This window comes from Vibrio bathopelagicus (assembly GCF_014879975.1).
GTDB classification, from domain to species: domain Bacteria; phylum Pseudomonadota; class Gammaproteobacteria; order Enterobacterales; family Vibrionaceae; genus Vibrio; species Vibrio bathopelagicus.
Genome location: NZ_CP062501.1, coordinates 288,358 through 346,028, shown reverse-complemented (window position 1 = coordinate 346,028; position 57,671 = coordinate 288,358). Strand labels below are relative to the sequence as shown.

Here is a 57,671-nt window from a genome sequence, read left to right as displayed (position 1 = left end):
TGCAGAAGTGATCAACCATGATGCGCCATTGGCTGCCACACACGTTCCAAGTAGCTTTATTCCTAAAGAAAAAGATATTGAGTGCTACGCAGCCAAACAACGGATTGCCAAAGCAGCTGCAGATATGTGTGAAGAGCACGATAGTATTATTGTTAGCGGAAGTAACACCACCTTTCTGATGGGGGAACACCTTCTTCACAGAGATGTTCAAGTTGTGACTAACTTTATGCCGCTGGCCTACCAGTTGATCAGTCAAGATCATCAGAGCATCATTATTTTGGGTGGTCAGTATCTGCCTGAACGTCAAATTACGATTTCACCCGATGAAGAAGCCGCAGACGATCACAAGAGTCGCTTTGTGTTCTTTACCGGTACGGGTGTAACGGCTGCTGGTATCCACACATCTGATTTATTAGTGTATATGGCAGAGAAGAAGCTTCTAGAGTATGGCGATCGCATTGTTGCGCTAATTGATAGCAGCAAGGTGGGTAAGCACGGTGGAAAACTGCTTACGTGCACATCCAAATTAGACACTTTGATTACTGATGAAGGTGCCGATCAACAGACACTCGATTCTTTACGCCAACAAGGGGTTAATGTTGTCGTAGTCTGATGGCGAATAACCACCTGATAAAGAAAAAGGATTGGTAGCATACCAATCCTTTTTTATTTAAGTCTCTCGTATATGAGCGAAAAGAAACTACTCTCTTAAACATCTCGAAGGTGATTAAACATCTATCGCCAAGCGCACTGCCGCTTCAGAGTGAATTGCTGTTGTATCAAACAACGGTACATCCGTATGTTGCTGTTGAATCAGTAAGGCGATTTCAGTACAGCCTAGAATAACGGCTTCAGCACCTTGCTGGTTTAGCTTCTCGATGATTTGACGGTAGATAGATCTAGACTCTTCTTTTACTTCGCCTCGACACAACTCCTGATAAATAATGTTGTGCACTTTTTCTCTGTCAGCGTCATCAGGAATAACAACATCGATGCCAAACTTATCGGTCAAGCGCCCTTTGTAGAAATCTTGCTCCATAGTGAAAGCCGTACCTAACAACCCTACTTTCTGCACGCCTTGCTCAAGCAGCTTTTGCGCGGTGGTATCTGCGATATGAAGGATAGGGACAGTGATCTTTTCTTCTATCTCAGGAACGACCTTATGCATGGTATTAGTACAGATCAGAATGAAATCCGCCCCTCCTTTTTCAACAGATAGAGCCGCTTCCGATAAGATGTCTGCCGTCTCAGCCCAACGACCTTGATGCTGCAGCTTTTCTATCTCATCGAAGTTCACACTGTACATACAAATCTTTGCTGAATTGAGCCCTCCGAGAGTGGCTTTAACGCCTTCATTTATAGATTTGTAGTAACTCATCGTCGACTCCCAACTCATGCCACCAAGCAATCCGATCGTTTTCATTTTCTATTCCTTTAATTTCTGACTATCCCGATTAAACAGCCATGAGTTAACAAGTTATAGTACGATCTTGCTTAAAGCGAGGAATCATAAGCAGTAAAGCAAAGTGCTTCACACGTTGGTTGAGTTCTAAAAACATGATCGAAAAATGTCGGAAAGAGAAGTGATCAGTGGAGGCTCAACGAGCATGTTTATGTATCCGTTGTCTGAGCTAAAAATAAGGGTTGGCACCTCTGCCAACCCTTATATCTTGCTTATCAATTAGAACTTGGTGGAGTTCCCTCACCATTAGAAGCTATTGCATCAATTTGCACCAAGGCTCCCATCGGAATGTCAGACACCCCAATGACGGTGCGCGCAGGTAATGCACCTTCAAAGTAGCCAGCACACACATCATTAAGTACATCTAAGTCGGCCATATATCTTACTTGGATGTTGAGCTTCACGATGTCATCCATGACATGCCCAACGCCTTCAATCACTTGTTTGATGTTTTCTAGACACTGCATCGCCTGCTCTTTTGCGCCATTCGCAACAATCGCTCCAATTCTTGGATCCAGCGGTAATTGAGCAGAGATATTGTTGTAGTGTGAAAAGGCCACAGTTTGTGTTGAAAGCTCGCTTACAGGTGCAGCTTTGGTATTGTTCGCTTTAATTACAATCCCATGTCGGTCTTCAACGGCTTGTGGCGGTGTGCCATCACCGTGCGACACAGTTGCATCCATCTGTACTAACGCTCCCATCGCTAAGCCTTCAACAACAGTTACTGAACGTGCTGGCATATAGCCCACAGATCTTGCAATCGCCGAGTCAGGGAAGAAGGTGGTGTACACTTCATTGATGGCAGCAAGGTCATCAAGGCTTCTCACATGGATGTTAACCTTTACGATGTCATCAAGTGGGACTTCAATGCTTTCCAGTATCGATTTGATATTTTTTAGGCATTGAATCGCGTGCTCTTTTGCTCCGCCAACAACGATATTGCCCGATTGAGGATCAATCGGTAACTGAGCTGAAATATGATTATAGTGAGAAAAAGCGACCGTCTGAGTAGATAAAGAACTGACTGGTGCGTTCTGGGTATTTCTCACGATTTTGACTAACTCACAAGCATCTTGTGGGTAAGTACCTTCACCATTCGAGATCACGGCATCCATTTGCAAATGAGCACCTTCGAGCGGTAAATCAGCAACAGCAAGTGCCGTACACGTTGGTGTGTAACACTGGAAAAACGATGCATAAACTTCATTCACAGTGTCGAGATCGGCAATGTTTTTCAAGTATACGTTCACTCTCACAACATCGTGCATTCGGTGTCCAATGCCCTCCACGATCGCTTGAATGTTCAATAAGCACTGCTTTGTTTGATCTTCTAAAGAGCCAGAGATCAGGCTACCCGTTTTAGGATCAATCGGTAATTGAGCAGACAGGTTATTGTAATGTGAGAATGCCACCGATTGTGTTGAGAAAGGGCTCATTGGTGCATCTTCAGTATTTCTTGAAACTTTAATAATATCGGCATTCATGTCGATATATCTCCTATTCGAGTATTGATGTCAGATAGAGCCAATTAGCTGCATGTTTACCGACATTTAAAAACAAAAGGTACAAAAATAGCCGAACCAATAAATCGTGATGAATACTGGTTCAGCTTGATTCGTACTACACAATAGAGGCTTTACGCCCCCACAAATAAACCTCTACAGAGTACTTAGGAAGCTGCTGATTTTTTCTTCATGATGCTTAACGGTCTCTTGCGTTGGGATCACTGCATCTTTATGTGTGAAGTACACTAAAATCGCCATCTGAGCTGTTAGTCGGTTTTCAGCCTCATCGAACGCTACTGAATATTCACTTTCTAGTGCGCCACGAGTCACTTCTTCTTTGTCATTCGCAGGTAGGCAGTGAAGCAACATTGCGCCTGGGCGAGCCTTAGCCATTAGCTCTTCGGTGATCACATAGTTAGGCATGAATGCCGCAAGGCGCTCTTCCTTCTCATCCATTTGAGTCACCCAGTAGAAGCTATCGCCATACACCACATCACAATCACTGATGCGCTCTACATCATCAGTAATTTCAATCGTGCCACCAGACTCTTCACAGAAGTTCAGCGCCATGTCGATCCACTCTTGTTCCATGTGGTATTTCTTAGGACCAATTTGCTTGAAGCCCATACCGTACTTAGCACACGTCAACATCAGCGAACGACACACATCTGTCGCATCGCCCATGAATGCCAATGTTAAATCGGACAATTTACGTCCATCTGTGATGTGCTCTCTGATCGTGTAGAGATCAGCTAGCATTTGAGTTGGGTGGAAACGTGTATCTAGGCCGTTGATCACTGGCACTGTCGACATTTCAAGTAGGCCATCTAGTGTCTCAGGGCTGTTAGTACGAGCCATGATGATGTCGCACATACGTGATAGCACACGAGACGTATCATCAATCGACTCTTTACCACCTAAGTGAATATCTTTTGGTGATAGAAATAGTGCATGACCACCCAATAATGTTGCCGCCACCTCGAAAGAAACACGTGTACGAGTAGAACCCGCTTCAAAGATCATCCCTACTGACTTGCCCTTGAACAGTGGCGGGATTGCGTTGTCTTTGCGCGCCTGTTTCAGATGAGTCATCAGCTCCATCATGTTGTCCATCTCTTCTACAGAGAAATCTTTCATGGAAACCATGTGCTCTAGGTTTGCTTTGTTTAGTTCAGTTGCGCTAGAAGAAGGTAATTTCATAATAAGTTCCTATTTTTCATAATTTTGTGTGCGGTTCTTTTCCGTTCACTTTGATGGCAATTTGATTTCGAAGACCTGCCATCACTTTCAAGAACCGCTACGTTTTGGATTAAATTGGTTTACTGTTGTAACTAAACTCTTGGTACTTGTTGGGTGATGCAGTGGATATTGCCGCCACCTAACAAAATTTCTCGAGCTGGGACGCCGTTCACTTCGTAGCCTGGATAAATATCTTCTAAGATCCCGATAACATCGTTGTCGTAGCGCTTATCCAAAAGCGGCAACACAATTTGGTTATTGGTAATCAGGTAATTGGCATACGATGCCGCTAAACGCTCACCCGCTTCTCGCTCCATTCCGTCGGCGATATCAATGCCTGCTGCCTCTTCTTCTGTCATGAATAGAGGGCCTGGCATTGGCAGCTTGTGTACCTTTATCTGACGGCCTTTGGCATCTGTCTGACTGGTGATGTAGTCATAGGCTTCTTTGCTGATCTCATATTGAGGGTCGTTCTTGTCATCACACCACGTTAGAACTACTTCGCCCGGCTTCACGACGTGGAGAATGTTGTCCACGTGACCATTGGTTTCATCGTTGTATAAACCACGAGGCAACCAAATCACTTTCTCAACATTGAGGTGTTCGCAAAGCACTTCCGTTAGCTCTTCTTTGCTCATGTCTGGGTTTCGGCTTTCGTGCAGTAAGCACTCTTCTGTTGTGTAGAGTGTCCCTTCGCCATCAACATGAATTGAGCCACCTTCAAGCACGATTGGAGCGCGGTATCTAGAATCACGGATGGTTTCACACATCTTTTGAGCAACTTGGTTGTCGCGATTCCACGGTGAATACAACCCATCCACAAACCCGCCCCATGCATTGAATTCCCAATCCACACCTCGGCGTTCACCGCTGTCATCAACAACATAAGTCGCACCGATGTCGCGCATCCAAGAGTCATCTGTCGAGATTTCCAAGACTCGAATGACCTCTGGTAAACGAGAGACTGCGTTATCGTATTGATCTGAACTCGCTAGCATGGTGACTGGTGTGGTATGGCTTATCTTGGTAGCAACGTCTGCAAACACAGCTTGTGCTGGTTTTGCTCCATTGCGCCAGTTGTCGGTGCGCTCTGGCCAAGCCATCCAAATTTCGCTGTGTGGCTCGTGTTCTCCTGGCATTCTGAAGCCATCATGTTTTGGAGTAGTCTCAATCAGTTTTTTCATCGTTATGTCCCCTAAATTATGCTTTAGCTTCTTTTTTATCTTGCGTATCGGCTGTGTCGTTATCGTCCGAGCCTTGCTGTTTCTTACGCTTTAGTGCGCCTAGTAGAATCCACTCACCAGCGAGGATCGTGGCAATCACGCCAATCAAAACAGGTCCTGTGTATCCCCAATCTGCAACGGTGAGATCAAGAGCCTCAGGGAAAATAAACAAGATCACGGCTTGAAGGACGACCAAAAAACAAACAATCGACATGACCCATTGAGCCGCCATACCACCCGGAACTTTGAATGGGCGTTCGCGTTTACCATCAACTACGCGGAGCTTTAGGTATGCCGGGAACATGAACAGGTAAGGAAGTAAGAAAATGCAGCTAGAAAAGGCAAATATCGACCAGAACAAATCATCATTGCCCTGAGCAAACAGCGCGTAAGACAAAATGACGACCGTTGATACTGTGCCGGTAATGTTGTTTGCACCAACCGGAGAACCTTTCTCTGAAACTTTAGCGACAGGGGCTGGAAGTTCACCTTCTTGAGCGGCTTCAGCAGCAGCTCGGCTGGCGCCCATTGTCCAACTCACCATGTTGCCGATAAGCGTTAACAAAGCGAAAGTACCGAAGATGTAGACCATCGCTGTACCAACCACACCAGTGCCGAAAAGTGTTCTAAATGTGTCGATAAGGCCAGACACCAAACCAATGCTTTCGACAGGTAGCGCCATCAAAATGCCTACCGTACCGAAGATGTATAAGAAAGCGGTGATACCGATAGAGAGGAAGACGGCCTTAGGCATATCACGAACGTCTTTCATTTCTTTAGTCATGGTCGCAACCAGTTCAAAACCCATTAGGTTGAACACAATCGCAGGTAAGAACGAGACGGCAGAATCCAATGAAGGCATCATAGCTGGCAACGTAAATTCGTTAGCAACGCCGTTTTTCATTGCATAGATAAAGCCGCCCACACCCAATGTACTGATCACGACAATTTTTAATATTGCGCCAATATTGGTGACCCACACACCGATGTCGGCAGACACATTACAAATCAAAACCGTTAGCCAAGTCAGTAATATACAGATGGCGATTTGTCCCCATAAAGACAGATCTGGCATGAAGAGTTCGGCAAACATCCCTGCAAACATGATGTATACCGCAGGCATCCATAAACCAACGTTAATCCAGTAAAACCACGTTGTTCTCACTGCCCATTTAAAATTGAAGGCTTGTTTTACCCAATCGTAAATCCCACCTTCACCTGGGTAGGTGGTACTCAGTTCGGAAGTAATTAAACCATATGGAATGACAAAGAAGACCAGCATTAACACCCACCAGCCAATGGCACTGACACCAATACTGGCTGACGCGGTTAATGTGTCGACCACCAAAACTGCACACAGTGTAAAGAGTGCAATTCCCGTAACCCCCATTTTTCCTTGCGTTTCGTTACTCATCTCTTAGCTCCTTAATCTCTAATTCGGGATTAATTAAACGGCAAAGCGATGAAGTGAACTGGGATGAAAATTGAATATCGGTTTTACACAAACGAGTTCGGGGCAAAAACAAAATAAACCCAACAAATATTAGATTTATAATGCTAAAAGTCGGAATACTTGATTTTGGTCAATAACCATTCGATTAATAAATACATTTTCTATTTCAAAACCAAGATCACATATCTAGTTAATCTAGAGATAATTAAGGCTTTCTGTGACATATAGGCGACTAAAAACATCAAATATTGAGCACAAATCGAATTGTGATTTTTATCCCCACGACACCAACAATATTTAAATACAATTCAAACCAACTTATTTGCCCTGAGCAAAATATTATTTGGAGAGTTAAATATGTCGAAGCCTATTATTGTTGTTGCTGTCGGTGGGAATGCTTTACTACAGCGTGGTGAAGTAATGAGTTGTGAAAACCAAAAAAAGAGCATCGCGCAAACCGCAGGCTCTTTAGCTGAGCTAAGCAAAGACTACCGTTTAGTGGTGGTGCACGGAAATGGCCCTCAAGTAGGACTGCTCTCATTACAGAACAATGCTTACAAAGACTGTCCACCTTATCCATTTGATGTACTTGGAGCTGAGACTCAAGGGATGATTGGCTACCTTATTCAGCAAGGATTGAACGCTGCGATTAAAGACCGCTTTACGACCACGATTCTGACTCGAATTGTTATAGACGAGAATGATCCTGCGATTGCCGACCCTACCAAATTTATTGGCCCTATCTATACAGAGGAACAAGCCAAACAACTCGCAGAAGCTAACCAATGGATTGTGAAACCTGACGGCGTACACTGGCGTCGCGTGGTGCCATCACCTTCACCCAAAGAAGTGCTAGAAATAAAAGCCATCAAAGACTTGCTAGAGAAAGAGCACTTAATTATTTGTGGCGGTGGTGGCGGTGCGCCAGTCGTAGAAAAAGATGGCGCTTATGTGGGTTTTGAAGCGGTAATAGATAAAGACATGACCGCTGCACTCATCGCAGAAGAAATCGGCGCAGAGCATTTGTTGATCCTCACCGACGGTTCCCATGTTTGTTTAGATTGGGGAACACCAAAAGAAGAGAAGCTTGAAAACGTGTCAGTTGAGCAAATGAAAAAGTACACGTTCCCAGCCGGTTCAATGGGGCCGAAGGTCGACGCATGTTGTCAATTTGTAGAGAAAACAAAACAGCACGGACACATTGGTGACCTATCGAGCGCACTAGAGATCATAGAAGGTAAAACGGGGACACATATTAAGGCTTAACATTGGCTTATCATGTTTTATATAAATAAAGGGTAATAAAGTCTAAGTTTTGATATTCCAATTGGAACTTTGATCAAAAACCCTTTATGTTTTTTGTGTTCCAAATAAAAGTGAGGACCATTAGATGCGCAAAGTAACAACCGAAGAAAAATTAATTCGAATTCATGACGCTGTTGTGCAACTAATGGAACGCCGTGAAGCAACTGATATTTCAATGTACGATGTTGCTAAAGAGTGTGGAATGGCAACATCCACGGTTTATCATCACTATCCAAATATAGAGAACTTATTCCATAACCTGCTAGATGACGTATTTATTGATTTCGACTCTCTGCTCGGTAAATGTATAGATGCCGAGCATGTTAGTCATTGGACTGATATCAACCGTATGATTGAAACAGCCTATGTGAATTATTATAACAATAACCCGATAGCTAAAAAGCTTATTTTGGGTCGTCATACATTCACCGAATTAGGCCATGCGGACACCGAAAATGACTTAATTCTGGGTAAAGAAGTAGAAACGATTTATCGACAATTTTTTGATGTACCTCAGTTACCACAATCCATCAATGTCTTCGCTATTTCACTGCAAGTCGCTGATAAAATCTATTCTTTGTCGTATCGTCAACACGGCCATATCACCCCAGAGCTCGCTAACGAAGCCATTAGATTAACCGAATCATATCTTCAGCTATACATCCCTCACATTTGCCCTAAAACGATACGAACGCACTAGTCTTCGGCAAAGGCAGTTTTGAGGTTTACCCCAACCACAAATGTCGTTATGGTAATTTGGAATACCATCATAAAAACAAGGACTGTCAGAGAGCATGAATAGCACGATTGAGACCATTTTGGGGCATCGCTCCATTCGCCAATATACGGATCAACCTATAGATAAGCAGCACCTCGATTTAATTGTTCAGGCAGGCCTTGCCGCATCGTCATCGAGCTTATTACAGGCTGTTTCCATCGTTAGAGTGACAGATAAAGATAAGCGAAAACTGCTAGCCGAATACGCAGGAAACCAAGCTTACGTTGAGAACGCAGCCGAGTTTTTGGTGTTCTGCATCGACTATCAACGCCACGCGCAGATTAACCCTGAAGTAAAAACCGACTTTACCGAGCTAACTCTGATTGGCGCCGTCGATTCTGGCATTATGGCGCAAAACTGCATGCTGGCCGCGGAGTCATTGGGATTAGGTGGCGTATACATTGGTGGCTTACGTAACAGCGCACAACAAGTCGATGAACTGTTGGAACTGCCACAACACACGGCCGTGCTATTTGGTATGTGCTTAGGTCACCCAGCGCAGCAGCCAGAAATCAAACCCCGCCTTCCTGCTCATGTGGTGATGCACGAAAACCAATACCAACCATTGAGCCTAGATGAAATCGCTAGCTATGACGATTCAATGCAGAGCTACTATGCCAACCGCTCAAGCAACCAAAAGCAAAGCAGTTGGTCACAGCAGATCACTCAAAAGCTCTCTGGTGAATCTCGCCCACACATTCTGCCGTACTTGAACAGTAAACAGCTGACCAAGCGATAGCTCTAAAGCTGCTCTAAAGACAGAAAGAGATTCCGATGAGCGAGCTCCGTTTTCGTCATCACAAACAAAAATGTCAGCGTATTATGCGCTGACATTTTTCATTTCTACGATGCTGATTCTCTTACAGATATTTCTCAATTGGCAGTAGCTGTAGGAAGCCTGACTGCATTCGTTCCCACTTACCGGTTTCTGGTTCGCTGTCCCAACTTTGGTCACCTGAATACCAATACACGTCGCCATCTTCAAGCTCCAAACGCCAGCTGTTGTCTTCACTCATCGCTTGTTCAATGGTATCGGCCAGCGTTTCAGCAATCGCTTTGTTGTCGATGATCAATACCGATTCCGTATTTAGGTAGGTCGAACGCAGGTTGAAGTTAAACGAGCCGATACTCGCAATACTGCGGTCAAATACGACTGATTTAGCGTGTAAGCCATAGGCCGTCTCAGGCGCACATTTCGACATGTCTTGAGTCGATGCTTCACACAGCTTGGAATCTGGTTTTAACTCAAACAAGTCGATGCCATGTTCTAACATGTCGTAGCGTCGACCCGCGTAAGCAGAGTGATTGGTCACCAGATCATTAGAGGCCATTGAGTTAGTCAGTGCTTTTATCTCAACGCCGCTTTTGTTCAACACTTGCCACTCTTCCAACTGACCGTCATCAAACACTAAGTAAGCCGATTCGAGCAAGATCTCTTGTTTAGATTCACTGGCTAGCTGCCCTAACAGAACCGCCGTTGCTTTCGGTTCGTCGGTATTGTCTGAATCGATAGGCACAGGGCGATCATAAGCAAAACGAGCATTCACCCAAGTCATCTCATCTAGAGCCTCTTTCAGCAGGCTATCTGCCGCTTCACGATTTAATGGTAACTCTGGGTAGTTTTTGTATTGTGGAACCGTTATATCGTCAATCTTTGAAAGATCCGGTTGTTCCTCGTCACCTAACATATCGACAGGGTAAGACCAACGGCTGTCCCAATACTCAATAAAGCTGGTTTGGATAGTGGTAACGACTGTGCCCATCACCAATACATCACGATCTCGGAAGTTGATTTCATCAGAAAGATCGAAATATTCATCACCAATATTACGTCCACCAACCACAGACAAGGTGCCATCTACGGTAAACGACTTGTTGTGCATACGGCGGTTTAAGCGAGAGAAGTCGCCAAGGAAGCTCAACCACTTACTGAAACCACGGCGCGTTGGTGTTGGGTTGAAGATGCGGATCTCGACATTCGGGTGAGCGTCGAGTGCTGATAATAGCCCTTCACGCTCATTGAGGTTGATGTCATCCAACATCACTCGAACCTTAACACCACGATCAGCGGCTGCTAATAAACGGCTAGCTAGATATCTGCCCGATTCATCGGAGTTCCAGATGTAGTATTGAATATCAATGGTGTGTTCTGCACTTTCAACCAACGCCAATCGCTGCGCTAAAGCATCCCAACCAGATTCTTGTAAACGAACGGCGGTCGTCGCCTGCTCTGATGCTGGTTGATATTCATCTGCCAAAACCGACAAAGTGCTTGGTCCATAAGAGGTGTACGGTTCTGCAGAGTGGTCGATGCCTTCTGGTAATGAAGAACAACCGCCCAGAATAGCGGCTAAAATTAAGGTTAAACTGATGCGTTGGAGCGCAGGCATGTGTCTGACTTCCTTTTCACGATGACGTCTTTGAGAATGGCCTCGACAGCTTTACAACTATCAAGCTATTCGGGTTTATTCATTGATTATTACTGCTAAATCCAGAAATTTATAGGTAATTATCCAGTATAAATAAAACTTAGTTACTCAATCGTGGAGAATACACCACCTAAGCCCACTATCCGGCGCTCAATCTATGCGGCAAGATCACGATGATTTCAGTTGTTCGATGGCCAAACAATAGAGGCCTAAAGGCTTTCTGACCATCTCAATCGTAATCTCTGTTCTATCTGGGTTACAGTTCAATGCAAGCGCGTAACCGTGTAAATAGTCCACTAGCAAATGAAGGGCGTCTTCGGTTTGCTCTGATGTGAGATTCAGCGGGCTCAACACCGCTTCAAAGCGTTCACTAAACACCTCAACGGGCCCAAGCGATTTCATCGTTAGTAAAGTTTCTAGCAGCCCACGGTAGTCATTCAACACCGACAGGTAACTCACGCTAAGCTGATAAAGATTCTCTTGCCACACTTGGTTTTGCTCAGGCAGCGCCACTTCTCCGACTAAAGAGACAGTGATCGATTCCAAGAGATCATTTTTGTTTTTGAAGTAATGGTATATCGCCATCGCATCCACGCCGAGCTCTGTGGCTAACCCTCTGATACTCGGCACTTTACCGCCTTCGCGCATCATGCCTTTTGCCGTATCTAAGATCTTTTCTGCACTCAGTTGGCTTGATCCACTCTTTGGTCGACCTCGCTTTTGATCCTTGACAGCCATAACACCACCTCTTAAACTTAATTTCTACACTGTAGAATATTTTAATTTAATACAGCGTAAATGCCAAGTTCCTGTTCAATTTCGGAGTTAACAATGTCAAATATTGTCTTTATCGGTACGAGTCTTGATGGTTACATTGCAGACAAAAACGGTGGTCTAGATTGGCTACAAGCCATCCCAAATCCAGAGGGTGATGACATGGGGTACAACGCCCATATCGATCGTATCGATGCTTTGGTAATGGGCCGAAACACAATGGATATGGTGCTGAGCTTCGGTATTGATTGGCCTTACACAAAACCGGTTTATGTTTTGAGTAACACGTTGACGGAAGTGCCTAAGGAACTCGAAGGTAAAGTGTTCTTGATAAAGGGTGAGCTCACTCAGATCGTCGAAGACCTAAACAGCAAAGGCCTTAACAATCTGTATATTGATGGCGGTGTGACCATTCAAAACTTCCTGAAAGAAGACCTGGTTGATGAACTGATTATCTCGACGATCCCTGTCGTTCTTGGTGGTGGCGCTCCGCTATTTGGTGACTTAGTCTCTCCTCTCGACTTTACGCTGAAAAGTGTCACCACTTACCTTGATGAAATCGTAACCACTCACTACTTACGTAAGCGCTAAGCATATACTTATTACTAATGTAACTATCAGCATCGTAAACATTGTTCACGCAGTATCGATTCAGTAGCGCCTACACAACACTACCCAAAAGTAGTACCATTTATCGCATCTCATTCTTAATGGTATCTGGATCTTATGAAGCTTTTGGTCGATCGCACTGGTGAACAGTTTTTAGAAATTCTGGAAGAGTCGGGAGACAAACTGACGGTTCAATTCATTAGTAATGAAGGCAATCGAAAGGGCAAGCCGTTTCAAGATAGCTTGAGTGGATTATTCCTCACAGGCTGGAAGCCTCGCACGACCTCAACCGCCATTGGCCTAGAGCGCTTTAAGCAAGGTAAATTACAAGATCCAAAAGTGAGCTTTGCGCTTCACCAACTCTACCCACTTGGTCGAGACGTAAAATTGCCCTCTGGAGATATAGCCACAGTCGCAAGCTACGCCAATACCCACAGCGATGGCTACTACATGTTTGTGCGTCTTAATGACGAATTGAAGCGCCTGAAGATGACACCAGAATGGGAGCTACTACCTTCTGTTGTGAGATTAGCGCTACCTTATTATCCAGCCCCAAGAAGCCAACAAGAACTCGACAATATTGATGACTTCGATGCTTGGGCGGGCGGGTTTTAACCCAGTCAAAGCCCGTTAACTTAACGGGCTTGTTACTGAGCGTTACGATGTTTGAGAACCGCTCATAGCCAAGTCTACTGACGAGTTCTGCTTTGACTGCCATTTATCCACGACCAGTGCAGCAATCATGTCACCTTCTACGTTAATCGCGGTACGGAATGTATCTAGTGGGCGTTCAATAATGAGCAGAATCGCGATCGCTTCCAGTGGTATACCGGCGGCCAATAACACCAGCTGCATGCCAGACATAGACCCAGATGGCATACCCGGAGCGCCTACGGAAGAGACCATCGCCATAATGAAGATCATCACCAAGCCAGAGGTTGTGAGATCAACACCAAACAGTTGAGCCAAGAAGATTGCCGCTACCCCTTCGAAAAGTGCCGTACCATCCATGTTCATCACCGCGCCAAGTGGCAACACCATGCTACTGGTACTTTGCGATACGCCGAGCTTTTCTTCTGCACTCTTCATCGCCAGTGGCAAGGTAGCAGAGCTTGATGACGTTGCGAACGCCATCGCCATCGGAGCCGAGATACCTTTGAACAAAGTGCTGAGACGAATCCCAGTCATCACCTTCGCAATAGTCGGTAATACAATCGCACCGTGAATCACAGTCAGCACAAACACGAGCAAAGCAAACAATGCCAATTGCTCAAACAGTGACTCACCACCACGAACTGTAAAATCGAGAACAATGGCGAAAACCGCGAGCGGAGCTAAATGAATGATCCAACCAACAATGGTATTGATGCTCTTGTTCAAGCCATTCAGTACTTCAAAGATCGGGTGTTTTTCTGGCAATGAAGAAAGTAGAGCAATACCTAGCATGAATGAGAACACGACAATCGCGAGCAAGTTACCATTGGTTAACGCCGCTACCGGGTTCACTAGTGCCATACTAAAAAGCTTGCTGGCAATCGCGGCTCCGCCTGCAGCATCTTCGCTTATGAGTTGAACACCATCTCCAACCGGAGCGAAGCTAGTTAGTGGCTCCCAAGCAGGCAGCAACAGTGAGGCACCCAAGCCCAAAGAAATGGCCACCAAAGTCGTGAAGCTATAGAAAAGCACCGTATTGCGGCCAATTTTCTTCAATCGAGTTATCGAGCCAATGCTTGTTATGCCTTGCAATAACGAGAATAAAACCACTAACCCAACGACCATTTTTAGCAAGCCTATATAGGTAGTTTTGCCAAGCATTAAGAACTGATACCAACCCGATTGGGTTACATCAGATGTTGGAGAAATAAGTTGTGCCAGAAACCAAGCAAGCAATGCAGCTAGCATCAGTTGAAGAGGTAGAGAGTGGCGAAGTTTGGTCAACATAAGGACGATTCCAGTAACCCTGTAGGACAATTCAGATACCTTTATTAAAGGGAAACGCCTTTAATAAAGGTATGCCGTGGTAAAGATATGCCTAAGAAAAAATAAAGTCCGTTAGATTCAATCTAACGGACTTTATTAAAACCAGATGAGGTTTAAGACTTAACGCTATTTATCCATGTGTAGAACAGTACGGATAGACTCACCTTTGTGCATTAGTTCGAATGCTTCGTTTACGTCATCTAGACCCATAGTATGAGTGATGAACTCTTGTAGTCCGAACTCACCTGCCATGTAACGGTTTACGATTTCTGGAAGCTCTGAGCGGCCTTTAACACCACCGAAAGCAGAACCACGCCATACACGACCAGTTACTAGTTGGAACGGACGAGTTGAGATCTCTTGACCCGCGCCAGCAACACCAATCACAACTGATTCACCCCAACCTTTGTGGCAGCACTCTAGTGCTTGACGCATCACGTTTACGTTACCGATACATTCGAATGAGTAATCAACACCACCGTCTGTCATCTCAACGATAACGTCTTGGATTGGCTTGTCGTAGTTCATTGGGTTGATGCAGTCAGTCGCGCCTAGTTGTTTCGCTAGCTCGAATTTGCTCTCGTTGATATCAACACCGATGATTTTGCTTGCACCAGCCATACGAGCACCGATGATTGCAGAAAGACCGATACCGCCTAGGCCGAATACAGCAACTGTGTCGCCTTTTTCAACTTTAGCTGTGTTCAGTACCGCACCCATACCAGTAGTTACGCCACAACCTAGAAGACAAACTTCCTCAAGAGGTGCTTCTTTGTTTACTTTCGCTAATGAGATTTCTGGAAGTACAGTGTACTCAGAGAAAGTAGAACAACCCATGTAGTGGAAGATTGGCTCACCGTTGATAGAGAAACGGCTTGTGCCATCTGGCATTAGGCCTTTACCTTGAGTTTCACGAACCGCCTGACAAAGGTTAGTTTTACCAGACTTACAGAATTTACATTCGCCACACTCAGCTGTGTAAAGTGGGATAACGTGGTCGCCAACTTCAACGCTTGTTACGCCTTCGCCGATCATTTCAACGATACCGCCACCTTCGTGACCAAGGATAGAAGGGAAGATGCCTTCTGGATCGTCACCTGAAAGAGTGAATGCGTCAGTGTGACAAACACCAGTAGCAACGATACGAACAAGTACTTCGCCAGCCTTTGGCAGTTCAACGTCAACCGTTTCACGCTTTAGCGGCTCACCTGCTTTCCAAGCAACCATAGCTTTAGATTGGATATGAGTTTGACCAGGTTTAATTTCGATAGTCATGTGATATTTCCTATATTAGTCAGTCAATGTTGAGCTTATTTGTTATCGCTCTCTCGTTTTGTTGGGGCTAGTATAGGTAGGGATATCAATTTTGATAATCCCCTATTTTTGGAAATGATTATTACGTATTGGTAATAATGAATCGAGAAAGCTAAGTTCATCACCTACACAATAGAAAATGGCTCTAATGTAGATGATGAAAGTATCCAGTAAATTTAGTCGTTTTCGATCGATTTCAGCACTTTACATGGATTGCCCACTGCAACCACATTGGCTGGGATGTCTTTGGTCACCACACTTCCAGCGCCAATCACGCTGTTTTCACCAATGGTGACACCGGGGCAAATAATCACACCACCACCAAGCCAAACATTGTCGCCAATGGTAATCGGAGTACCGAACTCAACGCCGTCTTCAACTCGGCCTTTCACATCTAATGGATGGCCTGCTGTAAGGATTTGTACATTAGGGCCAAGCAGCACATTGTCACCAATGGTGACTTCAGCCACATCCAAAATCACGCAGTTAAAGTTAGCGTAGAAGTTCTTGCCCAACTTGATGTTTGAGCCGTAATCACAGCGAAATGGTGGCTCTAAATGCGCATTTTCACAGCCAGGAATGAGCTCTTGGGTTGCCGCTTTCCATTCAGACGTATCAGGAATACTGTTGTTGAGTTTTTGGAGTACCTTACGACACTCAATTCGAGCTGAATAAAGCTCTTCATCCCAAGCCTGATATGGTTCACCTGCTAGCATTTTTTGTTTTTCTGTTTTCACGTTACTTACCTATTTTCACATTACTTACCGTTAAAATGGTCAATTCATCGACCAAAGAACGCAATATCGCATATCTTTAACTCTCATAATAAGCACGCTTTAAAGAGGATTTCTGAGATGCGCTGCCAGTCACGATTTGTAGTGTTCGGCCAATTTAAATTGCTTCTAAACCAAGCAAGAAACATAGATAGTGCCAATAAAAAAGCCTTTGCTATCAAGCAAAGGCCGGTTTAATTCAGTGCGTTGCACGCGGCTTAGATACGCTGGGCTACCGAGTCGCGAATTACCAAGCTACCAGTCGTACTCAATGCTTCTGCTTGCTTTGTCTCACCAACAATTCGAAGTATCGCCTTTTGCGTCATTTGTTCGAGTGGCACACTCACAGAGGTTAAGCTTGGCGTTAGAAATTCGCCCACTTTACTGTTATCAAAGCCAACAATAGAGATGTCTTTAGGTAATGAGTAACCCAGCTCTGTTAACGCCTTAATCGCGCCAATCGCCATGTCATCGTTTTCAGACAAGATCGCAGTGAAGCTTGCTTTGCTTTCCACTAAAGCTTGCGCGGCACGGTAACCACTCTCCATTGTCCAATCGCCCTGAACGATATTAAGTTCATTCACTGCAATACCGTGCTTGGTTAACACATCTTGATAAGCTTGGTAACGCTGTTCATCGGTCGACGAGCCTGCTTTACCACGAATTACCGCAATGTCTGCATGACCCTGCTCGATGATATGTTCAACCATCAAACAAGCACTTTGATAATGATCGGTGGTAATTGCGTGATTGGGCTTCGACGGCATTTCACGATTGAGCACCAGAATCGGTGTATCCGTGTTTTCGATGATCTGAGTAATCTCGCTTTCCGTTAAGCATTGCGGATAGATGATGATACCCGCGCATTTCATATCAAGTAAGAAATTGATCGCCTTCCTTTCATCTTCGGCGCTGTGTTTACCATCGGTGATCACCAGTTGGTGATTCGATTTTTCGCTATAAGATGCTGCGTGATACATCAAGGAAGAGAAGTAAGGGCCGTTGAACAGCTCATTAGTGATAACAAAGCCGATGAAGTTGGTCTTCTTGGTCGCCAATTGCTGAGCTAACAGGTTTGGTCGATAGCCTGTTTCTTGAATCGCATCAAATACCTTTTTCACCACATCTGGGCGTACGATATTCTTGCCGTTTAAGACACGAGAAACCGTCGACTTAGATACGCCTGCGCGGTTCGCGACATCAAGCATTGTCACCATTTGCTTCTTTTCCTCATATAAAAAATTAGCCGACATAAGCCGACTAATTTAATGCTAATTCATATTGCGCGTATCTTTATATTACATAGGACGACGCAGTAAGAGGCATTCTAAATAGTGGCACCGTTAGATGCAATCACGCCTTTATACCACTCGAACGACTTCTTACGTTTGCGATCTAAAGAACCAGATTGATCGTTGTGCTTATCTACATAAATGAATCCGTAGCGCTTTTTCATCTCACCGGTGGTGAATGACACCAAATCAATACAGCCCCAAGGGGTGTAGCCCATCAAGTCAACGCCATCAATCGCAACGGCTTTTTTCATCTCTTTGATATGGCCACCAAGGTAAGCGATGCGGTAGTCATCATTGATGCTGCCATCATCTTCAATCGTATCAACAGCGCCAAAGCCATTCTCAACGATAAATAGCGGCACTTCGTAACGCTCATACAAAGAAGCTAAACAGAAACGCAGACCTGTTGGGTCAATAGGCCAGCCCCAATCACTTGATTGGATGAACGGGTTATCAACCGAGTTTTCATGACCGCCGTCCATCGCTTCTTCAGTCGACTGATGCGAAGAAGAATCCAAAGTATTCGACATGTAGTAACTAAAGCCTAAGTAATCAGCCTTACCTTCTTTCAAGATTTGCTCATCTTCAGGCTGCATTTCAATATTAAAGCCTTTGATAGCCCAATCACGCTTGGCGTAACTTGGGTAGTGACCACGAACCATCACATCCGAGAAGAAGTAACGATCACGCATCGCTTGCTGCGCCACCATAATGTCTTCTGGCTTTGAAGAACGAGGGTAGAAAGGCACCATCGCACACATAGCACCGATCTGAAGGTCTGGATTAATCTCGTGACCTTTCTTAACCACCAACGCACTAGCGATAAACTGGTGATGAACCGCTTGGTACATGGCCTCTTGCGGCTTTTCACATTGTGGGAACTTCACACCAGAGCACAACCAGCCAAAGATATCCGCCGAGGTGTTCATCTGGTTATTGATCTCGTTAAACGTCATCCAGTACTTCACTTTATGCTGATAACGCTCCATCACCGTGGTTGAGTACTTAACAAAGAAGTCAATCACTTTGCGATTCATCCAGCCACCGTATTCTTTGGCTAGATGGTAAGGCATTTCAAAGTGGCTCAGCGTCACGACTGGCTGAATATCGTATTTCAACAGCTCATCGAACAGATCATCATAAAACGCTAAACCCGCTTCACACGGCTCGGCTTCATCGCCATTTGGGAAAATACGCGTCCACGCGATGCTGGTGCGGAAACACTTAAAGCCCATCTCAGCGAATAACTTAATGTCTTCTTTGTAGCGATGGTAGAAATCAACCGCCACTTGGTTTGGGTAGTTTTCACCGTCGATCACGCCATCGGTGATTCGACGTTGGACACCATGCGCGCCTGCCGTTAATACATCAACGACACTCACACCTTTACCATTAGCATCCCAGCCGCCTTCTAACTGATGTGCTGCAACCGCACCACCCCATAAAAAATCGTTTGGAAATTCGTTATTCATACCATTACTCACTAAAAGTTATTCGTGAAAAGAAGAAGACTAGAGAAGCAATCACGACTCTGAAACCGATTTCAGTTTGTAATTACGATACAGATTGAAACCGGTTTCAGCAATAGCCAGTTGATCTTTTTTTGATCGAAAACCCATTAAGCCGATCCAGTTCTGAACAACATCACACGTAGCAGTAAAACCAACTCAAAAGGTAACTCTGTAAGATTTAACCCCCATTCGAAATAAAGAGTGTGTTCTGACTCACACTCATATCCCCTTCCCTCCCTAAAATGGCAATCGTTTCCTTCACTGACATGAGCACACTATGAAAAACCTAAAACTAAAGCCGTTATGCTTTGCGGTCTCCGTATTAGCCACCGTGGCATCAATGCCAACCTTAGCTGAAATAAAAGAGATCACCCTGCTTCATACCAACGATATTGAAAGTGTTTACGACCCTGTGGATGCATTCTGGAATGACGACATTGAGCTGATTGGCGGTATCCCTTACTTGGCAACCTTGATCAAAAACGTTCAGGCTGAAGAAGGAACCAGCTTCCTATTAGACGCCGGTGATATTTATACGGGTGCACTCTCTAAAAAGTCGAAAGGGAAACTGCCTTTCGACCTTTATAACTCAATGGGTTATGACGTAATTACACTGGGTAATCATGAATTTGAATACGGTTGGGAATCCTTGGTAGAGACCATGCCTCGTGCCAGTTTCCCTGTGCTCAACGCGAACATCTTCCATGAAGCTTCTGACTCAATGTTTGCTCAGCCATACACAATCATTGAACGTGATGGCGTTAAAATCGGCGTGATTGGTGTCATGGGAATAGATGCGTTCTACAACACAATGTGGAAAGGAAACCGTAAAGGGTTAACCATCAAAGACCCGACAGAAATCGCTCAAAAATGGGCTGATAAGATCCGCGATGATGTCGACATGATCGTCGTACTGACGCACCAAAACAAGACAGCTCCAATGCAAACGGACAAAGAAGCCGATCCAGAAGTTCAACGTGGATTTGATGAAGATTACGAAATGGCAGGCAAGCTTAAGGGAGTGGATGTCATCTTCGGTGGTCACTCGGATAATGGCTTGATCGAACCTGTTGTTCACCCAAAAACCGGCACAGTTATCGGCTTAACCTTTGGTCAAGGCATGCACCTTGGCTACACAAAATTTACTGTCGATACCGAAAAGCATGATGTCAAATTCTTAGGTGGTAAGTTGATCCCTGTTGAGTCAGCCAAACTCAAACGCGACGATGCAACTTACGCGTTAATTCAAAAAGTACGTAATGGTAATCCTGCTCTGGCCGATCAACTCGCCACTATTGATAAAGCGGCTTCACGCCGTTACTACCGAGAATCAAATATTGGTAACCTTGTCGCTGATTTAATGAAAGAATCCGGTCGAGCTGATATTGCAATGATCAGCTCAGGAAGCATTCGCGTTGACTTAAATCCCGGAGTTGTCACTCGTGAAAATGTGATGAATCTTTTCCCATTTACTGACACACTCACCGTAGTTGAACTGACTGGCAAAAATGTCAAAGAGCTGCTTGAATACAGTTACACGCTACCTTATGGCCTCGCACAATTTTCTGGAATTAAAGCAACTTACGACAGCACGCACCCAGAAGGTAAGCGCCTAGCGAGTTTGGAAGTCAACGGCCATCCGATATCCGACACGCAAAAGTACAAGGTTGCCACCTACTCCTATGCTGCCAGTGGCGGTGATGGTTACACGATGTTCAACAAAGGAAAAATGCTGTCAAATGGCGAATCTGTCACTACAGTACTTATTGATGGTTTCCAGAAAAATAAAGTCATCACCGTTCCAGAATTGGGTCGCCAAGTCGATTTGAGCCGCCAACAATAAACACGGCTGATATCAAAGTATAAACATCAGGGATTAGTAAGCATCGTACCCGTGAGAACTCAATTTAATTGCTGCAAAAGCTACGGTTGTAAAAACCTTGCGAACCCTGATTTAAGTCTTTACCAACGCAGCGTTCAGCTGGGTTTCGAGTCTTATAAATGCCCTCTATGTGGGGCATTTACCCCTATCCTTGAAAATGAACCGATCCTGCTTTTAAGCAAACAAATTGAGGATGACCAACTCCGGCTACCCAATGTTGAATGTCCGTCCTGCCAGACTCACACCCGAACACACGCTTATGGATACACAAAAATTGGCACACCACGCATCAAGTGTCAGCAATGTGCATCAGTTTTTGGCTTGCTAAATCCCCACAAAACCAGTGCTACATTGCAGCCCTTGCTTGACCTATTAATTGAAGGAGTTTTACCTCAAGAACTTTTACAAAAATCTCAGCTCAACAATAAGCTCTTCTATGCGCGCTTAAAAAAGTTGGGGCTATTGCTACACCAAATCAATCGGTTGCTAATACAACAGTATCTCAGCGATACCGAAGGTGGCGTTGCATTTTATACCGCTAGTGCCTCTTCTTTATCTCGTTCAGGAAAAGGGGGAAGCCTGAAATGCTGGAATCTATCAACAACAGAGAGTCGCTATGGATTTCATATTTTGAATACCGATAATCTGTATATCAATAACGATCAGAGCAGCCAGATTGGGCGTTATTACTTAGATACAGTCGAAACCACGGCTGAATGTTTAGATGATCCTTTCAAAACCGTTCAATCTACATACGACAGGATTTTCGCTAGAAGTAAATTTGATGAACTCGGCTACGCACATCAAACGCAATGTCAGTCGAACGAAGGAAGCATACTACGACCAGTTTATGCCGCGCACGCTCACTGGATAAGCCTATCCAAAATGTTACCTAAGCATCATTCGTTCGATTTTTTCCTAGAACATGAGAGTTTCATTCGCGGTGGTGCCATCACCAATCTAACTCCCGAAATATGCACTGGTCGTTTTAATCTCTATTATTTGTACGCAAAAAAAACGACCAACATTTCACCTTCCATTCAGCACAAAAACATTGGTTGGTGGGGCGAGACTTGGTCGACATTAACTAAGCAATATCCAAGTGGGTGTTGGAACATAACCTTTTGCGCGCTAACAGCTAACAAGCAACCAAACCTAGAATTCAATGGAACCGAATGGCACCAAGATTACCAAAGGTTACTCAATCAATGGTTGCCAAACCGCTATCAGAAAATACTCTCGCACCACATGTCTAAGCATTGGCGAGAGGTATTTACCTATCTATACAACTTCACCTATTGCTCGAATAGAAGCTCACACTTTCCCGACTTCGACTTTACCTCCATCAATGACATCGTAACCTTACTCAACACCTTTGCTACGCTCGACCCCACCAAAAGATAAACGAGCACTCCTGTTTGACCCGTCTACTAGTGTAGGCTTTACACTTATTCCTCAATCAACAACGAGGTGTGTCATGTCTATCAACCGTTCCTTTTCAGTGCCTCTGCCACTGCTGTCATTTTTTAACTCTCTATCAGACCCAGCAAAAGGAATTACACTCGCTTTAATCTCAAACGCTCTGTTTATTTTAGTCGGCGTTATTGTGCGAGAGCTCAGCCAGACTATCGATATTTTCCAAATATTGCTGTTTCGTCAGCTGGTTTTTGTCACCTTATTGATGCCATCGATCGTCAGCAACATAGATGCGATGCTCAACCCTAAAATGGTGTCGATGCATGTATGGCGTGTCACCGGAGCATTCATCGCACTGTACTTCAGCTTCTTAACCGTCAGTAATATTCCGTTTGCCGATGCAACCGCATTAGGATTTCTGAAGGTGTTGTTCGTGGCGGTCATTTCCCGCATGTTTCTACAAGAAAACGTAGGTTGGGCTCGCATGACGACGATCTTAGTTGGCTTTACTGGAGTGATGTTAGTCGTACAACCGACCTTAGAAAGTGAATCTCTTTTCTATGTTGGAACAGGATTAGTCGCAGCATTAGGTGCTGCTATTACGGTTATCTGTGTGAGGAAGATGGCGAATGTAGAATCGAAAACCGTTGTATTGGCCTACCAAGCCATCTTTGTTGGCGCTGTTGCGTTAATCCCAGCGATCATCGAATGGCAATGGCCAACATGGTCTGAACTGGCTCTGCTGATGTTGGTGGGTGTGATCTCGTCCATCGGCCAATGGTTTGGCGTGACAGCCTACAAATGGGGAGAAGCTAACGTGGTATCTAATGTTGAATATTCGCAGATGATCTACTCAATGATTCTTGGTTACTTGTTATTCGCTGAATTGCCGAATTCGCTCGCAATTATTGGCGCTACAATCATCATTTTGAGCGCAGTGATGCCTTTTATTCTCAAAGTAAAAAGTAGAGGCTAATCAGTTAGAAACCGGTTACGACAAAACTCAAAGCTTATAGTTATAAAATTTGTAACTATAAGCTTTGTACGGCTATACAAAGAAGGTAACAAGAACAGATCAAGCCTTACACATGCTCTAACTGAATCAAGCGCGAGTAGACATCATCACTCTTCTTCAGCAATTCAGCGTAGCGCAGAAACTTAAAATCGGTATAACCTTGATAAAATGCCAAGATCATTGGGTTTGAGAGCAGCTCGAACAAATTACACGTCGTATAGATGCGCTTATTTTTAACGAATAGCACCCCCGTATTAGAGTCATCGATAAATTGGGCGAATGAGTGGTCCAATACAGGGAGTGTAATCTCAATACCACAGTAGTCGTGGGACATATATCTAATAATGTCATACCTTACTTTTTGGTTTTGAGAACCTATGCTAATGATATATTCAGTATTTCTAACAATGTGACCAACTAACAAGTTAGCAGAGAAATACAGTATAAACTCTACTTTCCCACCTGCGACATCATAGTAACAAGCTGATTCTAACTTTTCTTTATACACTCTTTGGTGATAGTCGAATATCTTTTCACGCTCTCGACTCTCCAAGGTATCTATTGATTTCTTAGCAATATGATCAATTGTTAACCTATATCCATTATCATTGTGAATGAGTGGGTTCTTATAATTATCTATTTTTTTTATTTTTAGAATTTCATCAGGGCTATAGCTATAGTCACACAAGAAAAAATTTGCAATACATACTCTTTTTAACAAACTCGGAGATCTCTTCTGAGATTCCCATAAACTGATCATTGATTGCGTCACATCTTGAAATGAGATGTGTGACAAGGAAAGTACGTCGACCAAATCTTTCTGTGAATAGTTATTTTTTACTCTATGATATTTTAGTGCCTTTCCGAATTCATTTTTACTGAACAATGGTTAATCCTTGGCTATTTTCAAGAAAAACAAATTTATCGTTGTTCATTTTAAACATAGTGTATTATATCAATAAACTCCTATCACCGATAAATCGCGGTTATTCCAGATACACTCAATGACATACCAACAGCCTACTGGAGCAAAATTCTTTTAACTGTTCTATGTTAATCGCCTGACTAAAAATAAAGCCCTGAACACATTGAAAATTCATATTCTCGGCCATCATCAAGGTATTATTATCTTCGACACCTTCCGCGACCGTATATATTCCATGAGCATTAAAGGCAGAAACCAATAACATGACAATTTTTCTTACAATAGAATAGTTAGAATTTAATATAGAACGATCAAATTTCACTTAATCTATGTAGAAATCAAGGAGTTTATCTAAGTTTGAATGCTCAATTCCAAAATCATCTAACGATATCTTAGATCCAATCAGCCTGATTTCATTTATTTTACAAATAAATAAAGCATTATTTATCCTTCTATCTTTCTCACTAAGTTCTATAATTATTTTTGCATAAGGGAATGAGTGTTTGTTACAGACTTCTTTTATTTCTTGGGCGATATCATTGCTTAAAATATCTGAGCATTTTAAGTTAATAGATATTGTCATGTTCCCATCAACCCTCAACACGTCACTAATCGATTGATTTATAATGAACTTAAACAATGTATTATTCATACCCATCGAGTAGACCGCGTCCATAAACTCTTGAGGGTAAAGAACATCGCCATTGACTAGCTTTAATCTAGCTAGACATTCTACTCCAACAACGTCACCAGTTTTTATATCGATCTTAGGTTGATAATGCAATTCGTAATTAGAATTAATAATTGCATCCTTAATTAAAGAATTCATAGATTTACCTCATTGCTGGCTCTATACATTAGGCTTAATCCTCTTCATTTTACATTTCACTTTTTATAAAAATAAATGCGAATGAAATAAACGCCTGAAATCTATAAATTCTCGACTAAAAATAAGTAGCTAAAAAGTCATCTATTGGATAATTACTAATGGAGTATAGGGTGTTTAATTTCAATTCTATCAGTAGAAAATAGGGGGGGGGATGTTAAGAGCGGGATTGATGATAATCGTCAAATACTTTATCTGATTTATATAGCCGTTATTTCTAATAGTTTTGATTTAAATAGCAATAGGTTATATTTTAATTTTCTTACGATTTTTGAATAGTAGTTTACATAGCGTTTATCATAGCTATATTGATTCTGACCAATAAAAATATTAACACCAGCATCTTTAAGCTCATTGAGTTTAAGAAACAAAACATTATCACTTTCATTTGTTGGTGAACTGTCCAATTGAAGCGTAATAGAGCTCGTTGAAAAACCATAATTATCACAGTGTACTCGAATAGATGTTGCAAGATCATACGATAGTATATCCTGCCTTTTCACCGATATGAAAATACATAATGATGTATTTATATCTCTTAAGTGCTTGGTTGACTCCTGTAGAGTAAACAAGAACATTTCGTAGTTTCTATGTGTCGAATAAATATTTTCTATGAAAAAATTGGAGCTGAGCGTAATACCATTCTCTACCTTGAACCTTGGTTGGCATTCAATACCGATCACCTTTCCAGTTTTATTTTCTAACTTTGGCTTATAATACAGTTCATAACTTTCACTAAAAATCATAACAACAGAAATAATCCTTATTTATTAAGCTTCCATGTAAAGCCTATTAAATACTTATTCTATTGGTGGTTACGTTGAGATGCGATGTCATCTTCAACAAGAAGTTGTGAATATGACATATCTTTATAAATTTATTTTTAAGGGAATGTTAGAAAGGGAGAATAGCCCGATACGTAAACCACGTTCCTTAGGCTAGATATAAAAATGTCATTATATCTCAGCGAAATCTCAATGCTGTTCAAAATACTGATCATGTTGTGATTTGCCAGAATGGTCTTGGCTTCCAGGGTAGAACTGTACGAGTGTCTGATCGGCTAGTGTAAGGTGAATCCAGCCTTCTTTGACTCTCAGCCAATTAGTGCCGTTTGTCTCATAGACGCTAGGAAATTTACCCCAGCCAGACTCAGTAACCTGTAGCTCTTGGAAGCGGTCAATCGGTGGTAGTTGATTACTTTCGAAGTTAGCTTCGCTATAAACAAACAAAGGTTCAATGGCATCGTTTGGCTTAAACGTATAACAGCTCACAGACTCTGATGTGCGATCAAACCATTGGTAGGGCTGTGCTCCTGTGAGATCATAAACCATGCAGTCATTGAATTTAAGAGCCCACTCTTGATGAGCTTTAAAGCCGAGATACCCTACTGGCTGTGATGGTTCAGGCTTCAAGTCAGTATCTGGTTCATAAACCGATTCTGAGGTAGCACATCCCATAAGCCCAAGACCAAAAAGAAAAGTCAAAGCGTGCTTCATCATTGTCATACCTCAGTTCCATTCGTAGATGAGTAACTCAATTAAGTCTCTACATTAAACGGTAAGTTCCAATCGATTACCATCAGGATCGAGTACACAACTCTCATAATAGCCATCTCCAGTTCTTCTTGGGCCATCTAAGCGTTCATAACCATCTTCAACCAAACGTTTAGTGAGTTCATCCACCGCTTGCTCTGATCCTAGAGAAATTGCCATATGAATGAATCCAGTAAACTGATCATAGAGGTCATCTTTCGATTCAGGAACTGAGTCCATTTCCATGATCTCTAGACGACTTCCTGTTTCAAAAGAGAGGAAGTATGAAGAGAAACCTTTGGTTGGGTTATGGTATTTTGAGTTCGATGTCGCGCCGAAATAGTCTTCATAAAATCGTTTCAACACTTCGAGTTGTTTGGTCCAAATTGCGATGTGTTCAATCTTCATTTTGTTCACCTAAGTTTGATGTATAACGCTAGATTACTCATCAAATCAGGATCAATAAACAGAACGAAATCAATCAAATCTATTCCTATTTAAGAGCTCGAACCTATACCGACAGTTGCCAATGTTAAGATCTAAGTTTGTGTAATACATAGCTTTGATTCATAGTCGGTGTTTTACATCTTCAGAGGTTCATGCTGTGAGCTTTATAAAACTAATTATCCTCGCTGCGATATGGGGTGGTTCATTTCTTTTCATGAGAATCGCAGCCAACCCTTTAGGCCCAGCAGTCCTAATTGAAGCGCGAGTTCTGTGCGCAGCAGTTACCCTACTCTTGGTTTCTTTTTATCTGAAAAGGAAGCTCTCTTTTAATACTCATTCGAAACACTTTTTCATTCTTGGCTTGTTTAACACCGCGCTTCCTTTTTTGTGTTTCGCTTATGCAGCTCAAACTTTGAATGCTTCAACCCTTGCGATTTTGAACTCTACGGCACCGATATGGGCGGCAATCATTGGTGCGATATGGACGAAAACCGCACTTGAAAGAAAGGTATTACTTGGATTAGGTATTGGGGTAACTGGTGTAGGCGTGTTAGTTGGTTGGGATGCGATAAACATCGGCCAAGAAGCCATTGTTCCTATTTTTGCCGCGGTAATGGCCGCATTTAGCTACGGTATCGCCTCTAACTACACTAAAACAGCACCAAAAGTTGAAGCCTTCAATAACGCCCATGGCAGCATGTGGGCAGCCGTATTACTCGTGTTGCCGTTCGTCTTCTTTTTTCCGATAAGAGAAGCACCCGACCTCACAATCACAACATCGGTTATCTTGTTGGGTGCGATTTGTACTGGATTAGCGTACCTACTGTATTTCAATCTCATCTCTGAACTCGGCGCACCTTCGGCACTCTCGGTAACTTTCTTAGTCCCGGTTTTTGGTATCCTTTGGGGTAGTTTGTTCCTAGACGAAGTAATCGGCATTAATACCATTGTCGGATCTATTCTAGTTATCACTGGCACCATGTTAGTCACTGGCTTATCCCCTGTTCAGATGATTAAGAATGCGCGCCAAAAGCGAAAACGAAAAGCGGAATAAGCAGATACAGAAACGGCCTCATTTAGAGGCCGTTTTTACATACGTATCTTTTGAATTCAGCTGATCTCAGACTTCTTCATATATTGTTGGATCTTATCTCTTAACCACTGATGAGCCGCATTCAAATCGGTTCTTTTATGCCAGATCATATATTGCTGCATAGGTAGAACCTCGAATGGCTGATCTAGCACCTGAAGCTGGAAGGGTTTTGCAAACTGATTGGCAAAATCACGCGACGTACTGCCGACACATTCAGAGCCCGACACCAACACACACATCGTCATTAGCGAGTCACACTCTGCGCTGACCTTTCTTTGCTTAAGTGGAGATTTGGTAAAGTATTCCGCCGTATACAAGCGAGTACGACGCATGCGAAAAGTAACGTGCTTTTCGTTGTAATACTGCTCTTCTGTCACCGAGCCATTAATTCTTGGGTGCCCCTTTCTGGCAATGAGCACCAGCTCATCTTCAATCACAGGTTGTTTCATGTATCCATTGACTTGCGGATAATGAATATCGATCGCTAAGTCCGCTTGCTGCATGCTCAAACTTTGCAGTAAGTCTTCTTCATTATTCGGCACCATATTGAACTCGATTGAGATGTTTCCCAAGGTTTCATCTTGCTCAACAAGGGGTTGAAGTTTGGTTAGGCCGATCTCGTTAACCAGAACTCGAAACACGTGATGCTGCTGATTATCAAACTGCTTTAAGGTGCTGACCGCGCTCGTAATTCCCTCTAACGCGGGCTCTACTCGGCTTGCCAGTTGTACGGCAGCATTGGTAGGCGTGATCCCTCGCCCTTCGCGAATAAAAAGGTCAGTATCAAGTTGAGATTGCAATCGCTTCAATGCTCCGCTGACCCCTGGTTGAGTCATCCCAAGAGATTCTGATGCTAAGGTGATCGACTTTAATCGATACACTTCCAAAAACACGCTCAATAGATTCAGGTCTAACTTTTCAACATCACTCACGGCCACTCTCCATGTTCGCTGCGGTCGTATTGAACATACGACAAGGTTTAGTTTTCAATATCTCACTTTATACAAGCACAACACATAACAGTTCGTGATGTGTTAAATAAAGCTTACTTTATTTTTTGCTATATGTGTTAGTCATACAATCTCCTCATCGAAACGAAACCCGAATTGAAGAGGCTCCAATGACAACTGCACGCACATTCAAAAACGCATCACTGTTCCTTGCAATTTCTCTCGCATTTCCATCTATTGCAGCGAACCACGACCATGCTCATTTTAGCGAGATTGGTGACCAAGGTGGCAAAGACGCGACAGAGATGACGGCACAAGCAAACCAAGAGTTCGCAAAAACACTTAACTTTGCCGACACTCGTGCCTTCGACAATAACAACAAAGGTCTTATTGCGAGCTTCGACCAAGAAACGGGCGACATCATTCGCAATAGCTTTAACTTCATCGAACCTAGTGTTTCAAACGCAGACAAAGCGCCAGATTCAGTCAACCCATCGTTATGGCGACAAGCGGTATTGAACCAAGCTGCAGAAGGTTTATATGAAGTTGTTCCGGGTAAGGTTTATCAGGTCCGCGGCGCCGATTTAGCTTCGATTTCTTTCATCCGTACTGACAATGGCTGGATCGCTTATGACGTTCTACTAACCAAAGAAGCAGCAGAGAAGTCACTGAATTTCTTCCAAAATAATGTTCCTGATGGTGGCAATTTACCAATCGTTGCGATGATCTATTCGCACTCACACGCCGATCACTTCGGTGGTGCCCGCGCAATTAAAGACGCGTACCCAGATGTAAAAGTGTATGGCTCAAAGAACATCACTAAAGAAATCGTAGATGAAAACGTGTTAGCGGGGAATGCGATGTCTCGCCGTACCGCTTATCAATATGGTGCAACACTGAATCGCCATGAACACGGTATTGTCGATGCTGCGCTGGCAAAAGGCTTATCGACGGGTAGCATTACCTACGTATTGCCAGACTACGAACTGAATCACAACGAAGAAATTGAAACTCTGGTTATCGACGGTTTAGAGCTGCAATTTATGGATGCATCGGGCACTGAAGCAGCCTCTGAGATGGTGACTTATATCCCGAGCATGAAAGCACTATGGACGGGTGAACTGACTTACCAAGGTATGCACAACCTGTATACCCTACGCGGCGCGAAAGTTCGTGATGGTTTGAAGTGGTCTAAGAAAATCAACGAAATGCTAGTGACTTGGGGGGAAGAAACCGAAGTGTTGTTTGCTTCTCACTCATCGCCAATTTGGGGTGAACAAGAGATCTCTGATTACCTAAAAATGCAGCGTGACGCTTACGGCTTTACTCATAACCAAACGCTTCGCTTAGCCAATAACGGCGTGGTTCTGCAAGACATTGGTGATGAGATCTACAAAGTAATGCCAGACAGCATTCAACAATCTTGGCACACCAATGGTTACCACGGTACTTACTCGCACAATGCTCGCGCTGTGTACAACATGTACCTTGGCTACTTTGATATGAATCCAGCCAACCTTAACCCACTGCAAGTGAAGCCAGAATCGGTCAAGTTTGTTGAGTACATGGGTGGCAGCGATTCGGTAATTGAAAAAGCGCAACAAGACTTCCAAGAAGGTGAATACCGCTTCGTTGCGACAGCACTGAACAAGGTGATTCAAGCTGAGCCAGACAACAAAGTTGCACGTGGCCTATTGGCAGATACTTACGAACAGTTAGGTTACCAATCAGAAGGTGCAGGTTGGAGAAACATCTACCTAACCGGTGCTCAGGAGCTTCGCATTGGCACACAACCGGGCGCACCAAAAACCGCGTCACCGGACGTACTGGCTAACATGACCATCGAAAACCTACTTGATTACTTAGCAGTAAAAGTGGATTCGCTAAAAGCGCAAGAAACACCATTTACCATGAATATTCAGCTGCCTGACGTGAAAGAGTTCTACTACGTAGAGATGTCGAACGGCAACCTGAACAACATTCAAGTTTCAGAGCTGCAAGATGCGGATACGACACTGATCATCAATAAGTCTGACGTGTCTGACATCGTGCTGAAGAAAACAACACTCAATAAACTGTTAGAAGATGGCCAAGCAGGCGTGAAAGGTGACAAATCATCTCTGAACAAACTGTTGTCTTCACTGACTGAAGCTGACACCTCGTTTGAGATTGTACCTCGCCCGAATAAAGGCGAAGAGGTGGATGCCGAGCTATACCAAGATTCATCGGTACACGCTCATTAAGCGATAAAGCGATAACAGCGTCAAACAAAGCCTAAAAAGGCAAGATGGCTATTAACGATAAAGCCTCAACCGATTCGATTGGTTGAGGCTTCTTTGGTTATTCAAAGTGACCAACCACTCTTCCAACAGCATTAATTACAACATGGCACAAAATGGTAAAACCTCCGTTCCCATACTTTTTATAGTACGTACACCAGGTACTTACCACAAAGCGGGACATAACCGCTTAAATATGGCAAAAGCCGATTAATACAATGGAAGACTGAACAATGAAAAAACTGGCACTAACAGCATTAATCACAACAACATCATTCACAGCCTCAGCAGGCTGGTTTAGCAACGATCAGGATGACATATCAGAGATGATGGGAGTAATGCAGGCATGCGTATTGTTCGAGCAAGTAGAAAGCACGCCAGCCTCTTACGCTGACCTTTCCACATTGGTTGAAAGCCGATATGACCATGAACAGATATTTAAAAGGGTGAGTGCTGAGACTTTAATCAAGCTAAAACACGGCACGATGGCCACTAGCGAATGCAGGGCTAATGAGCAGCGCGCGCTCGAATTTTTAACATCAATATAAAAGCCTATCGCCAATGAGAAGTTATCACTAACAATACTAGTTACAGCGGCAGTGTAGTAACTCCAGCTGCAACGGCTTGGGGTGCTCGCATAGGTTTAGGCACCAAGAAATCGACCGTTTGGGGACACCTAAACCGTAATTGAGGAGGGATATAACTTCACCCGAATTCTCGATGTCTCTGCTGCGTAATAACTAGCTGATGGTAAACACCCGGACGAGCTAGAGCTTGATATCGTGGCGGAATACAAATTCAACATATCAAGATTTTGGACAAAACCTTTCTTAGAGTCGCCACTAAAATTAGATTAATGCGGATAACTTTTGGTATCGGAAAGTCGCTTAGTGAAGTGTCCAGTTCCACTGGAGCAGAGCACCTTCGCGCTGTTTCTCTTTCTTAAGACTGCGTTAAATCAACCTATCAGCAACTCAATATGCAACTTTGTCACTATTCATGAATGGCTGAACAAAGAAAGTTCATCTCTAAAGGGGATAGCCAACCCCGAGATGAACTTTAATCTACAGCTAATTAACGTTGCTGTTGGATGTATACTTCGCCATATTAGCTGATCACAACACCAATACTTAGAAGAATCATGATCATGGTACAAAGTACGCCAAGCAATGGACCAATGAATTTTAGCCAAGATGAGTAAGCGACTCGCCCAATGGCTAGACCGCCCATCACCACACCCGATGTCGGTGTCACAAGGTTTGGTAAACCAGAGGCAGATTGGTAGGCAGTGACAACCAGTTCACGGCCAACACCAGCAAAATCCGCGAGTGGGGCAAGGACTGGCATTGAGAGTACCGCAAGCCCTGAAGAAGACGGAACGACCAAACACATAACGGCTTCAACCCAGTAGATAGCATTGATAAATGCGATTTCGTTTAACCCGCCTAATAAGCCTTCCGCGTAATGCAAAATGGTGTGGGTTATGTTGCCGTTATCCATGACGACCACGAGGCCACGAGCAATAGCGATGATCAGGGCCACTCCCAGCAGATCGCGCGCTCCGTTTACGAAACTTTCGGTAATTTCAACTTCTGACATCCGGCCAACGAAGCCAACAAGAATGCTTGAGCCAAGAAATAGAGCGGAGAGTTCAGCCATCCACCATCCTGCTGCGGATACACCCCACATCATAACGGCGAAAGTTAAACCGAAGATAGCCAGTACTGCTTTACGTGTGTTGTTTAACTCTGGTGTTTCTTGCTTTTTACTGTGCAGGAAATATTCTAAGTTTGACTCTTTCTGGTGAGCGACGATTGAAAGCTCAGGGTTATTTTTCACTTTCTCTGCATAGCGCATGACATAGATAACACAAACGATCCAACCAAGAACAAGGATCACGGCACGCAGAGCAAAGCCCTCCATAAAATTGATTTCAGCTGCGTTAGAGGCAATGACAGTTGCAAAAGGGTTAATAGTAGAGCCTAAACAGCCAATACCAGCACCAACCATGATAATAGCAACGCCAACGATACTGTCGTAGCCTGCTGCGATCATTACCGGTATCAGCAGAGCGTAAAAAGGAATAGTTTCTTCCGCCATGCCGTAAACGGTGCCACCCAGCGCAAACAACCCCATTAGAATAGGGATCATCCATTTCTCGCGACCTGATAGGCGTTTCATGGTTCCGGCGATACCAGCATCAATCGCGCCAGTTTGGGTTACTACAGCCAAAAATCCACCGATAACCAATACAAATAGGGCGACGTCCACTGCACGCGCCACATAGCTATCTGGGTCATAGAAGCCTTGAATTGGTGCCATTAAAATATCGACGACACCTTGAGGGTTTGAATCAACGGTTTGATACGTACCAACCATTGGTACCATACGGCCTAGTGTTTCATTGGTTTTCATCTGGTACTGACCGGCCGGAATAACCCAAGTTAAAATGGCCATTAGTACGGTCAGTATCATCAAAATTGTATAGGCAGAAGGGAATTTAAATTTTGTCATTACGATGTCCTTTTGTTCCTTATGGGGCCGAAGCCCCATTGGTCGGATTTAGCCTAAAAGCTGTTCCTTCACGTTAGTTAACGAATTCCATGATCTGTTGAGCAGACATATCGCCAAGTCCCATTTTTTTTAATGTTCTTCCAGACTCGAAATAATTGGTCTCGTTATACGCATTGTCGATGTGCAGACATGATGTCACCATAGGTGTGTCAATACCGACCAGTTTACCAAGCTCGTAACAAGGGACGAGAAGGTAAGCGGCATCTTCTGTGATGTATCGGTTGCTGGCTGAATTGGGTGCGCTGTTCAGTTTGCCGTGGGTTTCTGAAGTGCGGTTAACCTCATAAACACTTTCACATTTCATACCGTAAAGGGCATTCATTGCTTGAAGCTCAGGCAACAGTTGTAATCCTAGCGCTTTGCCTATGGATTGACGCTCTGACTCCATTACTGCTGCCGCTTTTGCTGTTGAAACTGAGCAGCAATCTTTGTAGTAATTGAATTGGCCATCGAAGTTTTCTAGTAAGCCAATATTGAGCGTTGTTAGTAATGGATGCCCGCCAAAGTTGATGTTTTCTAATCCGGCTTCAATGACATTACTAAGCTTTGTTAGAGGCAAAGGCATCACAGTTTGTAAGGCTGCAATAGCCTCTTCCGTGCGATGTGCAGGATAAGCGGCGACAGGAAGGTGCTCTTTCATACCTAAAATAGCAATCTCTGCAGGCCCAACAATTCGAGTTGCCCAAGGAATCGAAATTGCGTCGACAAAAGTGATATCTAAATGAGCAAACCCATGTTCATTTTTAATTCGATTAAGCGCTAATGACCCATAATTCCCTGGCATAAGCATGATGATTTGGCCATCACATAAATGAGGCAGCATTTGAGTAAAGAGTGGCTCTTGCGCAAATGATGGAACCGGTAAGACGAGTAAGTCAGCATATGAGACTGTCTCCGCTAGATCGCGGCTAATTTTGTCACACGCCTGAAAGCCACTGTAAGTCAGTTCAACGTCATTAAAGCTTTCAAGTGCACAGATCCCTCCTCGTTGCTCTATGTCTGCCAGAGGATGGTCAAAACCTGGCGAGCCATAGAGGCAGACATCAGCACCTTGCAGGGTAAAGTGATAGGCCGCTGTTAATCCAGCATTACCGGAACCAATCACAGAGACGCGCGTTTTCATAATTTCTTCCTTATTAATTTTTGTTTTTCTGGTTGAGAGCTTAAGGAAGAAGGCATATTCGTCGCCAATGACTAAGCTGGAGACTGGTATGCAAAAAAGGAATGATGAGCGACTAGTGTTATCTCAAAGCATTGACCTTATTAGTATAAATTGATTACACCAAAATAGTCTGGCATCTCTGTAACTGTGAACTTACTCAGAATCATATTCACTGAGGTTTCGCATTGGCCCAATTTTGAGCTGAATATTCATCGCGTCAGCTTGCAACATGAATTGCTCAATGAACTGTTCCGCATTTCGGTGAATGGGCTTTAACGAAGGGTAGAGAATATCAAATTCAAACGGCAGGCCGAATACAAGCGGTTTCATTACGACCTTTGGGTGCTCGCTTTCCATGTAAGCGGTAAATGGATCAGTGATCGCGATCCCTACACCTTCTCGAACTAAGGTTGCAGCGGTGCTTGCCAGTGAGACTTCGATTTGCTCAATCGTTGATAGGTCATAGCGGCGTAACAATGCATCGACTCTTCTCTGAGTAATATCCTTTTCGTGGCGGATGAGCACTTGACCCGCAATATCGTAGATGTCTATGACCGAGCGTTTGGCCAGTGGCGAATCGGAGGGAATAAGACAGACGCATTCGCATTCTACTTTTTGTGCTTTTACACCCGCGAGATGCTCATCAATAAACGCAAAGCCAATGTCTGTTGTTTGGCTTTGAACCCGCTGAATCACCTCTTCGGAACGATATGTTTTAAACCCGACTTTGACTTTAGGCGCTTGCTTTAAAAAGACCGCCAAGATTCTGGGCAAAAAGGCGTTTGAGAGAAGAGGCATCGCAGCAATATTCAGTGTCCCGAAATGGCGCGAGCGAATTGAATGCGCAGCGTGATCGAGACTTGATACAGCATCAAAGACTTTGGATACTTCAATATAGAAGGCTTCTCCCTCACTGCTAAGCTCCAAGCGATTTCGTTTACGATTAAAAAGTTGAAAGCCAATTCTTTGTTCTAAACTGGCTAATAGTCGACTGACGGCGGATTGACTAAGTGATAAGCGCTCTGCCGCGGCAGTGACGGTTTGACATTCAACAATGGCTTTAAAAGCATTGAGTTGGGTTAGCTTCATTACATACGGCTCTGGATACAGGGATCGATGAAATTACCAGAAGCTCTAGTGGAATACCTTGAGCTGCTATGAGTAATCAATAATTTTTTGGCAACTTTAAAGTGGATAAAACTCAACTAAAAGTCGTTTTAAACAGTGAACTTCCCCAGCAATTTTGGACATCGAGTTAAGTGAGTGCAATCACTAACGAGGTAAACAGTGACAACCAAGAAAACTAGAATTAAACATTACCCTGAATTTAAAGCAGAAGCGCTGAAGCTAGCAGAGAAAGTAGGAGTAGCTGCGGCAGCAAGACAGCTTTCTTTGCATGAATCTCAGCTCTATGGTTTGCGTAAGATTACCAATAAAGACGCTAAGACCGGTCAACAGAGACCAGCACAACTGCACTAATTGCAGCAGTAATGACTGGTAAATGAATAAAACTAAATGATTCCATATGAACAGATTTCCTTGAGAAGCCTAACGGTTAATAGACGGATTTCTTCCGTACTTATATGCAACCGTTCATGGAGATAATTATGGTTACGCTCAATCAAAATCCCGTACTATGTAGCTTATGGGAATTACTGAAACTTTCCGTATAACTCCGACTGGTTCTGAAAAATACGATTTCCAACCTATTCACTCCCAAAATGATAATGGTCTGCTCTTCTTAATTCGGATTAGATTTGCTAGGGAAAAAGCACGCCACTAAACTTTGTAGAGTATTTAATCTGAATGATTTTGGGGCAAAAGTTTGCTAATGATTTGTTGAGTTCGCAACTTATAAGTTTAGTAAGTCGCTTAACCCAGAGCCCAGTAATTTTTGAACTGATCAACATTTGTAATCAGTTGATCAAATTCAACCATCCATTAAAACTGAACACATTTCAGTTTCCCCCCCCCCCCCTAATAAGGGGGCTTTGAGTAGTGAATAAATTTCTAGCTAATGTTGTCTGTGAAGGTATTAATTTTCACTATTTTAATCACTGTATACGAGAAACGATCTAAGACATTAATTAGTGCGAGAGCTCAGGGTCATCGTCTAATGCATGACTCGGTAAGGGATTCCACACAGCTTTCATCAGCGTGGAAGTTGGATCGCAAAGAACACACAGAATCCCCACAGGCAAGCAATCGCCACTGGAACCGTCACTGCACAACACCGATATATGGAAACAACACCCGAAAAACCTACTGTAACAGCCAATAGTGCTGAATAACGCAAGTCAATATCATAGAGGTCAAGTAACTGACATCTCTGACAAGGTTCTTGAAACACCGAGCCTCTGAATTTAAGTTACAGATCACTGTAATGGGTAAGCCGATTAGCTTCGATAATTTTGATTGAACGTTTTGCCCGACAAACTTTCCTAATTTTCGTTTTGATTAAACTACGCGACCAATAGAAGGTATGAATCAAGAAAAGATCCACACAACAAGTTGTGATGTCAGGTTAAAACCACCTGACATCTTTCTGTGGAGAGGGGGAGGCCTGGTGAGGGTTATTAAATATTTAAAGTATTTAAAGCATTTAATATCCATTATTAACAATAATTATTATTAGCACCTCTATTTAATAAAAAGCCCAAATGCTAACAAATTCTCGCAATTCTTACTTATATTGTTTTTTTATGTGAGGTTAAGGACCAAGCTCTCAGATGGAATGTAGGTGTAGTAGACGTGTTATTGTAAGAATTCATAGGACGCTAATTGAAAAATTAATTGGAATTAAAGAAAAGTACATGTGCAGAAATTGTCGAGTTATATTTATAGTCAAATGAAATCTTAATATTTATTAGCATGATCCAGAAAAATAATTATCGAGTGCTAACTAGGCGCCCCCCAGTAGTGGTAGTGTTTATTTAGGCATTATTGGCATTTCGGTTTTGTGATGGATGAAAATGAATTTAATATGATTAAATGTGAATTGATGAGGTTGAAAAGTCACCAGTTAAGAGAATTAAGAGATATTATTAATTCTAGATTAGGAGGTTTTGATAAGAAAGAACTAATTCTAACTGAAGAAGAAAGAGAGTTGATTGATTCAATATGCTCTAGGGTTTGATATTAATTACTCAATGATTACTGAATATTTTTTTGATTGTTAACAATGGTATGCGTTTTGGCGGTTCTCAAATGAACCTTTAATTGATAATAAATTATTTCACTAAAACCTGAGAGGAATTTAAAGCATGTGTTTTCTTTTGACCAATACTTATCAGGGCGAAACATGGTAAATAAACATAACCTTAATTACAAACTACAAGAAATAACTAATTTAGACGGGATAAACATAGGTTATGAAATACTAATCGATGCTAAAGGATTTTCTGTTGCACAAGTTGATGAAATATACAATAAAGGCTTAATATTCCCTCATTCAGCCAAGAGATTAATGAGACGTATAGAGAGTTACATAGAAGATGGAGGGGATATTTTATCAGGTAAAAACCTTTTGTTAATTTAGAAAGAAGCCACTTATGTGACAAATTTCTTCTTTGTGATATTGTTATATTGTCTAAAAATCAAAGAAAAAATATCAATTTGATAATAGAATTAACGGAGCGAGATATTTGCGGAAAATGTTCAAAAATAGATGAAGGTATATGCTTTTAAAAAATAATAAAGTATTATTAGCTTTGGATGATTATGAAATTAACGAAGATGATTTTAGACGTGACGAGTTGAATGCCAATGTGTATAACTTTATTAAAGTTGACTTTTTGTCTATAAAAACAATTTAAGATCTATTGAAGCGATACTTGAAAAGTACAATTTAAAATTAATTGTGGAATATATAGAAAGTGAGAGGGATAAGGAATGGATATCTAAAAATCTAAAAATCACTTGGGCGTTACAAGGTTATTTGTATAATACTTTTCCAATTAAAATATAACATCCCACTGTATTATTTTATATTTAAGACTCCACTGTCCTTATTATTAAATTCCTGTAACACAATACCTTACATTAATTTTTATCTTGTGTTATTTTCAACCTCTTGTAAATTACATAGTTTACAACTTTCATAATTGCATGTCGAAAGACAATTTAACTTTTGTTGTATCATGGACAATAGAATAGGGTTAGCAATGGACTTAATAATGTCAAATTTAAGCAAGTACACGCCCATTTTATCTTTTTCATCTAATGGCGGGTAATATTTAACTTCTTCCGCATTAAATATTAACTTGCAAAATTCAATTATCGGACGGCAATCCACATTAAAAAATAAATGTAATCTTTAGTTTTATAATAAGATATCAAATATAAACAAATGGCTTGAACGATAAGCTCAAAGTAATGTTCTGAGTTGGCATAATATCCCAAAAAACTAAACAACTTTTATCAATTTCGTTTGAAGGTATAGTGATAAACGATGGGGAACCATTTAGTTTTTCTATATCAAGAATACCAGACCAATGACCTATTATCTCATCTTCTCCATTTTTAATTACAACACTTTTGTAATCGATATTACTTCCCATGGTATATAAATCATTTTTAAACTCTTTTAAAGATGAAATATTCCCATAAAACTCGCCGAATTTTTCAAGGTGTTCTTGATAGCTATCGTTAGAAACCTCGGAACTAACGACCTTAGGTACATAACGATAAGAAAGAACGGAAATTGAAAAATCCAGAACTTTGGTTAAATTATAAACAATTGTATTGTATTTCAGTGGATTCTTAACATTAGATAAATCCAGTGATTGAATGTACTCTTTCAAATCAACATCTAAAATCTTCGCTATATATAACTGCTTGTATGTTGGGGGAGTGCTCTTCCCATTCAACCAACGGCTTAATGTTATTTCATCTAAACCTTTAAATTCTTCGTAACATTTACTTTGAAGAAGAGCAATTATTTCCTTTCTTGATAACCCTTTCATTTTAATCCATAAGAATAAGTTATCTTTGAATTTCATTGTCATATTCAAACACCTTTCATTATAATAGTTATTTTATTTATTAGGATAAGCCTACCACTTTATATAAGCAATCAACATGAAAGAGCCCATAATTTATGGGCCCATTTGTTTCGAATTATTTTAGTTATTGAGCCCACCACTGTGCTACATATCCTTCCCCTTTATTAACAGAAGTATGATATGTTTTAGCTCCAGCACCATCTCCGTTACAACCATAAGCCCTTACACCTCCCAAGGTTATTAGCGTAGGGCTTGTACAAAGGCCAAATAAATCGAGTTGATGGTCATTCTCACCCCAAAAACCCCAAAAGTTGTTCAAGTATTGGCCGTAAATAACTTCATCTACAGTGTAGTGAAATCCATATCCACCACCATAAATTGTCATATTTCCCAGATCTCCACCGTCGTCACTTGATAAGTCAACGACACGGGATGATCTGTACTTCCCTGAAAAGTGGTTTCCGTTAAGTTTGCCATAAACTCCAGATTGAATACTTCCACTAGCAAAGCTAATGTCACCCTTATAGAAAGTTACCGGGCTGGAGGTTTGCATGTACCAGTTTTGCACTGTGTTGTCTGGATCTTTGTTAATCGTTTTGATTGAAGCGTCTGAGGTATAAGTAACTCTTGAATACGACAAGCCGTATTTATTACTCATTTCAGAGTTCGTTACACGGAAATCGTTGTAGTTCACAGTTCCACTTTCTGTAGTCACTAACCCTCGACCATTCGTAAACAAAGAGCCATTAAACGCTACATTTTTACCACGCTGAGAGAACACGTTGGTATTTCCACCAAAACGCTGTAAGTTCGTTTTCTCTGAGTAAGACCAGACGAGTGTGTAGCCACCCACGGTTTTGTCAGATGCGTCCGCTTCAGCTTGAGAAACCATGTCACACTGGGTTTTGTAGGTGTAAGTATTGTTTGCACTTCTTAACCAATATTCGCCATCGTTAGCTTTCAGAGCGAACGGAGAGTTATATGTCGAGAAAATATCCTGACAATCTTTCGCTGGCTGGTCGAACGAACCGATAACAATTTTAAAGAAATCAAACGAACCTAGCTCATACGTCACTTGGCCAAATACGTCGTAGCCAATCACCAAAAGCGTCACATTGTAAATACGTTGCTCTGGTGTAATGGTAAAAGACTTGTCCCTAGAGACTGTTTCACCGTTGATCACCCATTCGTATTCATATTTACTCACATCACAATATTCACAGGTCACTGACGCGGTAATAAGGTCATCTTGCCCTTCTGTCGCGTCAATCACCGCGATCTCTAATGCAGGCGGGTTGCCAACATGAACGATCACGTTGCCAGCGATTTCAGCCCCTGAATTCGTCTTAACTTCGAAAATAAAGTCATCCACTCCTATCGCGTTACTATTAGGCGTATAGACCACTTTGGACTTACTCGTGTCAGAGATTGTCACCGTACCTAGTAACGCACCTGACGTACTTTTAACTTCAACAGATGCCTGCTCACCAGTGCGATACCCTTCAATCAAAGACGAAATATCGATCGTGATTGGCGTGCTTACATTCACACTAAACGTTCTTTCCAACTCGCTTTTCAACGATAAATGCGTGTTTGAGTTAACAATAACGACCCAATGTTGCGTGACGTCGGCTTTACCATCTGTCAGTACAACGTCGAAGAAGTGAGTACCTTCTGAGTCAACTTGAGCATCAACTTGTATCTTTGACTTATCGGTTGAGATTTCAGCTTTCACCGTGCCTGAAGCCGGCTGAGTCACTGACTTGAACGTTACTGTATCGCCATCAATGTCAGTTGCGAGAGCAGAAGCGTTAATTGACATACTAGTATTTTCATTGGCGTACCAAATATATGGGTTGCTTTGTAATACTGGTGCACTGTTATCTTTTACGTACACACGAACAATACCCGTTGCAAAGCCCCCAAAGTGGTCGCTAACTTGGTAATTAATATCGTGTATACCAGTACGACTGAAAGTCACATCGAACTTAGTATTATCCAACTGAGTTAAGCTTGTTGGTGCAACCGTAGCGTCATACGTATAAACACCGACAATTTGCAAAGAGTCGCTATCAGCATCATAAATACAACTACCTTTAGTATCTTGTGGTTCACGCCCATAGGTACACTCGGCATTGATATCACTCGCAACGTCGATCGTGTATTTCTGGGCAACTTTTATGTCTGTACCGTTATTGGTCCACTGGAAATACTTGGTTTCAGGGTTACTGTTACTGCCTGATGCGCTTACGCTGATATCAATCGCACCGACTTTAAAGTCCCCTACACCGTCGCCGTCAAAATCGTCAGACAACGAATATATTAATCGCGTAATACCACCTAGGTCATAGGTGTCACTGGTGTATTCAACAATACTCTTTTTTAGGTCATCAGTTGTCGCTTTCGCGCTACCTGAACCAAGCACCAATATCGTGCTAGATAGAACGTAGTTGTTACCTTCACTATCTTTCGGGTACAAGCTCGCCAACTGTGCGTTCAAATCAATATTAACTACGCTTCCAGGGACAGAAACAGAGAGTTGAATTGGTGGAAGCGTTGTAGAAGGAAGTGAACGCAGACTAGCACGACTATTTGGCATGATAATTTTGCGCTTTTCGACCAGCACATTCGTTATCATTCTTGAATTCGAAAAAGTTGTTTCACTCTCAAGACTACGCAGTGAATATTGATACTGGCACATCGTCGGACTTTCAAAAGCGTCCAACTCAAATGTCATGCCCGATACCGTAACAGGGTCACATTGGCTGCTGCCCGTAATATTGGTGATATCATCAATCAACAACGCTTCGCTATTTGAGATAGAGTTTCGCTCGCTCAAATCTACCGACAGTTTTTGTTCGGTATAAGTACGCACAATCCCATCTTGGGTGTAAACCACTGGTTCTTGCTCTACCGAACCATTATTGTTTGACGATGAACCACTCGATCCTTCTCCACCGCAACCTAATAGCGCAAACGGCACTGTTATTAAGGCTAAATATAGTTTTTTCATTATTATTCTCACACATTCATTAAATGAATTGATACGAAGGGTCATGGTCATCGCTAAAATAATTTCGATGATATGCCTTGTGAGTATTCGTTATTTATTTGGATTTTTTACTTTTACAATTTCACCTGGATAAACATAATCCAAGTCTCGACCGGCAAAATATGCTTTATTCATGTTTACAAACTCATCTAAAGACATATCAAATCTATGGCATATCTGGTAAATGTAATCACCTTCTTTAAGAACGTATTCAAGCGTAGGCTTCACCTCTTGCTTAACAACAAGCGTTGGTTCCAGCACCTCTTCAATAATAGGTTCAACTACTTTTGGCTCTGCAGGCGCAGGTTGTAAGACTTCTTCTACTTTCTTTTCTGTGAAAATACAGTCACAAACTGGCTGCGGTTCAATGGTTGGATTCTCTTCATAGAATTTATATTTCACCCCCAAACTGTAAGCGTATTGATCTAAGTAGTCAGAACTGAATGACTGGTTAAAACCTAAAACAACCGCCCAGTTATTATTGATGTTGTAATCCACATCCAATTTAACGTAAGGGTTCACTTCTTTACCTCTTGCTTCATTCCCTACATCTAGGTCTGCTAAGAAGCCGCCTGAAAGTGAAAAATTGGTTTTCTCGGTGAATGGGTAGTTCAGTTTTAACAAGGTTCCGTATTGAAGAAAGTTGCTTTCAAACTGATCTGAGTTCCAATCGATGTACCTAATGGTGTTCTCGATTGAAACAAACTTATACACCGGCACACCAATATCAAGGGCGTAACCTAAACCAAAATCAGAGCTATCTTCTGAGTTCAGTTGATTCACAAAATCTAACTTCGGCGTAATGTAAAACGATTCATCGTATTCTGTTGTGTAACCGTCGATAGAGTAGATGACAGTCGCCACTGCAATGAGTTTTTTAAACATATTAAAAGTCCAATCCAAATATCACGACAAAGGAATCTGAGTAACCGCCAGTAGCGACTTCATTGACCGTTTTATCGCTGTAGCCAACTGTTAGGTTGTAGTTAATTCTCGTTTTATCACTTCCAACAGGCGCCAATACCACGCCAGCATTATTCAATACAGACGTGGTGACCTTGCCGTTATCGCCGACAATGACTTTGTCTTCACAGGTATCACAGTGAACGTAATACGGGATTTCTTTCTCTGTTTGAGAGTCATGGGTTAAGGAATAATCTTTTGAAGTATCAAACTTCATTTTGATTCCGGTGTTAAAGTAACCAAGCGTTTCGATATTGAAGCGTGTCTCACCTTTTACAGTCCCAGAGCCATATTGAGGAGGCATTACGCCGCCGTTTTCTGGAGTCACCACCAATGAAGTAAAGACTTCTGGGAGATAGTTGACTTGAAAGGTCAAATTAAGCGACAGATTCCGATAAGTAAAAATCGACATACTGTTGTAAAAGTAGTAACGAACCGGAACTTTTAAGCTGCCGACATAAACCCTTTCTGGTTTTCCTTTTAACGCTGTCAATAGATCTGGCAGTCGAAACATCGGCCTAACAAAGTAAAAAGGAATGTTTTCTTTCGCGCTAACCACTGGATAATTGGAGATACACGTGTAGTTAGCTGCGCTGTTGCTCAACAAAACACCTGACGAAGTTTGTTCTGGATTACATCGTCCTTTTTCTAAACCAGAACCATGCGAAGAGTCGCTCGTATCAATAGATGAATTAAGGCCGCCCCAATCGAACTCAAGTCCGTAAATTCCGACAGTTACTTCAGCTTGACTCGTCCCGTTGGTTAACGTCACCAACTTGGATCCCTTTTCAACGGCCGGGATCCATTTTTTTGTTGGCTCCAAACCCGAGTAAATTTCTGACGCTGTGGTTAAATAAAACGAACCAGCATACGATCTCGCATTCTCGTATCGAATATCTTCGCCTTTCACCGTCACGTTCACTGTCAATGCATAACTTGATGCACTGAATACCAAAGAGAGAGCGAATAGAATTAAATGTCTCATAAGCGACCCATACACCCGTTAACGCCCTTTAGCAGGAACGACAATCTTTTTTCGATAACTTTCGTCATGGTTTAGCACCGTGACGTTGAGGTCTTTGTTGACTAAGCCTTTGGGCAAATCAAAGCTCTTTTTTCTACCTTTGATCAGGGTGTAGAAAACGCGGCACGAGCTTTCTTTCACGCCTTGGCAGTTATCAATCAACACTCGGAGCATGGTGTTGCCTTTGTTGTGAATAGAAAGGCTTTTACCCGCAACATCAATGTCGTAATCAACCTTTGGCTCTTTAGCAGGCACAATTAATACCGGTGCGTAACCTACAAAAATGTTGACTGATTGTTCGCCTGATTCTGTGTCATTAGCGTACGGTTTTGGCACAAAGACGATTTCGTAAGTACGGTCTTCATCCCAAGAGCAGCTATCCCCACAGATGGCTCGGATACCAAGACTTTTTGTTCTGCCTGGCTCGATAATGAGTCTCGGGTTACTTACCGCAACCGTCCATTCTGCCAAGTTTTCTCGTGTATAAGGTTTGCGAATTAATCCACCTTCTTCCGTGGTCGCAATTTCATTGATTTTCGTTTCAACGAAATAAACCATTTCTTTATCGTTGGTAACAATGAACGATGCGTTGCCGTTTTCATCGGAAACTTGCAGCATTTTGTCGAGGTACACAGCGCTGGATAATGTCGAGAAAAGACACAAAAACGCTCCAACTATTAATCTCACTTTCATATTACTTTCTTACCTCACCAATATTGATTGGAGTATTTGTTCTCGCAAATTTAAGTAGCATATCCATCTCTTCTAACTGTTTATTTGAGAGAAGGAGTTCATCTTCATAAGAAACATAGACAGCAACTCGCTCGCGCTTATCTAGCATGTAAACTTGCATATCCTTGCTTTCAATATTGGATATGAAATCGAATATATTGAAACCCTTGTAATACTCACCCAAGTATTTAACCAATTTATTATTCTCAGGGTGGCCGGGTATTAGAATCGACTCACCTAGTCTTAATTCAGGGAAGCAGTAGTTAGTGCCGTAGTTGGTTTTATCTTGATAAATTTCCAATTCACACACCAAGCCATCCGCTTTTAATGTAAATGGCAGTTCATCAAATACCGTAATATCGAAAACACCGTCGTAAAGCTCATAAATATCTAAACAGCCCGCACCATCACACGTTAGGTTCGCAATCGGTGTATCAAAAATATCTTTAAAGCCTGATATAACTTTTTTGGTGATACCGACACTGGTGGTTAACTGAATCACACCCGATGGGTACGAATACCCCGAGGTATAATCTCGCCCACTGTTTTGTAGGTCACCGACATCGGTATTCAGCTCAATCGCGTACTGTCGATAGTCATTCATTGGAATAACCGTTTGGTAGTTATAGACCGAGACTTTCTTCAATTGACCGTCGTTGTCTTTAACGGTTAAGTACGCTTTCAGCTTGTTGTCGTCATCTGAGCGCTGTCTACCACCGTTGCGTTGTAGGTCAACAATGCCATAACTGCTGCTTTTATTTGCGGTCACGTAGCCTTTACCGTTGGCAATGATCTGTGATGAATCAAAGCCCAGCGAAGCCCCTCTCTTACCTTCTGTATCAGTAGTGACTAGCCCGTTAGCACGTAAGTAGTCGTTGCGATAGTTGCCCGAATAAGAAGCATCCACTCTGGTCGAAGACTCAGAAACATTGTTATATACGTGACTGACTTCGCCGTAATCGCTGTAGTTTTCTCCGTCGATGATTGACGACGCTGACAAAGTATTTCTGAACGATGATACCTGTCGGTTGTAGCCATGAACCGTTGAGCGATAAGAGATAGAATCTTGCGGGTTCAAATTGATCGTTACCGACAAAGTTCCATCAAGCTTGTCTAGCTCAAAGTCTTCTTCCAAAGAATTGGTTGTGTAACCCAGATTGACGTCCATGCGAACATAGTTGTTAATCTGACGTCCCAAGCCAAAAGAAAAGTTGTAGTTTTCATAGTCAATCGACGTCACATCACTTTGGTTAAAGTTATACGCACCACTTAGTCTTGCCTGACCTAAGTTAAACAACTTAAATGAGCTGCCTATGTAAGCGCGTTTAAAGTTGCCGTAACCGTACAACGTAGATGCCAAATTACTGTTGTTGCCACCTTTGTATTCTTGGAAAGATGTGGTTAACAAGCCCAAGTTCAACGTAGTATTAAAATAAGTTTCGCCACTGTTGGCGTAGTTATACGTTGACTGAAGAGACAGATCCCAAGGTAGATCGAACGCTAAGCCCGCCGTTGCGATCGCCCCTAAGTCACTGCCTGTAACACCTAGCCCTAAAAGTGTTGAGTTGTGTACTTTCAAACTTGTCAGTCCACGCGCAAACATCAAGTCATCTTCTTGCTCTTTATTGACGATGTTTTTGCCTTCAAGTTGCCCGACCGAAAGTAGAAAGTCGTAATCGTTAAGCGCCAAGTTGTCAGAACGCTTGTTATAGATAGTGTGCGCTTCTTGTAACAGCAGGTTGTCGTTATTACGGATTTCTAGAATGACATCGTAAATACCGTATGGCAGCTCAGAGTAAGATACAAACTGCTGACCAGGCGCGGTGTTTCGGTTTAATAGTATCCGGCCATTGTCGGCATCTTTAACGATCAAACGACCCACCGATGGGGAGAAGAAATAGAGTTGTTGGTTTTCGTTCTTCTTGCCCAATAACAGATTGTCTGATGAACCGAAATCTATGGTTCGCTCGGTAACGCCATTCAGCGTTGAGCCTTCACGTAAGAAATCTGTACTGTTCATTGATTCATGGCCGATGAACTGCCCGACTCGTAAACTGTATCGGTCAAAATCGAGATGGTACGCAAGCTTGTACACGTCGAACTCGTCGCTGTAACTCTGGTACTGAACCTCACTTTGGATGTAACCGTAGTTCAACCCAACCATTAACTCGTCGTTAATGCTGTAATTGAAATCCGAATCATCATATTTATCGAAATCAATAGAAAAATGGTTAATAGTCGCTGGGTTATCTTTCTTGGTTTGTTGGTACTTCCCATCGACTTTAGATTCGACTTGATTGACTAAATCAGGACTAACAAAAAGCAGTAAGCGTTTATTGTCATAGTCCAACACCAACGCATAATCTTCACCTGTAGGAACGAACACGCAGTTAGACAGTTCTTTCTCTTTACACTCATTATTTCTAACCTTGACGCCACTTTTTAGTTCAACTAGGAATTTTTCGACGTACTGAGGCTTCACATTGTTGTCCAACAACATGCGGCTTAGTTTTGCGTTTTCGTTCGAATCACTGGTTAGTTTTACACTATCGTAGGCAACCAGCAGAACCACATCACGATAGTCACCATTTAGTTGCTTTAACTTAAGGGTTTGCTTTTGGTATGCAAAAAAGTCTTCAAAACCTTCGGGAACATTCACTCCCATTGAAAAAACACTGGATGAGGTGATCAAAGAAATACAGATTAATAAGTTGTATACACCTTTCATAAATCATACCTAAAGCCCACCACAAACGAGCCGTTACAACTTCTAACGTCCTCATCCCCTACGGCCTTGAACTTAAGCATCAGATCATGGGTAAGAACGCTACTTGCCGAGTCAAATTTTGTATCTGAATACGAAATTGCTTCACCAATCTTCATTGGCTCTACTTTGTTATCGATATGGACGTTGGCGATACTGTCATAGCCATCCAGTTTATTTTCAGTCTCTGGTCGTAGTGATGAGTAACAACTCGAGACGTTATTTATCAGGAATAACTGGTAGCCTGTTACTTCTAGTTGCGAATCGAATGTATAGACATCAGATTCAATCATGAGCTTGACGGGCTTATCTGCAAACGTGCTGATAACCGCGTCATAAGCCAACGTGATTGAACTAGGATCGAGTTTTAAACTGACCGTATCCGCCAACATGTTTGAACGGTCAATATTGGTTGACACCTGAAACGTATGACTTTTGTAATCCGCTGCGGCACTCGGGACCATCAGAGCCGCCAGCAATGCAGTACTACAGACAATAACTCTCACGTGATACTTCCTAACTCAGTGATGAGGGGCAATCTTGATAGCATTGCCCCAGATCGACTTCTCAATTAAAGCTCTGAAGCCACTACCGTTACTGATAGCGCCGCGTCTTGACCTGTGTATGCGTCAATCGCGCTTGTGTCAGAAGTAGAAACTGCGTTTAGAAGCAGGATATCGCCTTTGTGAGCAGCAACTTGAGTAACGCCAGTTGAAGTTACTGTTGCTAGTTGAGTGCCATCATTCTGTACTGACCACTCAATACCAGTAACAGGAGTACCGTTTGCGTAGAAAGCAACATCTGCCACTGTCCATTCAATAGAACGAGCCTCTGTACCGCCAGCACCGTCATCACGTTCAGTAGTAGAAACCAGTTCACCAACGACTGGAGCAGCTGCCGTACCAGTGTTGTCACGCGCTTCAAGTTGAATGTTTGGAGCTACAATTGCGCCATCTTGAGCACGCATTAGCTGACCGATAGGAGTCACTAGTGCGCCGCCCTCACCAGTGATAACAAAACCGTTAGCCTGGATAACACCAGGGATTTGACCTTGCCAGTTTGCAGTCGCAGTCGCAGTTTCACCTTCTGCTGCGTATGCGCCTTGAGCTGTTAGTGCGATTGCTAAAACAGAGAAAACTTTCTTAAATTTCATACTCTTACCTTTTCATTAGAATTTAATTTGGGAGTGCGAGCATGTCCACATGCTTACTGTGGATAAGATTAATAATCTTGCGTATCTATTTGTTAGCATGCTGACTTAAATTCATCCAGCAACGCTATTGACGCATCGGATGTCATGCATGTAACCCATACAATCAGAAAGAAAATGAAAACAGAACACACCAAAAGCAATCTCAGAAAATTCCTACAAGCAAGAAGCGAGGCGGTTAACACTTTGAGTCAATGTTGCGTTTCGTATCATCGACGAATTACAACTTAAAAGAAGAAGTTAAGTAAGCAGGTATAAGGTGTTTCAAGTTGACTTGAACATTGAACTTAATTGAAGACTATTAGGTAAGTGGGGTAACACAAATATTCACAGTTTAATCATTAGCTGCTTGAAAAATGGTTATTGCGGGGATTTTTATTGATAAAACCGAAATTGTTGAGCGACTACTTATCGGCTTACTTGTAATGGTAACCAATAGTGAATCAGTCACAGACACTACTGCTGATAACTTGTTGCCTGTACCTTTTTTTCTTGAACACAATGAGTAGGAAAAATATCACACAGACTTGAAGTTAGTTCGACAAGTACTGTTTGCTACCACACAAAAATACTCTGACTGTATTTCAAAAGCTCTAAAACAAAATAACCATTCAATATCTGAATTTGGGGGAAATTTTTCAGACAGATGTAACTTAGATGAGAGCACTTCAACTTTTATCTCACTCAAGAGAATGTTAATTCAATATTTTTTACAAACTACCGTGAATTAATACACTTGGATATTTTATTAGAGTTCTGAGGATGAAAAAATAAATTATGGAACTTTAAATCGACTTCAATCGCATCCTAAATCACTATGTTCCAAAAGTTACTCAGACTGATTTGGGCAACAAGCTGTTGCCCAGTTAGGGGCAATGACAGTTGTTGCAAATTCTGCAACTGCTAAGGGTTCTTCGGTAGTTCTTGATGAATTTTGCACATTAGCTAATTCGATGGTTAGCACTATGCCTTCTGAAACGTTTTGGGGCATAAATGAGTTAAGTCGACCTAATTAAACTCTAAATTGAAAAGTGGCTGATAACATACCAACAAGACAGCCTGTTTATTTCAAATTTATCAATAATGAGTACACTTCTTGCGTTGATCCTGTGAACCACTAGAAACTTTGCGCAGTTAAACTTTGTTATAAAAGTGGCTAGGATTCTGTTTTAAGGAAGGGATATGCAAAAAATAATTCTGATCACAGGAGCCACAGATGGCATTGGTTTTGAGACCGCAAAAGCGCTGACTCAACAAGGACACCACCTTCTAATTCATGGCCGAAACTCAGCCAAGGTGAGTAAAGTCGTAACCGCTTTGTCTCGCCTGTCTAAGAATGCAGTCATAGAAAGCTACATAGCAGATCTATCAACGCTCTCAGAAGTCGATGCGCTCGCTACCCAAATCAACAACAATCACAAGCGGCTCGATGTATTGATCAACAATGCTGGCGTATACAAGGTTTCAGAAGTCACCACCTCAGACAACCTTGATGTACGCTTTGTTGTGAACACCATTGCGCCTTATCGACTGACACAAAAGCTGCTCCCTCTTTTTGATGCGACAGGTCGTATCATCAACCTATCTTCAGCAGCCCAATCAACCGTAGATTTAGAAGCGCTTATCAGTTCGAACGCCGGCGAATTAGATGGCCCAGTTTACGCGCAAAGCAAGCTCGCGCTGACGATGTGGTCTATCGAATTGGCCAACACTCTATTAGATAATGGACCTGCGGTGATCCCGGTGAACCCTGCTTCTTTCCTCGGCAGCAAACTGGTCAAAGAGGCTTATGGCGTGGACGGGAATGATCTGGCGATTGGCGCCGATATCCTTTGTCGCGCTGCACTCAGTGACGAGTTTGCCAACGCTTCGGGGCAATACTTCGATAATGATTCAGGGTTATTCAAAGCCCCTCATGCCGATGCATTGAACCCCGCTAAAAACCGTAAATTAGTGGAAGCGCTTGATCGGTTGCTAGAAGAGAAATTGTGCGTGGCACCCAGTTGATTCTGGTAAACACATAGCATCAAGCATACTTGATAAAGGCTTGGCTTAGCTGCTGAAAAAGTGAGTCTACGTTGGGTAAGGGTGTTACATGCTTAGACAACAGGGTATGAACATGTGCATCCACCACGGTTGGATTGCCGCAAACTTGATTGTAAAAGTTCACGGGGGCAACGATGTGCTCTAAATCAGCGTCTAACAAGATACAGGCTTGCGAAAGTACGATTTGACCGCCCCCACGTTTGAGTAAAACACGCTGAGCCGTACCCACTATTTTTTGTTTATTGATGTTGAGATTATAATCGCCATCGCAATAAGAACCTGGGGTTGCATGAACATCCACATCGACGCCCAGCTCCTTAAAAAATTGCGTTAATACATTGCATAAATGTAGATACGCTTTTTGAATATTGTACGCTTCGTCACGGGGCCAATGATAAATGTGCGCTAGGTTAATGACACCCGGCAGTTGAGGAACTGGAGCACCGCCCGTTTTACGCGAACAGAGTTGCCAGCCTTGGTCGGCGAGCTGTGCTTTAGACTGCACCGTCACTGGCCACTTTTTACCTGCCGGCAAAACCAGTGTCGGCGTTTTGGCTTGCCACAACATTAAGGCTTGTCCAATCTCACCAGCCTGAATTTGCTGTAATAGCTCGTCTTCTTTTTCAAACGCGCGATCAACATCAATGTGCGGGTAACGCACGAGTTTATTCGTTAACTTCAATGCACTTTTCCTCTACAACTTGTTGTGGTCGAATTAATCACAGGCCCCTATGATTAATAATATATCCCCCAAATCCAATACAGCATAGCGCCATATGTACAATATTTTATTATTCCTATCTATGCTGTATCGGCTTAGTTAAAACCCTTCCGTTTGGATAGCTTTAGTCAAGCAAGGTTGTCTGATATGGTGGCGGCAGAACTTCAGCAATTGTTTAGATCGTATTGAATATGAAAACACTCACCATACTTGATGGCGGCATGGGCCGAGAGCTCAAAGAAATTGGAGCGCCATTCTCGCAACCTCTTTGGAGCGCTCAAGCGCTGATTGAAGCCCCAGGTTTTGTTAGCCAAGCACACCAAAACTTTGTCGATGCAGGCGCTGAAATCATAATTACCAACAGCTATGCGTGTGTGCCTTTTCACTTGGGTGAAGAACTCTTTACACAACGAGGCTTTGAGCTAGCTGCGCTTTCTGGCGAATTGGCTAAGGCTGTTGCCAATAGTGCTCCTCACACCGTGAAAGTAGCGGGTGCAATTCCACCGCCATTTGGTAGCTACCGACCAGACTTGTTCAAAGTCGAAGAAGCAGCGCCAATCATCCAAACTCTTTACGATGCCCAAGACCCAAACATCGATCTTTGGATAGCGGAAACCATTTGTAGTCTGCAAGAGTTCGAGTCCATTCATGCGGTGCTCAAGCAATCAAACAAACCGTGTTATTACGCATTCAGCTTGGAAGATACCAAGGGCGATTCCGCTTCTATTCGTTCTGGTGAGAGCGTAACAGACGCCATCAAACTGGCCTGCAAATCAAACGCAAAAGGCATTATGTTTAACTGCTCAGTGCCTGAAGTGATGGATCAAGCCATTATTGATGCTAAGAAAGTGATCAATGAACTAGGTATCAGCTTAGAAATCGGTGTCTACGCAAACAACTTTGCGCCTATCAGCAGCGAACATGAAGCGAATGACATGCTTCAAGAAATGCGCGAGCTGGATGGCCAAGGTTGCTTAACTTACGCCAAACGCTGGCACGCATTGGGTGCGAATATCGTCGGTGGTTGTTGTGGTATCGGGCCCAAACACATTAAAGCCCTAGCCGATTGGAAGCTCTCCATACAGAGCTAAGCCAGAGCTTCAACTAGAATAAAATAAATAGAGAACAGGTTGAGAAATCTGTTCTCTATTTGTATGTGACGTCTCTGAGTACACTGATACAAAACAACGATCTGGAGCAACTGATGAGCGACACGCAACGCAAGATTAAATGGGGCATAGCCGGGCTAGGTAATATCGCCAATAGATTCGCAACGGCAGTCACAGAACACTCTCTGCACGGAGATTTATATGCTGTTGCTGCAAGAGATCACTCTCGCGCAGCCACGTTCGCCAACAAGTTTAGTTGCGCCAAGGCTTATGGCTCTTATGAAGCCATGGCTCAAGATCCCGGTGTTGAGGCAGTGTACATCGCAACGGTTCACCCTTATCACAAGCCTCTAGCCGAACTGTTTCTGAGCCATAAAAAACACGTATTGGTAGAAAAGCCCGCCTTTACCAACCTTGGTGATTGGTTAGAAATGAAAGCCCTTGCGAAGCAACATGGTGTGATGTTACTAGAGGCAATGAAGACTGTCGTGTTCCCAGCCTATCGCGAGCTTACATCGTTTCTCATCGACAACCAGATTAAGATTGATTCGATAGAAGCCAGCTTTGGCAATGAGCACGACTATGACCCTAAACTGTTTATCTTCAACCCAGATTTAGCGGGCGGAGCAACGCTTGATGTTGGTGTGTATGGACTGTGGTTTTTCTACGATTTGTGCCGCACGCTTGGGGTTACGCCTTCTATCCCTCAAGTAGAGATGTCGAGCCTCTATGAAGAATCAAATGTTGATACCGATTCATGCTTCCAGTTCTCTGGAGAAATCAGCGCGACCATATCGGCTTCAACGGTACGCAATCTGCCACGCGCTGCGCGATTAACTGGCCCAGACATCACTATCACAATTCAAGAGAAGTGGTGGAACCCTGCTCACATCGAGATCGAATACCGAAATGAAACCTTCACTATCCAACACCCGATTCAGGGTAATGGGTTCGAATATCAAATCGAGCACTTCTCGCAACTTGTATTAGAGGGCAAACTTGAGTCTGATATCCTAAGCTCAAAGATAAGTGCACAGGTTCTTGAAACCATGGAAACAGCACTCGCTGATGCTGGCTACCAACACTTAACTCAACCTAATATTTAGGAATGCGAATTGGGCAACCTTAAGCGCAAGCTTGAACTGTACGAAAAGATATTTCAGGCTTTTGGGCCTGGAGCATCACGCTGCCAAGTCAGCCAATTAGCAACGCTTCTACATGTTAGTGAGCGTCACGTTCAAACCTTACTAAAAACAATGACAGCGCAAGGCTGGATTGAATGGCAAGCCAGTTCTGGGCGCAACAAAAAGGCACAGCTCACATGTCTGGTTGAACCGATGGATATTTGTTACCAATACGCGAAAAACCACGCAGATTCAGGTAACGTCGAGCAGGTATTTAGCACCTTAAGCTTTAATGGGCGCAACGCTGGCGCGGAACTGCAAGCTTTTCTAAGCAGCGCCAATCACTCTGCGCAGAACGTCGCGTACATTCCCTTTCACCGTGAGCTTGAGACTCTTCATCCTCAACGAGTACTTAGGCGCACCGAACGCTTCTTAGTGATGCAGGTTTGCCAACGCCTCACCTCCGTTCAGCACGGTCAACTCAGCGGCGATTTAGCCTACCACTGGCAACCCAATGAAGATGCAACTGTCTGGCACTTCCAAATTCGTAATGGCGTTCAATTCCACAACGGTCGAACACTTGAAGCTCAAGACATAGCTCGCAACCTTAACTCACTCTGCCAAGACAAAATATGGCGTCGCTGCTATCAGCATATTGATGAGGCCTCTGTCTCGCCTGGTAATGTGGTTGTCGTGAAATTGAATCAACCTGATTGGCATTTACCGCGCTTACTTGCCAGAGTTGAAGCCTCCATTTTTGATCACTCATCTTCGACCGATAGGCTGATTGGTTCTGGCGCGTTCTCGTTAGACATTTTCTCGAGCAAGATGTTGAGATTGAGCCGCAATAGCGCGTATGTACACAGTACGCCCATTCTTCATCGAATTGAGTTGTGGGTCTATCCAGAATGGGCACAGAGCAAAGCTTGCGCTCAAAATCAGGTGTGTGTGAAGCTGCCCGAAAAGACGATCACAGTGAGTGGAGATAACTCTGCTGATCAACAGAATTTCGGCTCAACGTTTTTCAAGATTCAGAACCCAACATTGTCTAAACCATTTCGCGAATTCACCGTTGAAGACACCTCTGAATGCCAAGCACTATTCAAACAGTTATCGGTTTCTGGTGAGAGTTCGATTGGCGTTGAATATGGACACTACCGAACCATCAAAGACGTCGCGCTATGCAGCATTATTGATGAAAACGACACCTTTGCTTCGTGGTTAAGCTTCTTCAGTCGGTTCCCGTTTAGGGAGTTAACACTACCTGCTGAGATGCTAGAAACAATCGAACAAGGTTTAGCCTCAATAAGAAGCCAGCCAAACTTTGAGTTAGCAATGAATGCACTGTTGATGCTTCGGCTTTGGTTGAATGACTCTGGGGTTGCGGTTGAGCTCAAGCAAGAGGCGTTCAACTTAGAGGTTTCTGAAAAGATACACGGCGCACAAGTGAATGGTTTCGGTTGGTGCGAACTCGACAAGTTATGGATTAACCATTTGTAAGTCTAACCATGTTCAAAATAAGTCATTAGGCACAGCGACTTATCTTTAACACTCCCCTGCCAATAGCAAAGTAATCGGGTGCTAATGTACTCTGGAAGTGATACTCAACAAAAATAGCACAAGCTAAACAGCCCCAATAAGAAGGTAAACCATGACTCGACACTTAAAAGGCTCATTATTGTTTCTTTGCGCACTCTCTTTTAACAGCATGGCGAGCACCCAATGCGACGCTCTCGCGGGTTGCGAGAAGAAGTTCTGTGAGATCGAATATCAAATTAAGAAAGCAGAACAATACGACAACCAGTACAAAGTAGAGCGATTAACAAAAGCGTTGAAAGCCGCGAAAGAAAACTGCACCAATGAGGGTTTGAAAGAAGACCTCCGTGACAAAATCGAATCCAATGAAGAAGATTTGGCCGAATACAGAGCCGACTTAGAAGAAGCAAAAAGAGACGATAAAGCGGATAAGATTCAAAAATACCAACATAAGATCGAAAAAGAACTGCATAAAATCGATCGCTTAAAGCAAGAGTTAGCAGAGATCCCTTAAGCAGCACTTGTTTTCAGCTAAGCCCCTTGCTCTAAGCTACCCCTAGTTTCGATACATCATTT

47 protein-coding genes and 3 pseudogenes (1 of these 50 running past the window's edge) are annotated in these 57,671 nt (G+C 42.8%); 19 read left to right on the top strand and 31 right to left on the bottom strand.

Features of this window, described 5'->3' with window-relative positions:
• On the top strand, positions 1–613 hold the 3' portion of the coding sequence (ulaR, locus tag IHV80_RS17965) for an HTH-type transcriptional regulator UlaR (protein ID WP_192891708.1). 164 nt of this gene lie to the left of the window's left edge; the window shows 613 of its 777 coding nt (coding positions 165–777); its start codon lies off the left edge, out of view; its stop codon occupies positions 611–613.
• Between the two features lie 114 nt (positions 614–727).
• Here ulaR and IHV80_RS17960 read toward each other — a convergent pair whose 3' ends face one another.
• The 5 genes from IHV80_RS17960 to IHV80_RS17940 all read right to left on the bottom strand — a co-directional run bounded on the left by IHV80_RS17960 (position 728) and on the right by IHV80_RS17940 (position 6,843).
• Positions 728–1,423, bottom strand: coding sequence for an aspartate/glutamate racemase family protein (locus IHV80_RS17960; protein WP_192891707.1), 696 nt, complete (start codon positions 1,421–1,423; stop codon positions 728–730).
• 254 nt (positions 1,424–1,677) lie between these two features.
• On the bottom strand, positions 1,678–2,946 hold the full coding sequence (locus IHV80_RS17955; RefSeq protein WP_192891706.1) for a RidA family protein: 1,269 nt from the start codon (positions 2,944–2,946) through the stop codon (positions 1,678–1,680).
• A 174-nt stretch (positions 2,947–3,120) separates the two neighbouring features.
• Positions 3,121–4,167, bottom strand: coding sequence for an ornithine carbamoyltransferase (argF, locus tag IHV80_RS17950; protein WP_004732254.1), 1,047 nt, complete (start codon positions 4,165–4,167; stop codon positions 3,121–3,123).
• A gap of 131 nt (positions 4,168–4,298) precedes the next feature.
• Positions 4,299–5,390, bottom strand: a complete 1,092-nt coding sequence (gene aguA, locus IHV80_RS17945) for an agmatine deiminase (protein WP_192891705.1) — start codon at positions 5,388–5,390, stop codon at positions 4,299–4,301.
• Between the two features lie 16 nt (positions 5,391–5,406).
• Positions 5,407–6,843 (bottom strand): APC family permease, encoded by a 1,437-nt coding sequence (locus IHV80_RS17940; RefSeq protein WP_192891704.1) that lies wholly within the window; start codon positions 6,841–6,843, stop codon positions 5,407–5,409.
• A 396-nt stretch (positions 6,844–7,239) separates the two neighbouring features.
• Between IHV80_RS17940 and arcC the strand changes: the two genes are divergently transcribed.
• The 3 genes from arcC to nfsA all read left to right on the top strand — a co-directional run bounded on the left by arcC (position 7,240) and on the right by nfsA (position 9,704).
• Entirely contained in the window at positions 7,240–8,148 is a 909-nt protein-coding gene (gene arcC, locus IHV80_RS17935) for a carbamate kinase (protein WP_192891703.1), read from the top strand.
• 124 nt (positions 8,149–8,272) lie between these two features.
• Entirely contained in the window at positions 8,273–8,887 is a 615-nt protein-coding gene (locus IHV80_RS17930; protein WP_192891702.1) for a TetR/AcrR family transcriptional regulator, read from the top strand.
• A gap of 94 nt (positions 8,888–8,981) precedes the next feature.
• Positions 8,982–9,704, top strand: a complete 723-nt coding sequence (nfsA, locus tag IHV80_RS17925) for an oxygen-insensitive NADPH nitroreductase (protein WP_192891701.1) — start codon at positions 8,982–8,984, stop codon at positions 9,702–9,704.
• A gap of 121 nt (positions 9,705–9,825) precedes the next feature.
• Here the strand turns inward: nfsA and IHV80_RS17920 are convergent, their stop codons facing one another.
• The gene (locus IHV80_RS17920; RefSeq protein ID WP_192891700.1) at positions 9,826–11,355 is read right to left on the bottom strand and encodes a phospholipase D family protein; all 1,530 of its coding nucleotides are present in this window, start codon (positions 11,353–11,355) and stop codon (positions 9,826–9,828) included.
• A 207-nt stretch (positions 11,356–11,562) separates the two neighbouring features.
• Positions 11,563–12,132: a TetR/AcrR family transcriptional regulator gene (locus IHV80_RS17915; RefSeq protein ID WP_192891699.1), complete on the bottom strand. Its 570-nt coding sequence runs from the start codon at positions 12,130–12,132 to the stop codon at positions 11,563–11,565.
• Between the two features lie 60 nt (positions 12,133–12,192).
• Between IHV80_RS17915 and IHV80_RS17910 the strand changes: the two genes are divergently transcribed.
• Together IHV80_RS17910 and IHV80_RS17905 are read left to right on the top strand one after the other, a co-directional pair.
• On the top strand, positions 12,193–12,759 hold the full coding sequence (locus tag IHV80_RS17910; protein WP_192891698.1) for a dihydrofolate reductase family protein: 567 nt from the start codon (positions 12,193–12,195) through the stop codon (positions 12,757–12,759).
• Positions 12,760–12,894: 135 nt separating this feature from the next.
• Positions 12,895–13,392, top strand: a complete 498-nt coding sequence (locus tag IHV80_RS17905) for a hypothetical protein (protein ID WP_176679180.1) — start codon at positions 12,895–12,897, stop codon at positions 13,390–13,392.
• 42 nt (positions 13,393–13,434) lie between these two features.
• Here IHV80_RS17905 and IHV80_RS17900 read toward each other — a convergent pair whose 3' ends face one another.
• The 5 genes from IHV80_RS17900 to IHV80_RS17880 all read right to left on the bottom strand — a co-directional run bounded on the left by IHV80_RS17900 (position 13,435) and on the right by IHV80_RS17880 (position 19,611).
• Positions 13,435–14,718 carry a dicarboxylate/amino acid:cation symporter gene (locus IHV80_RS17900; RefSeq protein WP_192891697.1) on the bottom strand — a complete coding sequence of 428 codons (1,284 nt, stop codon included), beginning with the start codon at positions 14,716–14,718 and terminating at the stop codon, positions 13,435–13,437.
• 165 nt (positions 14,719–14,883) lie between these two features.
• On the bottom strand, positions 14,884–16,032 hold the full coding sequence (locus tag IHV80_RS17895) for an S-(hydroxymethyl)glutathione dehydrogenase/class III alcohol dehydrogenase (RefSeq protein ID WP_146491086.1): 1,149 nt from the start codon (positions 16,030–16,032) through the stop codon (positions 14,884–14,886).
• A gap of 215 nt (positions 16,033–16,247) precedes the next feature.
• On the bottom strand, positions 16,248–16,808 hold the full coding sequence (locus IHV80_RS17890; protein WP_192891696.1) for a sugar O-acetyltransferase: 561 nt from the start codon (positions 16,806–16,808) through the stop codon (positions 16,248–16,250).
• A 254-nt stretch (positions 16,809–17,062) separates the two neighbouring features.
• On the bottom strand, positions 17,063–18,061 hold the full coding sequence (locus tag IHV80_RS17885) for a LacI family DNA-binding transcriptional regulator (RefSeq protein WP_192891695.1): 999 nt from the start codon (positions 18,059–18,061) through the stop codon (positions 17,063–17,065).
• Positions 18,062–18,171: 110 nt separating this feature from the next.
• Complete coding sequence (locus IHV80_RS17880; protein WP_192891694.1) at positions 18,172–19,611, bottom strand: 6-phospho-beta-glucosidase; 1,440 nt, start codon at positions 19,609–19,611, stop codon at positions 18,172–18,174.
• Positions 19,612–19,927: 316 nt separating this feature from the next.
• Between IHV80_RS17880 and IHV80_RS17875 the strand changes: the two genes are divergently transcribed.
• The 3 genes from IHV80_RS17875 (at position 19,928) to IHV80_RS17865 (ending at position 23,924) form a co-directional block, all read left to right on the top strand.
• Positions 19,928–21,493 carry a bifunctional metallophosphatase/5'-nucleotidase gene (locus IHV80_RS17875; protein WP_192891693.1) on the top strand — a complete coding sequence of 522 codons (1,566 nt, stop codon included), beginning with the start codon at positions 19,928–19,930 and terminating at the stop codon, positions 21,491–21,493.
• A gap of 51 nt (positions 21,494–21,544) precedes the next feature.
• Positions 21,545–22,936 (top strand): hypothetical protein, encoded by a 1,392-nt coding sequence (locus IHV80_RS17870; RefSeq protein ID WP_192891692.1) that lies wholly within the window; start codon positions 21,545–21,547, stop codon positions 22,934–22,936.
• A 73-nt stretch (positions 22,937–23,009) separates the two neighbouring features.
• Positions 23,010–23,924, top strand: a complete 915-nt coding sequence (locus IHV80_RS17865; RefSeq protein WP_192891691.1) for a DMT family transporter — start codon at positions 23,010–23,012, stop codon at positions 23,922–23,924.
• Positions 23,925–24,030: 106 nt separating this feature from the next.
• Here IHV80_RS17865 and IHV80_RS17860 read toward each other — a convergent pair whose 3' ends face one another.
• From IHV80_RS17860 to IHV80_RS17835, 5 genes and pseudogenes are all read right to left on the bottom strand, one after another.
• The gene (locus tag IHV80_RS17860) at positions 24,031–24,849 is read right to left on the bottom strand and encodes a helix-turn-helix domain-containing protein (RefSeq protein ID WP_192891690.1); all 819 of its coding nucleotides are present in this window, start codon (positions 24,847–24,849) and stop codon (positions 24,031–24,033) included.
• 115 nt (positions 24,850–24,964) lie between these two features.
• Positions 24,965–25,717: pseudogene (locus IHV80_RS17850) on the bottom strand (EAL domain-containing protein).
• 257 nt (positions 25,718–25,974) lie between these two features.
• Complete coding sequence (locus tag IHV80_RS25475; protein ID WP_192891687.1) at positions 25,975–26,520, bottom strand: EAL domain-containing protein; 546 nt, start codon at positions 26,518–26,520, stop codon at positions 25,975–25,977.
• 228 nt (positions 26,521–26,748) lie between these two features.
• Entirely contained in the window at positions 26,749–27,273 is a 525-nt protein-coding gene (locus IHV80_RS17840; RefSeq protein ID WP_192892164.1) for a hypothetical protein, read from the bottom strand.
• A 51-nt stretch (positions 27,274–27,324) separates the two neighbouring features.
• Positions 27,325–27,714, bottom strand: a complete 390-nt coding sequence (locus IHV80_RS17835) for a VOC family protein (RefSeq protein WP_192891686.1) — start codon at positions 27,712–27,714, stop codon at positions 27,325–27,327.
• 253 nt (positions 27,715–27,967) lie between these two features.
• Between IHV80_RS17835 and IHV80_RS17830 the strand changes: the two genes are divergently transcribed.
• Positions 27,968–28,807 (top strand): DMT family transporter, encoded by an 840-nt coding sequence (locus tag IHV80_RS17830; protein WP_404818365.1) that lies wholly within the window; start codon positions 27,968–27,970, stop codon positions 28,805–28,807.
• Positions 28,808–28,863: 56 nt separating this feature from the next.
• Here the strand turns inward: IHV80_RS17830 and IHV80_RS17825 are convergent, their stop codons facing one another.
• A complete protein-coding gene (locus tag IHV80_RS17825; protein ID WP_192891684.1) occupies positions 28,864–29,778 on the bottom strand; it encodes a LysR family transcriptional regulator in 915 nt (304 codons plus the stop codon).
• A 188-nt stretch (positions 29,779–29,966) separates the two neighbouring features.
• Between IHV80_RS17825 and IHV80_RS17820 the strand changes: the two genes are divergently transcribed.
• A complete protein-coding gene (locus IHV80_RS17820; protein WP_192891683.1) occupies positions 29,967–32,039 on the top strand; it encodes an alkyl/aryl-sulfatase in 2,073 nt (690 codons plus the stop codon).
• Between the two features lie 269 nt (positions 32,040–32,308).
• Entirely contained in the window at positions 32,309–32,623 is a 315-nt protein-coding gene (locus tag IHV80_RS17815; RefSeq protein WP_017075737.1) for a hypothetical protein, read from the top strand.
• A 559-nt stretch (positions 32,624–33,182) separates the two neighbouring features.
• Here the strand turns inward: IHV80_RS17815 and IHV80_RS17810 are convergent.
• The 3 genes from IHV80_RS17810 to IHV80_RS17800 all read right to left on the bottom strand — a co-directional run bounded on the left by IHV80_RS17810 (position 33,183) and on the right by IHV80_RS17800 (position 36,900).
• Complete coding sequence (locus IHV80_RS17810; RefSeq protein WP_192891682.1) at positions 33,183–34,589, bottom strand: YfcC family protein; 1,407 nt, start codon at positions 34,587–34,589, stop codon at positions 33,183–33,185.
• Positions 34,590–34,662: 73 nt separating this feature from the next.
• Positions 34,663–35,772, bottom strand: a complete 1,110-nt coding sequence (locus IHV80_RS17805; RefSeq protein ID WP_192891681.1) for an NAD/NADP-dependent octopine/nopaline dehydrogenase family protein — start codon at positions 35,770–35,772, stop codon at positions 34,663–34,665.
• 192 nt (positions 35,773–35,964) lie between these two features.
• A complete protein-coding gene (locus IHV80_RS17800; protein WP_192891680.1) occupies positions 35,965–36,900 on the bottom strand; it encodes a LysR family transcriptional regulator in 936 nt (311 codons plus the stop codon).
• A gap of 198 nt (positions 36,901–37,098) precedes the next feature.
• Between IHV80_RS17800 and IHV80_RS17795 the strand changes: the two are divergent.
• Positions 37,099–37,269 (top strand): annotated as a pseudogene (locus IHV80_RS17795) (transposase); the annotation flags it as partial.
• Between the two features lie 629 nt (positions 37,270–37,898).
• On the opposite strand, the pseudogene IHV80_RS25230 reads toward IHV80_RS17795, so the two are convergent.
• Positions 37,899–38,113 (bottom strand): annotated as a pseudogene (locus tag IHV80_RS25230) (AI-2E family transporter); the annotation flags it as partial.
• A gap of 999 nt (positions 38,114–39,112) precedes the next feature.
• Between IHV80_RS25230 and IHV80_RS17790 the strand changes: the two are divergent.
• On the top strand, positions 39,113–39,349 hold the full coding sequence (locus IHV80_RS17790) for a hypothetical protein (protein WP_192891679.1): 237 nt from the start codon (positions 39,113–39,115) through the stop codon (positions 39,347–39,349).
• Between the two features lie 796 nt (positions 39,350–40,145).
• On the opposite strand, the gene IHV80_RS17785 is transcribed toward IHV80_RS17790, so the two are convergent.
• The 8 genes from IHV80_RS17785 to IHV80_RS17750 form a co-directional block, all read right to left on the bottom strand.
• Positions 40,146–40,817: a helix-turn-helix domain-containing protein gene (locus IHV80_RS17785; RefSeq protein ID WP_226088553.1), complete on the bottom strand. Its 672-nt coding sequence runs from the start codon at positions 40,815–40,817 to the stop codon at positions 40,146–40,148.
• A gap of 121 nt (positions 40,818–40,938) precedes the next feature.
• A complete protein-coding gene (locus tag IHV80_RS17780) occupies positions 40,939–43,827 on the bottom strand; it encodes an Ig-like domain-containing protein (protein ID WP_192891678.1) in 2,889 nt (962 codons plus the stop codon).
• Between the two features lie 90 nt (positions 43,828–43,917).
• Positions 43,918–44,751 carry an autotransporter outer membrane beta-barrel domain-containing protein gene (locus IHV80_RS17775; RefSeq protein ID WP_192891677.1) on the bottom strand — a complete coding sequence of 278 codons (834 nt, stop codon included), beginning with the start codon at positions 44,749–44,751 and terminating at the stop codon, positions 43,918–43,920.
• A gap of 1 nt (position 44,752) precedes the next feature.
• The gene (locus IHV80_RS17770; RefSeq protein WP_192891676.1) at positions 44,753–45,814 is read right to left on the bottom strand and encodes a hypothetical protein; all 1,062 of its coding nucleotides are present in this window, start codon (positions 45,812–45,814) and stop codon (positions 44,753–44,755) included.
• Between the two features lie 18 nt (positions 45,815–45,832).
• Positions 45,833–46,546 (bottom strand): hypothetical protein, encoded by a 714-nt coding sequence (locus tag IHV80_RS17765; RefSeq protein ID WP_192891675.1) that lies wholly within the window; start codon positions 46,544–46,546, stop codon positions 45,833–45,835.
• 1 nt (position 46,547) lies between these two features.
• Entirely contained in the window at positions 46,548–49,313 is a 2,766-nt protein-coding gene (locus IHV80_RS17760; RefSeq protein WP_192891674.1) for a CS1-pili formation C-terminal domain-containing protein, read from the bottom strand.
• Positions 49,310–49,855, bottom strand: a complete 546-nt coding sequence (locus IHV80_RS17755) for a hypothetical protein (RefSeq protein WP_192891673.1) — start codon at positions 49,853–49,855, stop codon at positions 49,310–49,312. Before IHV80_RS17755 ends, IHV80_RS17760 begins: the two co-directional genes overlap by 4 nt.
• A 65-nt stretch (positions 49,856–49,920) precedes the next feature.
• The gene (locus tag IHV80_RS17750; protein ID WP_192891672.1) at positions 49,921–50,502 is read right to left on the bottom strand and encodes a hypothetical protein; all 582 of its coding nucleotides are present in this window, start codon (positions 50,500–50,502) and stop codon (positions 49,921–49,923) included.
• 1,239 nt (positions 50,503–51,741) lie between these two features.
• Here IHV80_RS17750 and IHV80_RS17745 point away from each other — a divergent pair.
• Positions 51,742–52,566 (top strand): SDR family NAD(P)-dependent oxidoreductase, encoded by an 825-nt coding sequence (locus IHV80_RS17745; RefSeq protein ID WP_192891671.1) that lies wholly within the window; start codon positions 51,742–51,744, stop codon positions 52,564–52,566.
• A gap of 19 nt (positions 52,567–52,585) precedes the next feature.
• Here IHV80_RS17745 and IHV80_RS17740 read toward each other — a convergent pair whose 3' ends face one another.
• On the bottom strand, positions 52,586–53,287 hold the full coding sequence (locus IHV80_RS17740) for a lipoate--protein ligase family protein (RefSeq protein ID WP_192891670.1): 702 nt from the start codon (positions 53,285–53,287) through the stop codon (positions 52,586–52,588).
• Between the two features lie 230 nt (positions 53,288–53,517).
• Here IHV80_RS17740 and IHV80_RS17735 point away from each other — a divergent pair, with 230 nt between their 5' ends.
• The 4 genes from IHV80_RS17735 (at position 53,518) to IHV80_RS17720 (ending at position 57,609) form a co-directional block, all read left to right on the top strand.
• The gene (locus IHV80_RS17735) at positions 53,518–54,417 is read left to right on the top strand and encodes a homocysteine S-methyltransferase family protein (protein WP_192891669.1); all 900 of its coding nucleotides are present in this window, start codon (positions 53,518–53,520) and stop codon (positions 54,415–54,417) included.
• 113 nt (positions 54,418–54,530) lie between these two features.
• Positions 54,531–55,541 carry a Gfo/Idh/MocA family protein gene (locus tag IHV80_RS17730; RefSeq protein WP_192891668.1) on the top strand — a complete coding sequence of 337 codons (1,011 nt, stop codon included), beginning with the start codon at positions 54,531–54,533 and terminating at the stop codon, positions 55,539–55,541.
• Between the two features lie 9 nt (positions 55,542–55,550).
• A complete protein-coding gene (locus IHV80_RS17725) occupies positions 55,551–57,059 on the top strand; it encodes an SgrR family transcriptional regulator (RefSeq protein ID WP_192891667.1) in 1,509 nt (502 codons plus the stop codon).
• Between the two features lie 151 nt (positions 57,060–57,210).
• On the top strand, positions 57,211–57,609 hold the full coding sequence (locus IHV80_RS17720; RefSeq protein ID WP_086714747.1) for a DUF1090 domain-containing protein: 399 nt from the start codon (positions 57,211–57,213) through the stop codon (positions 57,607–57,609).
• The last annotated feature ends 62 nt before the right edge of the window (positions 57,610–57,671 follow it).

Excerpts from the sequence above, each read along its gene's own strand:
- IHV80_RS17910 (WP_192891698.1), top strand. The coding sequence starts at position 12,193 with ATGCCAAGTTCCTGTTCAATTTCGGAGTTAACAATGTCAAATATTGTC.
- IHV80_RS17840 (WP_192892164.1), bottom strand. The coding sequence starts at position 27,273 with ATGATGAAGCACGCTTTGACTTTTCTTTTTGGTCTTGGGCTTATGGGA.
- IHV80_RS17775 (WP_192891677.1), bottom strand. The coding sequence starts at position 44,751 with ATGTTTAAAAAACTCATTGCAGTGGCGACTGTCATCTACTCTATCGAC.
- IHV80_RS17835 (WP_192891686.1), bottom strand. The coding sequence starts at position 27,714 with ATGAAGATTGAACACATCGCAATTTGGACCAAACAACTCGAAGTGTTG.
- IHV80_RS17875 (WP_192891693.1), top strand. The coding sequence starts at position 19,928 with ATGAAAAACCTAAAACTAAAGCCGTTATGCTTTGCGGTCTCCGTATTA.
- IHV80_RS17955 (WP_192891706.1), bottom strand. The coding sequence starts at position 2,946 with ATGAATGCCGATATTATTAAAGTTTCAAGAAATACTGAAGATGCACCA.
- IHV80_RS17930 (WP_192891702.1), top strand. The coding sequence starts at position 8,273 with ATGCGCAAAGTAACAACCGAAGAAAAATTAATTCGAATTCATGACGCT.
- IHV80_RS17920 (WP_192891700.1), bottom strand. The coding sequence starts at position 11,355 with ATGCCTGCGCTCCAACGCATCAGTTTAACCTTAATTTTAGCCGCTATT.
- IHV80_RS17770 (WP_192891676.1), bottom strand. The coding sequence starts at position 45,814 with ATGAGACATTTAATTCTATTCGCTCTCTCTTTGGTATTCAGTGCATCA.
- IHV80_RS17785 (WP_226088553.1), bottom strand. The coding sequence starts at position 40,817 with ATGACAATGAAATTCAAAGATAACTTATTCTTATGGATTAAAATGAAA.
- IHV80_RS17880 (WP_192891694.1), bottom strand. The coding sequence starts at position 19,611 with ATGAATAACGAATTTCCAAACGATTTTTTATGGGGTGGTGCGGTTGCA.
- IHV80_RS17815 (WP_017075737.1), top strand. The coding sequence starts at position 32,309 with ATGAAAAAACTGGCACTAACAGCATTAATCACAACAACATCATTCACA.
- IHV80_RS17820 (WP_192891683.1), top strand. The coding sequence starts at position 29,967 with ATGACAACTGCACGCACATTCAAAAACGCATCACTGTTCCTTGCAATT.
- IHV80_RS17735 (WP_192891669.1), top strand. The coding sequence starts at position 53,518 with ATGAAAACACTCACCATACTTGATGGCGGCATGGGCCGAGAGCTCAAA.
- IHV80_RS17720 (WP_086714747.1), top strand. The coding sequence starts at position 57,211 with ATGACTCGACACTTAAAAGGCTCATTATTGTTTCTTTGCGCACTCTCT.
- IHV80_RS17830 (WP_404818365.1), top strand. The coding sequence starts at position 27,968 with ATGAGAATCGCAGCCAACCCTTTAGGCCCAGCAGTCCTAATTGAAGCG.
- IHV80_RS17800 (WP_192891680.1), bottom strand. The coding sequence starts at position 36,900 with ATGAAGCTAACCCAACTCAATGCTTTTAAAGCCATTGTTGAATGTCAA.
- IHV80_RS17900 (WP_192891697.1), bottom strand. The coding sequence starts at position 14,718 with ATGTTGACCAAACTTCGCCACTCTCTACCTCTTCAACTGATGCTAGCT.
- argF (WP_004732254.1), bottom strand. The coding sequence starts at position 4,167 with ATGAAATTACCTTCTTCTAGCGCAACTGAACTAAACAAAGCAAACCTA.
- IHV80_RS17885 (WP_192891695.1), bottom strand. The coding sequence starts at position 18,061 with ATGGTGACAATGCTTGATGTCGCGAACCGCGCAGGCGTATCTAAGTCG.
- IHV80_RS17760 (WP_192891674.1), bottom strand. The coding sequence starts at position 49,313 with ATGAAAGGTGTATACAACTTATTAATCTGTATTTCTTTGATCACCTCA.
- IHV80_RS17810 (WP_192891682.1), bottom strand. The coding sequence starts at position 34,589 with ATGACAAAATTTAAATTCCCTTCTGCCTATACAATTTTGATGATACTG.
- IHV80_RS17730 (WP_192891668.1), top strand. The coding sequence starts at position 54,531 with ATGAGCGACACGCAACGCAAGATTAAATGGGGCATAGCCGGGCTAGGT.
- nfsA (WP_192891701.1), top strand. The coding sequence starts at position 8,982 with ATGAATAGCACGATTGAGACCATTTTGGGGCATCGCTCCATTCGCCAA.
- IHV80_RS17940 (WP_192891704.1), bottom strand. The coding sequence starts at position 6,843 with ATGAGTAACGAAACGCAAGGAAAAATGGGGGTTACGGGAATTGCACTC.
- arcC (WP_192891703.1), top strand. The coding sequence starts at position 7,240 with ATGTCGAAGCCTATTATTGTTGTTGCTGTCGGTGGGAATGCTTTACTA.
- IHV80_RS17905 (WP_176679180.1), top strand. The coding sequence starts at position 12,895 with ATGAAGCTTTTGGTCGATCGCACTGGTGAACAGTTTTTAGAAATTCTG.
- IHV80_RS17960 (WP_192891707.1), bottom strand. The coding sequence starts at position 1,423 with ATGAAAACGATCGGATTGCTTGGTGGCATGAGTTGGGAGTCGACGATG.
- IHV80_RS17790 (WP_192891679.1), top strand. The coding sequence starts at position 39,113 with ATGGTAAATAAACATAACCTTAATTACAAACTACAAGAAATAACTAAT.
- IHV80_RS17805 (WP_192891681.1), bottom strand. The coding sequence starts at position 35,772 with ATGAAAACGCGCGTCTCTGTGATTGGTTCCGGTAATGCTGGATTAACA.
- aguA (WP_192891705.1), bottom strand. The coding sequence starts at position 5,390 with ATGAAAAAACTGATTGAGACTACTCCAAAACATGATGGCTTCAGAATG.
- IHV80_RS17895 (WP_146491086.1), bottom strand. The coding sequence starts at position 16,032 with ATGACTATCGAAATTAAACCTGGTCAAACTCATATCCAATCTAAAGCT.
- IHV80_RS17750 (WP_192891672.1), bottom strand. The coding sequence starts at position 50,502 with ATGAAATTTAAGAAAGTTTTCTCTGTTTTAGCAATCGCACTAACAGCT.
- IHV80_RS17865 (WP_192891691.1), top strand. The coding sequence starts at position 23,010 with ATGTCTATCAACCGTTCCTTTTCAGTGCCTCTGCCACTGCTGTCATTT.
- IHV80_RS17915 (WP_192891699.1), bottom strand. The coding sequence starts at position 12,132 with ATGGCTGTCAAGGATCAAAAGCGAGGTCGACCAAAGAGTGGATCAAGC.
- IHV80_RS17780 (WP_192891678.1), bottom strand. The coding sequence starts at position 43,827 with ATGAAAAAACTATATTTAGCCTTAATAACAGTGCCGTTTGCGCTATTA.
- IHV80_RS17765 (WP_192891675.1), bottom strand. The coding sequence starts at position 46,546 with ATGAAAGTGAGATTAATAGTTGGAGCGTTTTTGTGTCTTTTCTCGACA.
- IHV80_RS17745 (WP_192891671.1), top strand. The coding sequence starts at position 51,742 with ATGCAAAAAATAATTCTGATCACAGGAGCCACAGATGGCATTGGTTTT.
- IHV80_RS25475 (WP_192891687.1), bottom strand. The coding sequence starts at position 26,520 with ATGATTTTTAGTGAAAGTTATGAACTGTATTATAAGCCAAAGTTAGAA.